General features: G+C 41.9%; 43 protein-coding genes and 1 pseudogene (1 of these 44 running past the window's edge). 22 read left to right on the top strand and 22 right to left on the bottom strand.

The features are described from left to right. Positions 1–293: 293 nt before the first annotated feature. Positions 294–764 (bottom strand): CRR6 family NdhI maturation factor, encoded by a 471-nt coding sequence (locus tag V7K56_RS07115; protein ID WP_334908943.1) that lies wholly within the window; start codon positions 762–764, stop codon positions 294–296. Between the two features lie 681 nt (positions 765–1,445). Here V7K56_RS07115 and V7K56_RS07110 point away from each other — a divergent pair. Further along, positions 1,446–1,892: a Fur family transcriptional regulator gene (locus V7K56_RS07110; RefSeq protein WP_334908931.1), complete on the top strand. Its 447-nt coding sequence runs from the start codon at positions 1,446–1,448 to the stop codon at positions 1,890–1,892. A 142-nt stretch (positions 1,893–2,034) separates the two neighbouring features. Here V7K56_RS07110 and V7K56_RS07105 read toward each other — a convergent pair whose 3' ends face one another. Continuing rightward, positions 2,035–5,070 (bottom strand): pentapeptide repeat-containing protein, encoded by a 3,036-nt coding sequence (locus tag V7K56_RS07105; RefSeq protein WP_334908929.1) that lies wholly within the window; start codon positions 5,068–5,070, stop codon positions 2,035–2,037. Positions 5,071–5,213: 143 nt separating this feature from the next. Here V7K56_RS07105 and V7K56_RS07100 point away from each other — a divergent pair, with 143 nt between their 5' ends. From V7K56_RS07100 to V7K56_RS07085, 4 genes are all read left to right on the top strand, one after another. After that, positions 5,214–6,983, top strand: coding sequence for a DUF3685 domain-containing protein (locus V7K56_RS07100; RefSeq protein WP_334908941.1), 1,770 nt, complete (start codon positions 5,214–5,216; stop codon positions 6,981–6,983). 56 nt (positions 6,984–7,039) lie between these two features. Continuing rightward, a complete protein-coding gene (locus tag V7K56_RS07095; protein ID WP_334908927.1) occupies positions 7,040–7,747 on the top strand; it encodes a diacylglycerol/polyprenol kinase family protein in 708 nt (235 codons plus the stop codon). A 1,019-nt stretch (positions 7,748–8,766) separates the two neighbouring features. Next, positions 8,767–9,321, top strand: a complete 555-nt coding sequence (locus tag V7K56_RS07090; RefSeq protein ID WP_334908925.1) for a DUF4360 domain-containing protein — start codon at positions 8,767–8,769, stop codon at positions 9,319–9,321. 158 nt (positions 9,322–9,479) lie between these two features. Then, entirely contained in the window at positions 9,480–9,995 is a 516-nt protein-coding gene (locus V7K56_RS07085) for a hypothetical protein (protein ID WP_334908923.1), read from the top strand. Positions 9,996–10,281: 286 nt separating this feature from the next. Here V7K56_RS07085 and V7K56_RS07080 read toward each other — a convergent pair whose 3' ends face one another. The 4 genes from V7K56_RS07080 to V7K56_RS07065 form a co-directional block, all read right to left on the bottom strand. Continuing rightward, entirely contained in the window at positions 10,282–11,733 is a 1,452-nt protein-coding gene (locus V7K56_RS07080) for a dihydrolipoyl dehydrogenase family protein (protein WP_334908921.1), read from the bottom strand. Between the two features lie 73 nt (positions 11,734–11,806). Then, positions 11,807–12,991, bottom strand: coding sequence for a threonine-phosphate decarboxylase CobD (cobD, locus tag V7K56_RS07075; RefSeq protein WP_334908919.1), 1,185 nt, complete (start codon positions 12,989–12,991; stop codon positions 11,807–11,809). A 26-nt stretch (positions 12,992–13,017) separates the two neighbouring features. After that, positions 13,018–13,302, bottom strand: a complete 285-nt coding sequence (locus V7K56_RS07070) for an HU family DNA-binding protein (protein WP_103137906.1) — start codon at positions 13,300–13,302, stop codon at positions 13,018–13,020. 865 nt (positions 13,303–14,167) lie between these two features. Continuing rightward, positions 14,168–14,809: a Uma2 family endonuclease gene (locus V7K56_RS07065; RefSeq protein WP_334908916.1), complete on the bottom strand. Its 642-nt coding sequence runs from the start codon at positions 14,807–14,809 to the stop codon at positions 14,168–14,170. A gap of 111 nt (positions 14,810–14,920) precedes the next feature. On the opposite strand from V7K56_RS07065, the gene V7K56_RS07060 reads away from it, so the two are divergent. Further along, positions 14,921–15,541, top strand: coding sequence for a Uma2 family endonuclease (locus V7K56_RS07060; protein WP_334908914.1), 621 nt, complete (start codon positions 14,921–14,923; stop codon positions 15,539–15,541). Positions 15,542–15,836: 295 nt separating this feature from the next. Here the strand turns inward: V7K56_RS07060 and V7K56_RS07050 are convergent, their stop codons facing one another. The 5 genes from V7K56_RS07050 to pilM all read right to left on the bottom strand — a co-directional run bounded on the left by V7K56_RS07050 (position 15,837) and on the right by pilM (position 21,746). Continuing rightward, positions 15,837–16,412: a Uma2 family endonuclease gene (locus tag V7K56_RS07050; protein ID WP_334908912.1), complete on the bottom strand. Its 576-nt coding sequence runs from the start codon at positions 16,410–16,412 to the stop codon at positions 15,837–15,839. A gap of 227 nt (positions 16,413–16,639) precedes the next feature. Continuing rightward, positions 16,640–18,817: an AMIN domain-containing protein gene (locus V7K56_RS07045; protein WP_334908910.1), complete on the bottom strand. Its 2,178-nt coding sequence runs from the start codon at positions 18,815–18,817 to the stop codon at positions 16,640–16,642. Between the two features lie 280 nt (positions 18,818–19,097). Then, on the bottom strand, positions 19,098–19,862 hold the full coding sequence (locus V7K56_RS07040; RefSeq protein WP_334908908.1) for a pilus assembly protein PilO: 765 nt from the start codon (positions 19,860–19,862) through the stop codon (positions 19,098–19,100). Beyond that, entirely contained in the window at positions 19,859–20,635 is a 777-nt protein-coding gene (locus V7K56_RS07035) for a PilN domain-containing protein (protein ID WP_334908906.1), read from the bottom strand. Before V7K56_RS07035 ends, V7K56_RS07040 begins: the two co-directional genes overlap by 4 nt. Before the next feature lie 4 nt (positions 20,636–20,639). After that, complete coding sequence (gene pilM, locus V7K56_RS07030; protein ID WP_334908904.1) at positions 20,640–21,746, bottom strand: type IV pilus biogenesis protein PilM; 1,107 nt, start codon at positions 21,744–21,746, stop codon at positions 20,640–20,642. A 152-nt stretch (positions 21,747–21,898) separates the two neighbouring features. Here pilM and V7K56_RS07025 point away from each other — a divergent pair, with 152 nt between their 5' ends. Continuing rightward, complete coding sequence (locus V7K56_RS07025) at positions 21,899–23,203, top strand: ABC transporter substrate-binding protein (protein WP_334908902.1); 1,305 nt, start codon at positions 21,899–21,901, stop codon at positions 23,201–23,203. 131 nt (positions 23,204–23,334) lie between these two features. Here V7K56_RS07025 and V7K56_RS07020 read toward each other — a convergent pair whose 3' ends face one another. From V7K56_RS07020 to V7K56_RS07005, 4 genes are all read right to left on the bottom strand, one after another. Continuing rightward, complete coding sequence (locus tag V7K56_RS07020) at positions 23,335–24,828, bottom strand: hypothetical protein (protein ID WP_334908900.1); 1,494 nt, start codon at positions 24,826–24,828, stop codon at positions 23,335–23,337. Positions 24,829–25,563: 735 nt separating this feature from the next. After that, on the bottom strand, positions 25,564–26,910 hold the full coding sequence (locus tag V7K56_RS07015) for a bifunctional folylpolyglutamate synthase/dihydrofolate synthase (protein ID WP_334908898.1): 1,347 nt from the start codon (positions 26,908–26,910) through the stop codon (positions 25,564–25,566). A 254-nt stretch (positions 26,911–27,164) separates the two neighbouring features. Next, positions 27,165–27,290 (bottom strand): photosystem II protein Y, encoded by a 126-nt coding sequence (locus V7K56_RS07010; RefSeq protein WP_229547922.1) that lies wholly within the window; start codon positions 27,288–27,290, stop codon positions 27,165–27,167. A 291-nt stretch (positions 27,291–27,581) separates the two neighbouring features. After that, positions 27,582–28,109: a gamma carbonic anhydrase family protein gene (locus tag V7K56_RS07005; protein WP_334908896.1), complete on the bottom strand. Its 528-nt coding sequence runs from the start codon at positions 28,107–28,109 to the stop codon at positions 27,582–27,584. Between the two features lie 242 nt (positions 28,110–28,351). Here V7K56_RS07005 and V7K56_RS07000 point away from each other — a divergent pair, with 242 nt between their 5' ends. From V7K56_RS07000 to V7K56_RS06975, 7 genes are all read left to right on the top strand, one after another. After that, complete coding sequence (locus V7K56_RS07000) at positions 28,352–28,861, top strand: TIGR02652 family protein (RefSeq protein WP_442939936.1); 510 nt, start codon at positions 28,352–28,354, stop codon at positions 28,859–28,861. A gap of 169 nt (positions 28,862–29,030) precedes the next feature. Next, the gene (locus V7K56_RS06995; RefSeq protein ID WP_334908939.1) at positions 29,031–29,474 is read left to right on the top strand and encodes a VOC family protein; all 444 of its coding nucleotides are present in this window, start codon (positions 29,031–29,033) and stop codon (positions 29,472–29,474) included. A gap of 142 nt (positions 29,475–29,616) precedes the next feature. After that, positions 29,617–32,466, top strand: coding sequence for a M16 family metallopeptidase (locus V7K56_RS06990; protein ID WP_334908892.1), 2,850 nt, complete (start codon positions 29,617–29,619; stop codon positions 32,464–32,466). A 237-nt stretch (positions 32,467–32,703) separates the two neighbouring features. Beyond that, complete coding sequence (locus V7K56_RS06985) at positions 32,704–33,228, top strand: plastocyanin/azurin family copper-binding protein (protein WP_334908890.1); 525 nt, start codon at positions 32,704–32,706, stop codon at positions 33,226–33,228. A gap of 340 nt (positions 33,229–33,568) precedes the next feature. Continuing rightward, positions 33,569–34,396 carry a type I methionyl aminopeptidase gene (map, locus tag V7K56_RS06980; protein ID WP_334908888.1) on the top strand — a complete coding sequence of 276 codons (828 nt, stop codon included), beginning with the start codon at positions 33,569–33,571 and terminating at the stop codon, positions 34,394–34,396. A 499-nt stretch (positions 34,397–34,895) separates the two neighbouring features. Beyond that, positions 34,896–35,009 carry a DUF6888 family protein gene (locus tag V7K56_RS36985; RefSeq protein ID WP_442939934.1) on the top strand — a complete coding sequence of 38 codons (114 nt, stop codon included), beginning with the start codon at positions 34,896–34,898 and terminating at the stop codon, positions 35,007–35,009. Between the two features lie 58 nt (positions 35,010–35,067). Further along, a complete protein-coding gene (locus tag V7K56_RS06975) occupies positions 35,068–35,244 on the top strand; it encodes a DUF6887 family protein (protein ID WP_334908886.1) in 177 nt (58 codons plus the stop codon). 135 nt (positions 35,245–35,379) lie between these two features. Here V7K56_RS06975 and V7K56_RS06970 read toward each other — a convergent pair whose 3' ends face one another. After that, on the bottom strand, positions 35,380–36,498 hold the full coding sequence (locus tag V7K56_RS06970) for a hypothetical protein (protein WP_334908884.1): 1,119 nt from the start codon (positions 36,496–36,498) through the stop codon (positions 35,380–35,382). 495 nt (positions 36,499–36,993) lie between these two features. Between V7K56_RS06970 and V7K56_RS06965 the strand changes: the two genes are divergently transcribed. Together V7K56_RS06965 and V7K56_RS06960 are read left to right on the top strand one after the other, a co-directional pair. Beyond that, entirely contained in the window at positions 36,994–38,397 is a 1,404-nt protein-coding gene (locus tag V7K56_RS06965) for an amidase (RefSeq protein ID WP_334908882.1), read from the top strand. Positions 38,398–38,470: 73 nt separating this feature from the next. Beyond that, positions 38,471–38,653 (top strand): hypothetical protein, encoded by a 183-nt coding sequence (locus V7K56_RS06960; protein ID WP_334908880.1) that lies wholly within the window; start codon positions 38,471–38,473, stop codon positions 38,651–38,653. Positions 38,654–38,965: 312 nt separating this feature from the next. Here V7K56_RS06960 and dusB read toward each other — a convergent pair whose 3' ends face one another. Further along, entirely contained in the window at positions 38,966–40,021 is a 1,056-nt protein-coding gene (dusB, locus tag V7K56_RS06955) for a tRNA dihydrouridine synthase DusB (RefSeq protein WP_334908878.1), read from the bottom strand. 569 nt (positions 40,022–40,590) lie between these two features. On the opposite strand from dusB, the gene V7K56_RS06950 reads away from it, so the two are divergent. From V7K56_RS06950 to V7K56_RS06930, 5 genes are all read left to right on the top strand, one after another. After that, entirely contained in the window at positions 40,591–40,719 is a 129-nt protein-coding gene (locus tag V7K56_RS06950; protein WP_334908876.1) for a hypothetical protein, read from the top strand. A gap of 13 nt (positions 40,720–40,732) precedes the next feature. Next, the gene (locus tag V7K56_RS06945; protein ID WP_334908875.1) at positions 40,733–40,948 is read left to right on the top strand and encodes a transposase; all 216 of its coding nucleotides are present in this window, start codon (positions 40,733–40,735) and stop codon (positions 40,946–40,948) included. Positions 40,949–40,989: 41 nt separating this feature from the next. Then, positions 40,990–41,922, top strand: coding sequence for a Sll0314/Alr1548 family TPR repeat-containing protein (locus tag V7K56_RS06940; protein WP_334908873.1), 933 nt, complete (start codon positions 40,990–40,992; stop codon positions 41,920–41,922). Positions 41,923–42,027: 105 nt separating this feature from the next. After that, entirely contained in the window at positions 42,028–42,480 is a 453-nt protein-coding gene (locus V7K56_RS06935; protein ID WP_334908871.1) for a DUF3531 family protein, read from the top strand. Positions 42,481–42,488: 8 nt separating this feature from the next. Continuing rightward, positions 42,489–42,920: an NUDIX hydrolase gene (locus V7K56_RS06930; RefSeq protein ID WP_334908869.1), complete on the top strand. Its 432-nt coding sequence runs from the start codon at positions 42,489–42,491 to the stop codon at positions 42,918–42,920. A 276-nt stretch (positions 42,921–43,196) separates the two neighbouring features. Here V7K56_RS06930 and V7K56_RS06925 read toward each other — a convergent pair whose 3' ends face one another. The 3 genes and pseudogenes from V7K56_RS06925 to mfd form a co-directional block, all read right to left on the bottom strand. Next, complete coding sequence (locus V7K56_RS06925; RefSeq protein WP_334908867.1) at positions 43,197–43,880, bottom strand: AAA family ATPase; 684 nt, start codon at positions 43,878–43,880, stop codon at positions 43,197–43,199. A gap of 55 nt (positions 43,881–43,935) precedes the next feature. Next, positions 43,936–44,212, bottom strand: a pseudogene (locus tag V7K56_RS36980) (hypothetical protein); the annotation flags it as partial. A 175-nt stretch (positions 44,213–44,387) separates the two neighbouring features. Further along, positions 44,388–47,906: a transcription-repair coupling factor gene (mfd, locus tag V7K56_RS06915; RefSeq protein ID WP_334908863.1), complete on the bottom strand. Its 3,519-nt coding sequence runs from the start codon at positions 47,904–47,906 to the stop codon at positions 44,388–44,390. Between the two features lie 240 nt (positions 47,907–48,146). Between mfd and V7K56_RS06910 the strand changes: the two genes are divergently transcribed. Next, positions 48,147–49,475, top strand: a complete 1,329-nt coding sequence (locus V7K56_RS06910; RefSeq protein WP_334908862.1) for a hemolysin family protein — start codon at positions 48,147–48,149, stop codon at positions 49,473–49,475. Between the two features lie 77 nt (positions 49,476–49,552). On the opposite strand, the gene V7K56_RS06905 is transcribed toward V7K56_RS06910, so the two are convergent. After that, positions 49,553–50,734, bottom strand: coding sequence for an aldo/keto reductase (locus tag V7K56_RS06905; RefSeq protein ID WP_334908860.1), 1,182 nt, complete (start codon positions 50,732–50,734; stop codon positions 49,553–49,555). Positions 50,735–51,040: 306 nt separating this feature from the next. Next, positions 51,041–56,805: the 3' portion of an amino acid adenylation domain-containing protein gene (locus V7K56_RS06900; RefSeq protein WP_334908858.1), read on the bottom strand. It continues 187 nt past the right edge of the window; the window shows 5,765 of its 5,952 coding nt (coding positions 188–5,952); the start codon falls outside the window, past its right edge — the gene reads right to left on this strand; the stop codon is at positions 51,041–51,043.

The following is a 56,805-nucleotide window of genomic DNA, read 5'->3' as shown; positions in this document are numbered from 1 at the left end:
TAACTGTAGGCTTTTGCCATAACGCAATTCAATTACCTTTTGAACGCAGACTGTTTACATTATATGTCCTAACTCTCTTGGCGATTGCTATATCAATACAATTTAGTTAAGTTTTTGGTATTGATTTCGGCAAATAGAGGCGCGAAATTATACTTCGTGTCGATGTGCTAACGCTTCTCTACAAAGGATTTAGGGCTTAACTGAACGATATTGCAATCTAAGAAGAGTAACTTTACACAGTCCACTAAAACGAAGAAAATTTTCTTAAAACTCTTCCATCACCTATTAGCTATTTAAAATATTTCAAAAAAAGCATCATCTAATTCATAACCTAGAATTTGGGCCATAGACTTCAGCCGCGAGAGGCTGGGGATATCTTGCTGTTTAAGCCAATCACCTAAAATAAAGATTTTGTGCATCAAAAATATCTCTAAGGCTTCGGGATTATACTGAATACCTTCTTGGGGACTAAACTGGTGTGGTACAAGCATTGCAGCATAACGAGCAAATTCTCCAGCTTTCCAATCTAGTAAGAATGGCAACCAGGGATATTTGGCATCTAGACGCACAAACCACAGCCGCACCTCTGGAATTTCTGAGAGTTCCCGTGGGTCGCCAGGTTCAAGATCGTAATTGACATCAAAGCGTAGCTGCTGTTCGTGGGATGCGACCCCATCTTGCAGCAGTTTTTCAATCACCGTTGATGCAGGGGACAGATCCAGATTGTTAATGAAGTCATTATTGAGTGCGATCGCAATTGTCATTGATTCAGCAGCCACTTTCTTGATGCTCAACTGTAGGATCGAGAATATACAGTAGCAGCTTTCAGGGATTGACGCTACATAAACTTTTGATAGCACAAAGTCTTCTTCATAAATCAATTAGTATTTACTGATACTTTTTTGCTGATAATTTCGTCAACCCGTACAAGGTTTAAACACAAGTCTGACCTTGCTCAAATTTATTTGATACTTTTAGTTAATTTTTGCTGGTTATAACAAATATACATCCATTAATAGCCTTGATATGAGGCACTGGCGATGCCTGCGATAAATGCTCGCCTACGCGACTCACTTCACCGATTACTAAAATTAAATGTTACTTTTATCATTGCTATAATTACTCGCATCTAATAAATAATTACTACACGAGCAATATGGTACGCCATTAGAATCAACCTACTTGGGTAAGGCAATACCTGCCCCAAGGTGGACATTTACAGCAATTTTAAGTTAAAGTTGTAATGAGTTTGTTTTAGATCAAGGTCTGACAAAGTAGCCGTCAACAAGCAAAAAAATCATTATCGTCACCCTGTCACTTTCACAGCATCAGAAGCCAAAACATAAGTGCAGGTAAAACAGCAGCGTGCAATATCATTGCATATATAGAAATAACCAATAAACATTTAGATCGGAAAATTCCCCTAACAGTTAACAAGCTGTAATATGCAAAAACAAACAATTACTACAAAACCAATTCGTTCCTTAGAAGATGCGCTTGAGCGCTGTCAAATCTTGGGTATGCGCGTCAGTCGTCAGCGTCGCTTTATTCTAGAATTACTTTGGCAAGCAAATGAACATCTTGCTGCAAGAGAGATTTACGATCGCTTGAACCACCAAGGCAAAGAGATCGGTCATACCTCTGTTTATCAAAATTTAGAAGCATTATCCAGTCAAGGCATCATTGAGTGTATTGAGCGCTGTGATGGGCGTTTGTACGGCAACATTAGTGACTCTCACAGTCATATCAACTGTGTGGATACAAATCAAATTCTTGATGTTCATGTGGAACTACCAGAAGATTTGATCCGCAAAATTGAAGAAGAAACAGGAGTGCAGATTACTGACTACAGTATTAACTTTTTTGGCTACCGCAATCCGCAGGAGGTTTAGGGATTGGGGAGTAGGGGAGCAGAAAGACAAGAAAGACAAGAGGGACAAGGGGGACAAGGGTGAATTATTGAACAAGTCTCTCCCTTATCTCCACCTCTTCCTTGTCTACTTTGTCTCTTCTCAATGCCCAATGCCCAATGTCCTATTGCCCAATCGAATTATTGCCAAAAACTGTTTCATCATCGGCATCATCATCTAAGTCTACTGACAAAATTGCGCCTTCACAGCTTTCAATTAGTCCGCTCGCAGGAGTCTTGTTCCAATTAACGTTTGTGTTTGGCGTGATTTTCACGGTGTTTAAGAAGGGTTGCTGCGATGCCTGCGGCGGTAAACTACGCAAATGTTTCAGTATTTGAAATGACTCTTTAGAGAACAAGGCACCATTATCAGTGGCCAATTTTTTGTCAGCCTCAGCAAGGATGGCATCAAATAAGCAAGCATTGGTGAGATTGGCAGTATTGAGATTTACCTCCATCAGGTTTGCCTGTTGCAGGTTTGCACCTGTGAGATTTGCCTGTTGCAGGTTTGCGCCTATGAGGTTTACCTGTTGCAAGTTCGCACCTACAAGGTTCGCCTGTTGCAAATTAGCTCCAGCCAAATTCGCCCCTGTTAACTCTGCATTAGATAAGTTTGTTTGCTCAAGATTTACCCCAGTTAACATCACTTGCGACAAAGAGGCTCCCGATAAATTGAGTCCAGCCAAAGACTTGATTCGGGTTGCAAAGGCACTTTTATGCAAAACGGTTGTCCTAGCAATTAGCGCACTTAGCGCCTCTGGATTGAATTCTGTCAAATTTACTGGATTCCCACAAGGCCAAAAAGGAACTTTTGTTTCTCGGTAGCAAGCACAAAGCAATAAAAACACATTTAGTCCTACCGCAGCATTCACCTGTTCAACATTCACAAGGTTTTGCAGGGCATGAAAATTAGTCAAAGCGTTGTGGGCTATCCCCTCATCTAACCAACGTCCTTGACAGTAAGCACGCCAGAAAGATAAAAGACGTTGAAATAAAACTTCAAACGAAAATTTGTGCTTTTGTTGACGACGCAATCCGGCGATCGCTAGTTCTTCAATTTCTTGGCTAAGTATCCCGTAACCTAGTAAATTATAAATATTCTGGGCTACGCTACTAGGAGAATCAATTATAAAAGTAGGCGTACCATAAGCGTCATCTTGGTACTGAGTCAGAAATTTAAGTTGGGTAACAATAGCATCTGCACAAAGAGATTCTCCTAACTTGAGATGCGAAAACTCAATTAAACTACTTTTTGCTGCGCTTTCGCCTGAGCTTTCTATATCCCAAATTTTAAAATAAAAGGCTGGTAAAGTATTAAATTCACCAGCTAGATTAATTTGATGACGTTGCGAGTGTAAAATTTTGAGAGCGATCGCTTGCATCTGCTCAAGTAAATCTTGGGGATGACGATCGGCGAGTAAATTAGCGATCGCTTCTGGAGTCCGATGGATATGAGCCGTACCCGAACGCAGTAGCATTGTTTTGCTCCCACCACTTAGCGGATAACCCAACAACCATCGACTCAGACGATGATGAATTTCCGATAACAGAAAAGACTTTTGGCTATTAGTAGCTAACTGCAACAGTTCATCATCTATCAATCCTTCGCGGTGCAAAATGCCCAACAAATGCAGCATTAGGGGTTGACGGACAAGGACAGATAATTCTCTTAACTTTGATTGGCTGGCAAATAACCCTGCCTGTTTTAAAAATGTAAAGAAATTTTGAGTAATGGGTAATGATTGTACTTTTGCCCACTGTTGAAACCATTGTTTAAGTTCGTCCACATCCAACGGCTGAATAATAATTCGCCTCAACAACAATAAGGGTAGTTCGGAAATGATTTCTGGTAACGTCTTTGACCTACTCGTTAAGACAATTTTGTGCCGCTGCTGAGATTGAAAGTTCAATAATTGCTGAATAAAAATTGCTTGTGCCTTAATACCCCAAGCAGAATGGGGCAATTCATCCAAACCATCCAGCAGCAGCAGACAAGGGAGATTTTCTTGCTCTAACCAAGTTGAAAGATTAACACCAAAGGCAGAATTTAGAGTTTCGATGAGAGTTTTACCGTATTTTACATCTCGCAACCTAATTACTATAGGCATCCAAGTAGGGTATAGTTCCTGTGCTACCTGTGCTGCCCAAAGTTGGCAAAAACTAGTTTTTCCATAACCAGGTTCCGACTCAATAACAGCGATCGTTTCTAAATCAGTTAGCTGTTGCTGCGCCCATGTTTTTAAATCAACTGGTAAACCGGCTTTTTTATCTTGCTCAGAAATATTTTCCTCTATTGGTAAGCCTTTTTGTGGCACATAGATATCCTTAAGAGCAAAGGATTCGATTAGCAAAGGTATGCTGAGGTTTTTAATCAAACTTGCACGATAAAGTTCTCGGTGCAAATCAATTTTCTCACCGACTGTAGAACCAACTTCTGGGGTGATCGAACTGGGAGATAATGAAATCCCCAAACGGAAAAATTTTTGCAGTTGGGCTAAAGGTGCAGCATTCTCGGTGACAACTACCAGGATGTCACCAGGAAGTGAGTTGAGCAAACGCTGTGTTAGAAGTTTGGCTTCAGGTTCCTCTGCACCATTGGCAACTAACCAAGCTATGGCAGCGTTATTTATTTGTTGCACCAGTAATGAATCTGCAACCAAAGACAGTGCTTGTTCAGCTTGAGTATCAGTTAATTTACCTGGGATGAGAGTTTTCAGTAATCCTTGCAGTTGCGGATCTTGGAGGATGAGTTTACCCACGTCCTCTTTAAAGATGTGTGGTTGGATAGGTATAATTGCCCGATCTAGCCACAGTCTTTGTAGGCTTGCTTCCTGCTCTAGAATTACTTGCAAAGCTTGGAGATAGGCAATTTGAAACGCTAGCCACGTCCCTTCGTTACGTTTTAAGGGTTTTTTTTGGCTAAGGCTACGTAACAGTTTTTCGGTCAACTGGGAAATGACACTGATTTCTTCCCAAACAATACTTAAGGGCAGTTCTAAAACCTCTACCAAAGTACAGATATCAAAAGGCATTAGACTTTTGACTTCCATATCCTGAACAATATGGTAGGCAATACCTGCTAATTGCCCCTCAGAAAAGCCTTTGATTTGGTTGATTGCGATATGGCGTTCTGCCAACCAGTGCCGAATACTCAAGTTCATTTAATTACACAGTGAAGGCTGCATAAGGCAATTATGATCGATTTATCAGTTTGCGAAAACAGGTAACAATGGGGAAGACAAAGTTTTGTATCAAAGCTGTTTTCTGATTGGTAAAAAACAGTGCTGATGTAATTGAGTGGATTATGAGCGATCGCCCTCTAAAATTATTGTTAATCGACCAAGATCCGATTTTTCGTCTGGGATTACAGGTAGCCCTAGAAGCGATTCCTAACTTAGAAGCGATCGCAGTTGTAGAAACTTACACCATTGCCTTGCAGATTCTCGCAGAAATTGCTGAAAAAGACCCTAATCAAGTAAATTTGGTAGTTTTAGAATTCGGTAATAGTCGCTCCACCACCAGTCAACAGCTAGGTTTACAATTCTGTCGGCAGATCAGAGCCTTATATCCTAACCTACCAATTTTGCTCCTCAGTTCTGTGCAAGAACAAGGACTGCTATTAGCTGCGAAATCTATTGGTGTAAATGGCTACTGCCCCAAAGGTACACTACTTTCTGAGTTAGTCGCCGCTATGCAAGAAGTTGCAGATGGTGGTTCCTATTGGTTTCAGGACACACAAGCAATAATAACTCCTAATTCCTCTAGTACAGCAGCGATTAATCGCGTTTCTGCCCACACCTCACTCCCTTTCTCTAAACTGCGAAATAATTTACGTTTGTTAGGAATCGCTAATATTGATGCTACCTTAGCCGCAGTAACAACACAATTACAAGTTCCTGGATTACCAGTACTAGATCGAGCCATTCTAGCTGGACAGCGGCGAGAACTGCTAGCAGCTCGTTGGTTGCTAAATCGGTTGTTGGTTTTACCACAAGAAAGGCAAGAGGAACAGATTCCAGTTGCTGATGAGCCGCCTTTAACTCCTTCATTAAGCAGTGCCATTCAGCAAAGGCAAACCGTATCACCTTTACTTAGTCCGGGAACCCTGCAATCTGCCTTGTTTACATCTTGCGTTAATAAACTTCAATTTCCTTTAAGAAATGTCACAGATATACCTTTAGAAATTGACATCTTTCGTGAAGATAAAAAACGAGAATTACTTTATCTGATCCTCCAAAAATTGGCTGAACAGTTGGATGAAATGCGTGCTTCTCAAGTAGAGATAAATCAATTAGATGAACTAAAAGATACCTTGATAAGTGATTTATGGCAAGCGGCAGTTAGAGATTTTTTTGGGAAATTTTCTCGGATAAAAATAGTTAATCAAAATATAGAAATTGTTAATTTTTTACTGCAAAATGCAGAGGTTGTGCAAAGAGATATTCTCCAAAAAATCCCGCTAGTTTGTGAGTTGTATTCTTATCTTTTATTTCAAACAGAATTGAATATTGATAATACCTCCTATCCAGTAGTGAGCGCCGAAGCCAAGTCGCAAGCATTGGCGATTTTAGAGAACTTGTTGATTCAGGTAGCCAATGGAGTAGTGCAACCACTGTTAAATTCTTTAGCGGATGTAGAAGAGATTAAGCAAAATTTTTATGGGCGCCAATTGATTTCTACAAGAGAAATTGAAAGGTTTAGAAATAATTTATCGTGGAAATATAGATTAAAAAATTATATAAACGAGCCAAAAGCAGTTTTTGAAAGTCGCTATGAACTATTTGTAATTGTGCCTCGTGGCATTGCCAATACTTCAGTTTATGCTCCTCGAAATCAAGAGTTGGTAAAACTTTCTAATATTCCTTTAATAGTGACATTGCTCCTAGAATTTAGTGATGCGATCGCACCGCGTCTAAAATCGCTAGTAGCTTTTGTCGGGAGCGGTATAGTTTTCATCCTTACCCAAATAGTTGGTCGGGGTTTAGGTTTAATCGGTCGTGGTATTCTTCAAGGTATTGGTAGCGTTTCGTCAGTAGAAAAAAACTTGAGACGAAATAGCGATCGACCTAAGTGAACCAGCAAAGCAGAGGGGCAGCTTTCTGTAAGTTTTTCTCCAATGACAAATGACAAATGACAAATGATTTTATTGGGCTAGCAATTTCTTATGTTTACGCTATTACTCTGCTTGTGATTGGCGAGGGATTGCGTAAGCTGTTTGCTGTGAAGCCAGATTTGACTCGCAAAGTAATCCATATTGGTGCAGGGATGTGGGCTTTCGGCGTTCTGCTACTGTTTAGGAACTGGGAAATCGGAATTATACCTTTTGCTACCTTTATCGGACTGAACTACTTGTTTTATCGCTACCGAATCATCGGTGCAATGGATACCCAGGATAGCTCACCCGGTACAGTTTATTTCGCTATCTCAGTGACACTGCTGTTCGGGCTACTATGGCGACCACAGGGGCCAGTAGATAGCGCTCCAATTGCTGTAGCAGGGATAATGGCAATGACGTGGGGTGATGCACTAGCAGCATTAATCGGTAGACGTTTTGGGCAGCATAAATACCAAGTAGGAAATTCTGTACGTTCCTGGGAAGGTTCAGCAGTAATGTTTGTAGCAAGTACAGTAGTGATTTTCTTAGTGCTGTTACTGCTACCTGGTTCGTCGCTGAGTCCCCTCGCAACGCCTTTAAATTTAGGATGGGCATTGTTAATAGCAGTGGTAACTGCTACTTTTGCAACCCTTGCAGAGGCAGTTTCGCCCCACGGCACAGATAACCTCAGCGTACCTCTAACAGCGGCGGGAGTAGTTTGGATTTTCATGCAGGGTTTTTAAAGCACTCCCAATTACCTCGTTTTCAGTCTACAACTAGAATTTCAGCTGCTTAATAATATAATTCTCAATAGACTTGTCCGTAAATTTATAACCCAGTCTGTACAAGGGTTTTAAAGGGTACTTATATGTCTTCGCTCAACGTAGCAATCAGGGTTTGGGATAGTTGATGATAGTTTAGAGAAAAAAAATAGAATTTTCAAATTTTGAGCTTCAACACAATTTATTATTCTATACAATCTGTGAAAGCTATATATGGTAAAGATTAGAATTTATAAAAACAAAACTTTATATTCTATCTTTACGGTAATTTAATTTTAGGACGGGTCTAATAAAAACAGTTATTTCACTGCGATGTCTGCGGCGAACTGTGACGCTCCACGGCTCACTAACGCTGCGCTATTGATATCGCACTATTAAATCGGCGATTTATACCCCTAATTTTTAATACCTAACTTTGGAGTACTGCTCCTTCATACTACCTCTTCATACTACCTTCATACTACTATTTTGAAATTTGCAGTGTTTGGAAACACAATATGTCTGTGATCAAGAACACATATTTGTTGATTGAGACAATTATATGATCTTCCCCACATGGAAGTACAGCAAGAACGCATCTTGCAACTTGATGTCCATCTTCTTTCTGTTAATTCCAGCGATACACCGTTATGCTTCATTTTCTGATTAAGCAGAAATTGTCAAAGCATACTTGAAAGGATTTCCCACAATTGAAGAAGGCAGAAGCCTGTAAGTATCAATCAAAACTTTAGTTGTGGGTGATTGCCCACTATTAGAACAATAATTGTGTCGAGATGTGTAACACCAGACACAAAATATATTTGCTTCAATCTCATGCTTTTAAGCGTGGGATTAAAGCAAAAATGCCTTCATATCTCGTATCTTCTGCCTTCTGAATACATTTTTCATCAAAAACCAACTCTAGCAACATAAGCAAAATGAATATGAACTTTAAACAATTTGGTGTATTACTGTCTGTATCTACAATTCTTGGAATCAACGTGATTACGACCAAGGTTTTGGCTCAAGACTCGCCTAGTATTCTTTTTGGAGATGCAATCGGATCTGGTGGATGTAAGGTTGCCGATCAGCTTGTTGGAGAGGATGGTAGAAGCTTATCGATCATCTTGGATAACTTTAGTGCATACAGTGGTGAACGTAAAAAGTGTATTTTACGTGTTCAAACTTTTATTCCAAGTGGTTTCATCGTCCAAGATGTACAAGTACTGTACCAAGGAACTACTGAGATTAAGGCAGGAAATAAAGATGGTACCAGCTTAAGCAGAACTTATAGCTTTAGTGGTGGTGCTCTTGGTCAAGCCGTAGCTCCTCCTAAAACTACCAAGTTTACATCTACTAAGCCAATTATGCAGGCATTTGCAGAGCAAGATAATATTACTGTTCTAGCTTCTACAGGTTTATGTAGTGGTGGTGGGGTAGGACTACTTGGTGCTAATCTGATTGCACAATCCTCACCAGGAAGTAATATTGTCGTTGATACAGCAGATATCAATGCTGGAGATGTGAGACTTTATTTTGACTTAAAGCGTTGCTAGTCGTTGCTTTTAGCGATTCTGCGGATAGATGGTGATGCACCATACCAAATTCCAAATTTAGTGGTCTTCAATGAGTGGTAGGTCTAAATCCCTCACTCATTGAATCTACCGAATTTATTCTTCTTTAAGATTACAAATTTCTGTTGATGGAGAATAAGATGATGTTGAAATTAAGTGATACACGTAATTTTTTCATATTAATGTGCTTGTTTTCTTTCTTTTGTTATGATGCCAATTCATCTAGAGCTGCTGCTCCAATAAACAACCAGCCACGATTTTTGGTTAATAAGAGATGTAATATAACTTTCGATCCGCAAATAAATCAGTTTACGCTTCGCACTCCTATAACTGTAAATACACAATCGTCAAGGGCTAGATGTATAGTTAGAATTGATACCTCTAATACTCAAAAGCAATTTAGGCTCGTGCCTTTAGCTTTAAAAGGTGTAGTAAAAAAAGCACCAGCAGGAGTAGCTATCACATCATTTTTACTTGGCGATAAACCAACACCATATCAAATGACATATGGAAGTGCTACGAATTTTGATTTGACCAATAAAATACTTCCAACTAACTATACAACTCCAGGAAAAAGTGTTTTAGGCATTAATTTAGTATTAACAACAACCGGAGGAGAATTACAGTTGACAGAGCTAAAGTTTGCACTTCAATAAGAATAATAAGAGGATGTTTTAAAAGTCCCGAAAGGTATAATTTTGCTATTCAGCACGGGGTTAAGTGCGACAAAAAATTAAGGTTTTAGCCATGTACTGAGATGCTTGGCTGTGCTAACTATGAGAGCAAAAACCCTTTTAAAACATCCTCTCAGCTCATTTTGAGGGATACTCCCAATTCTGATGACGTTGCGTTTGCAATCAAGGTGCTGTCAATATTGGCAAAGTCAGTAATAATATCAGCACCTTCTTTAAGTTATTATGGTGATAACTCTGTGCAGAAATGCTAATTCCAATTGCGGCAAAAATGGAAGAAGCTCTCTAAAAACTCTTGCAAAGGAATATTGGTATTTAACCTTTGCTTACTCCACTCTCTTGCAGTTCGTTCCAAAATTTCTGAAAAACTGGGATAGGCAGGAGATAAATTTGCTAAATGTTTGACTTTAATTTTTTGTGAAATTGCCAAGGCAATCAAATTAATTAATTCGCCAGCTTCTGCCCCCAATATCGAAGCTCCCAAAATTTCGCCGTTGTGTAGCACAATTAATTTACACATACCAGTGGTTTCGTCCCGAAGTTGGGCTGATGCCACTGTTTTAAAATATTGTCGCAAAACTAAAATTTTATCTCGGCTAAATAGGCGTTTTGCCTGTGCCTCTGTCAAACCCACTTGCGCCAGCATCGGTACAGAAAATATCGCCCAAGGAATAGAGCGATAATTTACTCGTAACCTGGGGAAAAAGAGTGCATTGTTTAGCGCAATTTTTGCTTCATAATTAGCGATATTGGCAAAGTCGTAACCACCAATTACATCACCACAAGCATAAATACGGCGGTTAGTGGTTTGCAGCTTATTATTCACAACTAAGCTACGCCGATGCCATTTCACACTTACTGCTGCCAGATTTAAAGATTCAAGATTCGGCTGTTGTCCAGTCGCCACTAAAATTTCATCAGTTTCAATGGCCTTATCTCCTGCTTGAATCCACTTTTTATTTTCAATTAGCCTCACCTGAGTTACTGGTTTTTCGGTGAGGACGCGTACACCTTCGACTTCTAACTGCGCCTGAAGTAATATGGCTATCTCAGGGTCTAGGTATGGAAGAACATAAGGATGCTTGACTACCAGCGTCACACTGCAACCAAACCTGGCTAAAGTTTGAGCAATTTCAATGCTTTGGGGAATTCCACCGATAATTACCCAGTTTTTGGGTAATGTCGTTCCCTGGAAAGATTGCCAAATATTAGAAAGGGTTAGATAGCCAGTGGTTTGCAATCCTTCAATCTCAGGAATTTCTGGACGCGAACCACTAGCCAGCAAATAAGTACGGGCGCGTAGTAGGCGATTGTTAACAGCAAAAGCCAGTTGGGGTGAAGATTGAAATTGACCACTGCCAATGATGACATCGACTCCCTGCGCGGCCAGGATAGCTGGGGAATACTGTTCTTGGAAATTTGAGGCGATGCATTGAGCATACAGCATCGCTTCTTGCCACGCCATAGATATGTGGCATTCTTCTGAAGTATCAGTGTATGTGGCATGAATACTAAAATCAGCCACATCCTTCAACTTCTGCGCTATTTTACCAATTTCGCTAAGAGCATGGTGATGAGTAAACCCGTAGTCTACTTTGGGTTGTACCAAGGCAACTGTTGCACGTAGTTGGGTTGCAGCAAGAGCAGCATAGTATCCAGCAAGACTGCCGCCAATAATTACAACATCGTAGTCATTTGTCATTTGTCATTTGTCATTTGTCATTGGGCATGAAGGAGAATGAAAAATTAGCTCATCTCTCTCATCTACCCTACTCTTACTCCTCACTCAGCACTGAGTTTAACGCTGTTAATAAGCGTTGGTTATCAAACTCTTTACGTACAGCAACCCGGAAAAAGCGATCGCCTAGTTCTTTAAAACTAAGGCAATCGCGAATTAAAATCTGGTGATACTTAAGTAATTGTTGCTGTAACTGGGAAGTAGATTTTTGGGACTCAACCAGTAAAAAGTTAGCAGCACTTGCTTGGGGTTGCAATCCTGGGATTTTAGCTAAACCCTGAAACAGTTGGTTTCGTGCAGGTGGTAGCCATGCCCAGGTTTGCTGCTGAAACTCCGTATCTTGGAGTGCCGCAATTGCCGCTGCCGCCGCTAGTGTGTTTACGGGCCAAGGATCGCGCCATAGCTGCCATTTAGCTAGGCAGTCAGGGTGTGCGATCGCATATCCTAATCGCAGTCCTGGGAGACTGTAAAATTTGGTCAGCGATCGCAACACTACTAAATTCGGATATTCCTGCACCACCGGAATCAGGCTTTGTTCCTCATTAGGCGGCACAAAATCCATAAATGCTTCATCCACCACAACCAAAGCAAATTGCTCCAAGTAGGGCAAAATAGACTCCCGTGAAAATAGCTTTCCAGTTGGGTTGTGGGGATTATTCAGCAATAGTCCACAGTAAGTGCTGTTAGCGTCAGCGGGGCGTTTAGCCCGTGCTGTTAGCGTCAGCGGGGCGTTTAGCCCGTGCTGAGGAGCCAGCGCCGTGGGCGGGTCTCCCGACTTGAGGCGACTGGCGTTGCTGAGTAAAACTAGTAACTCAGCACTCGGCACTTGTCGCTCAGAACTAATCAGGGGACACTCCAGCACTTTAGCGTTGTACGCTGCCAAGGTTCGGTAGTAGTCGCCAAAGGCTGGAGTGATTAAAATTGTCGCGGCTAATTGAGCTAATTCCCTACCAATTAAAGTGAGTAATTCTGCGGAGCCGTTACCCGGCAGAATCCACTCAGACGGCAATTGATGGAAGTGACTGAGAGCTAGTCTCAGTTCACTATAGTTTGGGTCTGGATAGTGCTTAAGATTACCAATTTGGGACTTAATAGCAGCGATCGCGCTATTTGGAGGCCCCAACGGGCTGATACTAGCAGAAAAATCCAGAATCGCATCAGGGGGACAGCCAGCCAGTGCTGCTGCCCAGGCTAAATTTCCCCCATGTGCAGGTTGCCGCATTAAAAAAGGGTTCCCGAAGACAGAGCCTATGATTTTGGGGGTGCTACCTTTTCTCTAAACAGTTTTCCTGCCGAGAAGGCAGGAACTCTTGTCGCTGGAATTTCCATCTTTTCATTTGTTTTCGGGTTCCGGCCTTCGCGGGCTTTACGTTCCCGTGATTCAAATGAGCCAAATCCCACCAACGTTACCTTATCACCAGAGGAAACTGCTTCAATAATCGTTTCCAAAGCGGCAGTTAAGACTGCATCCGCTTGTTTCTTGGTAACACTAGCCTTTTCAGCTACGGCATCAACTAATTCACCTTTGTTCATGTCAAACTCCTGAAGGTTTACTTGAGATTTTAGTACGGATGCATATTAATACATCCGTACTGAAATCTTTGCTTGCGGATATACAAAAATCAGCCTTTGGGAGTACTTTTACTCAAAACGGCTGTACATCCCATCGGCTCGACTTTTCAATGAATCATTCTAAGGTGTTGTAGCCTGATGTGGATAGATGAAACCATGAATTTATATAGATTTCAGGATGTTTTGTAATTTTAGGGTACTTATTTCCCTAAAAACCACCCCAAAAGTAGGAAAAAATACCTAGTAAATCCCGCAATTGCCAAGAAAACAGGGGAGTAGGGAGGTGGGAGATGGTCAATGTTTGTTGGCATTCATTACCAATGTTGAAGAGTTATTGCTAAGATTAACCAATTTTTATGTAAATTAAAAGCTCAGATTCCCGATTTCTCTAATAAGTCGGGGATTTTGCTCACTTTTCATCTGATGTGGAAAATCCAATCCGAAATTTAACCCCATATCAAGCTTCTTTAGTAGGAAAGGGATAAAAATTAAAGCTTCTCCCCTACAGGGCTATCTATTAGTCACACCTTTCTTAACATTTGTGGTAGCGATCGCTGCGACAACTTCTTCTGGGGCGTCCGTTACACCTCTAACTGTCTCCATGTACTTTGGGATTATTTATTTTTTGCAAGTCACTTATAAGAAAAATGCTGGAGTGAGTCAACCCCTTCTCTGCGAGACGCTACGCGAACGGGGAATTCAAAATTCAAAATTCAAAATTCAAAATTAATAATCCCCATAAATAAATTTAGCGCAAAGTCTGAGCGGAGGTTTCCTCCGATCAGAACTTTGTAAGAGAGGGGCTTGTATAATGAGTGTTCTTCGGTCAATCCCTAGCAGAAATTTTCTGTTGCACCCAAGCCCGAAAAGCACGGGTAGTGGCAATTTCCCCATTCTTCTTCGCTTCTTGGATAAATTGAGGAATCTCCTTGACTGACACAGGCGTAAAAGTAGGGCTGGTTTCAACTTCTGAGTATTGCCCACTTGCAAGTGTGTATACTCGCAACACACTGCCGTTATAACGCCAAAATTCTGGGACTCCCATTGCAGCATAAAGCCTCAGCTTGTCTATTGCAGACCTGGAATATTCCACTTCCAGCACTAGGTCAGGGGGCGGGTCGGTGGCGAGGTCAATATTTTCTTTATCTCGAACTAATGCTTCATTTTGGATGTAGTAGCTACTATCTGGCTCGGCTCCCCGCTGCAAATCATCCCGCGTTAAAGTTAATGAACCAGCGCGTCTAATTTCCCAGTCCAACTCTTCGCACAGCACGCCAACAAAAACCTCTATTAAGCGATTTGAGTTCTCGTGCGGCATTTGTGGGGTCATAATTTCTACAGTTCCATTGTCATAAGCCAGCCGAGAGTTACGATCTGAACCCATTTCAGCCAGCATGATTTTAAAAGTTTGCCAGCTGATGTTGTGGAGTAAAACCCTATTTTCTGCGGATGTTGTTATTGCCACCATAGTTAAGTTCTCCGCAACAAACTTTTTCGAGTACTGTACCCCTTAATATTACTGTTAAGGCTGAACGTAAGAAAGCGATATGATCGAAACGACTACTAGGGGCGATAAATTATGACTCAAGCTATACCCAAACTAGTAACCTTTGAAGATTTTGCAGCGTGGCGACCCGAAAGTGGAAGATATGAATTACATGATGGAGTGATCGTTGAAATGGCACAACCAGCAGGAGATCATGAGGATATTGTCGGGTTTTTGGTTGAAAAAATTGCTATTGAGTACGTTCGTAATGGTCTACCTTATACAATCCCCAAAACTGCGCTCATTAAACCAACTAATTCGGAATCTGCCTATTCCCCAGATGTGCTATTACTCAATCGCCCTAATTTGATAAATGAGCCGCTATGGAAAAAAGAATCAACTGTAAGTCTTGCTGCATCAATTCCGTTAGTAGTTGAGGTTGTTAGTACCAACTGGGATGATGACTACTACACAAAACAGGGTAAGTATGAAGGTATTGGAATTCCTGAATACTGGGTTGTAGATTATCTCGGTCTAGGCGCTAAAAAGTTCACTGGTAACCCCAAACAGCCTACTATATCTATTTATCAATTAATCGATGGTGAATACCAAGTTACTCAATTTAGAGGCAGCGATCGCATCGTCTCGCCTACTTTCCCGGAATTGAATTTAACCGCCGAACAGATTTTTCAAGCTGGAGGTCTACCAACGTAGCCACAAATACATTTGCGGTCAACTCAAAGCTGCTTTATTCAATCAATTTGCACCAAAAGAAAAAAGTAAACGCAGAAAAACTAAAATAACTGATTTAGGTTTTGGTGAAAATGATTTGTGGATTGCTTCTATTGCTCTGCAACAAAATCTCACTATTGTCTCAGCCGATAGCGACTTTCAACGTATTCAACAAGTAAGAACATTATCTATTGAATCTTGGCTTACAAGCTGAAAACTCATATTTTTTAAAATATTTTTATAGGATATGAGAACTGAAATTCACACACCGAAGCTTTTACCAAATTCGTTGTATATTAAGTACAAAACCAGGTAAAATATTTTCCCCGCAAATAGTTTGAGGAAATTTGAAAACTTCCACATCTTGTCCTGGACGATAAATTTCTACTTCCTGTTTATTTCGGTTGATTAACCAACCTAGACGACAACCATTTTCGATATACTCTTGCATCTTATTCTGAGTTGTTTTCAAGCTGTCATTAGGCGAAAGTATCTCAATCACAAAATCAGGACATAGGGGAATAAATTTTTCTTTTTGTTCTTTAGTCAAAGCATCCCAACGATATTTTTCCACCCAAGAAACATCTGGAGAACGGTCAGCTCCTGAAGGTAAAGTAAATCCAGTTGATGAATCAAAAACTTCGCCCAATTGATTTTGGTTGTTCCAGAACCATATTTGAGCGTTAATAGTAGAATTAGTTTTTCCTGTTTCTCCTCCCGTAGGTGGCTTTATAATCAACTCTCCTTGGGCATTGCGTTCTAATTTTAAATTGGGGTTTTCTTCACACAATTGATAAAACTGCTCTCTTGTCAATTTCATTACAGAATTGAGATTTAATGTAAGTGCTGTCATAAGAGTATTTCCCGTTTTTGTTAGCTGACTGGGCTACAAACCTATATCCATTTTTTTCACACCATAATAAAAAGAGATAAAAACTAACTTACAGTATTTCACTGCAACGCCTCAGCCACTTATTTGCTCTGCGCGGAGAATTTGGTGAACAAGAAGATCCCCGACTTCTTAAAGAACTCGGGGATCTAAGCCTTTGCCAGAGGTGACTTACCTGCTTATCATCTTTATTACCTACCAGGAAACTTCAACCCCCGACGCTCAAGGATTTGCCGCACTTCTGGGCTGGGAGTGTAGTTATAGCCGTAGGAGGAGTTCTCAGAGTCATCCATAATCTGAGGTGTGAGTAACACAATCACCTCTTGACGCTGATTAATTTTGTTTGTGCTTCTAAACAGGGAACCAAGTAGGGGAATATCACCTAAGATAGGAATCTTGGAGACACTTGTTCTGTCTGAGTCTTGAATAATACCGCTAAGAATGAGCGTTTGACCATCTCGTAGACGAATTAAGCCAGAATTAAGGTCACGTTTAGATATTAAAGTAATTCGCCCATTTCCTGTATCTACGTCACTTTGAGGTGAGCTAACACTAGGAGCGACTGATAGAGAGACAAAACCATTGTCGTCAATTCTATCAATTTTAACTTGCATAGTTAAACCTACGTCCTGTTTTGTTGCTTGTGTCACTTGTCTAGAGCCACCAGGAGTATCAACTATCGTTGTTGTGATTTGTCCAACCACTTCTTGGGTTAAATTTATAACAGCTGCTTGACCTTCTTGCACAATTAAGGTTGGGTCAGTCAAAATCTTGGCATTGCCATTTGTAACCTGAGCCTGCAAACTAGCAAGAAGACGCTTAGGGAACTGGTATGGCGATGTAAGAGTGCTAGCAAGATTATTGATGATCGGTGTACTAGTCAAGCTGTTTGCCGCTTCAGTCCTAGTAGCCGGTCTAGAACCGCCAAAATTTAGAGATGCAGCACCGCCTTCACTAGTAAAAAAGTTATTACCAACCCCAAAAGAAAAGCTAGTGTTGAAATCATTGGCTGCCAAGAGGTTAACGTCGATAATCCTAACGTTTACTGCTACTTGACGGCGGCGGATATCAAGCGAAGAAATTTGAGCTATGGCAATATCAATTAACTTGGGAGGGCCAATCAAGGTGATGGAATTCGTGCGCTCGTCTCCTAACGCCTGTAACCCTCTGAGTAAAGGCGTTGAGTCTTTAAAGTCAGCGCGTCGAGTTTGAACACTGCTTTCTGTAGAGGAGCTACTTTCACTTTGTTGTGAGCCTCCTTGGTCAGCCTGTCCCACACTGCTAGTCTTAGTAGTAGTAATCAGGCGTTCCTTGATGGTGGCACTTTCTGCCCCTAAACCAACCAAATAGTCCAGTGCAGTTGACGCTCTTACCTGATTGAGTCGTATACTACGCACAACCATATCACGGGTTGCATTAGGTAGTTTAGCCCCTACAAAAACTGTACGACCACTGCGGTTAGCTTCTAAACCACTCAGGCGCAAAACGTAGTTAAACACATCTTGCACTGGCTCGTTTTCTATATCTAGCGAGATTGTTTGAGAAACTGCTGGTGCATCAGTAGTACCACCTGGTTGACCTCCACCACCTTGCTCACCTCCCACATAAGCCAGATTCAAACCAGCCGCACGGGCAAGCAATGATAAAACCTCACGCACTGGGGCATCTCGCAGCACTAAGCGGGGTACACGTTCCTGAGTTCCTAAGTCAATACTGCTAGGAGAAGCATCAGTATTGGAAATAGCAATATCTCCCACAGGTGGGGCAACAGCTCTCGGTAAGAAAGGTGGAGCCTGACTCACAGGTTGACCCGGCCCAGCAGCTTGTGCAGGTTTTCCGTCAATCGTGATTTCCGGGTTAGGAACGAGAACACCTGGATTTTGACCAGGTTGGGCTGGAGTAGTAATAGGTGGTGGTGTGGATATTGGGGCTGTTGGCGTTGGTGCTGATGCTGTAGTGCCTGTTGAAGGGCTAAAGCTGAGTGTAATTCCATTTGGCGATCGCACCATCGGTTGACTGCTAGGTGTATTGTTGCTGCCAGTTACCGTCACTCGGATGCTATTAGCATCAAGCTGATTAACCTCAACAGACGCAATTCCTGGTGCTGGGCTATCTTGACGAAAACTATTACCTTGTGGTAATCGTAATTGAGTGTTGATAACATCTGCGACTAAAGCCTTGCCTCTTTTTGTGGTAAAAACTTGGGAGCGCGACCCGGAAGAAGTTTTCAAAACAACACTAACTCCGCCATTAGCTGGATTTAATTGCACACCAGTAACTTGGCTCATTTGTGCCCAAACTGGTTGAGCTATTAGAAATACAAAAGCGGCAGTACCTAATATAAAACTATTACCGTGAAGCTGTTTCACAGTTCATTCCTCACCTTATAAAACTTTGTTTACAAACAATTTTGAGTAGGCGGTTAGAAACCACACGCCAATTGCTTATGGGGTTTCCCTATTGGCGTTAGCCTCTCCTTTTTGCAGAAGATCGCTGGCTTGACACACGAGACTTTACCCACGTACCCTGCGAGAACGCCAAGGGCGAACGTGAATTTCAAAACCCTCAATTATTCCTTAGTTTGCGTGCAGGAAAGCTTTATCTACGCTTGTGTAGCCGTTAATTCTATTCGTCCTAGCTCTAATTTGACTACTTTTTCGGGGCAGCTTTAGCTGCTGCTGCGATTTCTTCTGGACTAAGTGGCATCAATACCTGTAATTGGAATGATGTATTAATCGCTGCGGGGCCTACCTGCATCGGCGTTTTATCTAATGGGGATCTTGTTTCTGCTGGAGCTAAAGTTGCTTGATAATCTTTAACTATTAACAAAGGCTGTAACCGCTCAATGTTACGAATTATCGATTGTGTTTGTTCATAAGTTGCTGTAATCTCGGCATTGATACTACTGCGTTGCAGCTTGCCGTCAACCTGTTGTCCCAGACTTCCATCGGTAATCGGTTCTGGTTTTTGGGAAATCGGCACAAATCTTTTAAGTTTGGCTTTTACTGCATTAATAGAAGTTGCACTATTACCAGACTCAATTAAGCGGTTCAAATCCAATAGCAATGTATCTAAGGTTTTTTCGTTAGCAAATAAACTTAAAACCTGAACTTTTTGCTGCTTTGCCTGTGCTAGTTCGTCTTTAACTTTGTCAATCTGTTTGATATTGGCTTTTTTTTGCTCAATTTGCGCTTGCAGTTCAGAACTTTTGGCTTGCTGCTGCTGATAGCTTTCCCAAGCTGGCATCAGCAGGTTTAAAAATATATAAGCTGCTCCCGCTAAACCAACTACCCCCACCAAGATCCCAATAATTTTTGGTGTGAAGGCAATACCAAATACCACAGGTGCGGCTAGCGTTGCCGGATCGAATTCCCCACCTTGTTCAGCAAAATTTAAATCATCACTCAGCGTCATTTTGAAATGACTCCTGTTTGTTGCATATTACGAATTCGAGTCACTAACCCCACTGTGCCTTTTTTTTCCAACTCTCGAATTAATTCCGACGCTGGAACGTCGTTCATGCTCGATTGAATAGTGTATTTAACTACTTGGGGCGGCTTAATTATTACATTAGTAGAAGATTGGCCTGCACCTGGTGTTAAGGGAGCATCTACTAACGTTGCTGTCAGAATTTTGGTTTCTGTGGGCTTTAAAAACTGAGACTGTTGTAAACTCAATAAGAAATCATTGACATCATTAAAAGAACGAGCCAATCCGTTAATTTCTAATCCCCCTGCGGGATTATTTGGTGGCTGACCTGCCGCTACCGCTACAGGTGGGATTTGCTTAATGTTCTCGATCTGCACTGCCGCTGGGATGCGATCGCGCAAATCTTGTAGCATTGCTGACCAAGGACGAATCTGGTCAAATACAGTTACTAAAGCTTGAGTTTCCCCTTTAATTGCGTTTGTCTCGGCTTTGATATTGTTAATATTTCCTATTTCTGTATCTAACCTCTTGCTTTCTTGGTCTAGTTGTGCTATTTGACCATCTAATTCAACAATCTTCCCTTGCAGGAACCACCAACCAACTCCTAATAAAGCTGGAAGACCTACACCTACTGCAACTCCGACATATAGTAGTGTCAAATCTCCCGTAGGAAATTTTAGGGCTATTCCTCCCTTTCTGTCTGGCTGTGGCCGGTATGCTGGGCGGTCTTTAAGAAAGTTAACATCTAGGCTGTACATTTTGTTACACCTCCCGCATTCCTAGACCGAGTACGATCGCCAAGCCAGAGCGTTGTACCTGTGGATATTTATCAGTGTCAACTTCCAAAGATAAAGACCCGATTGGATCTATTTGGGTAGTTGGCAAACTCAATCGTTGAGTAAAAAATTCATCTAACTGTTGAAGTCCACCTCCTGGTCCAGCTAATAAAATCTGCGCTACCTCCAAATTTTCACTTTGATTCAGGTAAAAATCGATGGAACGGCGCAATTCATCCGTTAGTTCTCCCAAGACTCTCAATATGGCAGCCATGCCAGGATCGAGTTCAGTAACGCCAGTTTTACCGCCGTCTATGGGAGTTGCAGGAATAACCATTCCGTGTAACAGTTCCATATCTCGTGATGTAGGTAAGCTCATTGCCCTTGCTAAGGCAGTTTGCATTTGATAAGTCCCAATGGGGACTGTGCGCGAAAATTGCGGCACTCCGTTAACGATGATGGCGATTTCTGTACTGTCAAACTCGATATCAACTAGTACTGCTGCTTCTTGCGGGCCAAATTGTCGCAGTTGTTCGCGAATAGTCCGAATCAGAGCAAAACTGTTAATTTCTAAAACATCAATTTGTAATCCTGCCTGCTCGAAGGTACTTATATAGGTATCCGTTATCTCCTTGCGGGTGGCAACTAAGAGTACGTGTACTTTTTCAATGCCATCTTCATCTACAAAATACCCAAGTTTCTGATAATCTACATCAGCTTCTTCACGAGGATAAGGTAAATACAAACCTGCTTCATGGTTCAGCACCATTTCTCGCAGTTCTTTATCATCTAACTCTGCTGGCACTGGTATAATCCGAACGATAGAATCTCGTCCAGGGACACCAGTAGCAATGCGAGAAGTTTTGATTTTGCTCTCAACTAGCGCCTGCTGGATTAATTGCGCCATTGCTGGAGGGTCGTTGATTTGACCATCGATAACTATCCCTTCTGGAACTGCTACCGATGTACAGATTTCTAGTTTCAAGCCTTGACCCTGCTTGCGTAGCTGAACTACATTCACCCGTTCGGGAGCGAGTTCAATGCCTACCCCTTTTTTCGATTTGCCAAACAGACTATTGAAGCTTTTTACCACAGTTGTGCCCGCTGGACTGCTAAATTGAAAATTTAAATTTGTTGCAGTAAAGGCGCTATATATTACGTCTTTACGGGTAATTTATTTAGCCTATAATCTCAACAATTCTGTCTAAGCTTTTCACACCGATCAAGCGTAAAAATACTGGGAAAATGATTCAATTGCGAAAATTTAAACAACTTGTTGCTTTGGTACTGCTTGGCTTAATAACCAGTTGGGTTGTAAGTTGCAGCACAGGTAATGTTAATACAAGTACAAAACAAGCTACTTCAGGAGCGGGAACTGTTGAGTTTTGGACAATGCAACTCCAACCTCAATTTACCGACTACTTCAAAAGCCTAATTACGAATTTTGAATCGCAAAATACAGGTATAAAGATTAACTGGGTCGATGTACCTTGGGCAGCAATGGAGAACAAAATATTAACAGCTGTCTCCGCAAAAACGCCACCAGATGTAGTTAATTTGAATCCGGGTTTTGCTTCTCAGCTTGCCGGACGAAATGCCTGGTTAGATTTAGATGCGAAAGTCCCGAATGATGTACGTTCCTCCTATCTGCCGAATATCTGGAAAGCAAGCACGCTTAATGGTAAGAGTTTTGGGATTCCCTGGTATCTCACCACACGGCTAACCATTTATAACACTGATTTATTAAAACAGGCAGGTATCAATAAAGTCCCCACAACCTACGCAGAATTAGCACAAGCCGCCCAACAAATTAAAGACAAGACGGGCAAATATGCCTTTTTTGTAACTTTCGTACCGCAAGATTCTGGTGAAGTGCTGGAATCTTTCGTGCAAATGGGAGTCACTCTAATAGATGCTGAAGGTAAAGCGGCGTTTAATTCAGTACAAGGAAAAGCTGCGTTTCAGTATTGGGTAGACTTGTATAAAAAAGGGTTGCTTCCTAAAGAGGCTTTAACCCAAGGACATCGCCACGCGATCGATTTATACCAATCGGGAGAAACGGCGTTTCTCGCTTCTGGGCCAGAGTTCCTGAAAACGATCGCTAATAATGCCCCAAAAATCGCTCAAGATTCAGGAATAGCACCTCAACTTACTGGTGATACAGGTAAGAAGAATGTCGCGGTGATGAACATAGTTATTCCTCGCGACACTAAACAACCAGATGGCGCTGTGAAGTTTGCTTTATTTGTCACCAATGACGAAAATCAGCTAGCCTTTGCTAAAGCTGCAAATGTTCTACCTTCTACAGTCAAAGCATTATCTGATAGTTACTTTAAAGATGTTCCAGCTAATGCTTCAACAATAGAAAAAGCGCGAGTTATGAGTGCTCAAGAACTGCTAAAGGCAGAAATATTAACCCCTACCTTGAAGGATTCCAACAAACTGCAAAAGGCAGTTTACGAAAACTTGCAAGCTGCAATGTTAGGCGAGAAAACTGTAGATAAAGCCGTAGAAGATGCGGCGCAAGAGTGGAACAGTACTAGGAGTTAGGAAACAAACGAAAAATAAATAGCTAAATATAAGAATTCCGGGGCGGAAAATGGATGTAAGACTTACGCTCGCATTGTCAGAACTTAGGCAAGTTGCGTAAGTCCTGTTTGAAAAAGAGTGTCTTAGAAAAACTACGCTTGCACCACAAAATTTAATGCCGTAAGAGTTGGCGCACCAGTTAGAGTTGCAAATAGACCACCACTACCAAAACCTGCGGCACTGCCATTTTGGTTGTAAAATAACTGCCCACTGGCAGCGTCATAGATAATTTTCGCCGTGCTAGACGCCACCGAAGAAGTTGTGATTTGAAAATCACTATCCTTAAGATAACCTGTTCTTGTTGAAGCGATCGCACTAAAAGTAGTTTGATCCAAGATAATCTGATCACCTTGGGAGTAGTTGAAGTCAGCGATCGTGTCTTGACCAATAGCAGTCAGGGCAAAGTCTGCATCGGTGTTGTAAACGAAAGAGTCAGCACCTATACCACCAACGAGAATATTATTGCCGAATCCACCCACAAGAGTATCATTACCCTCTCCACCGATGAGAATATCATCGCCTGACCCGCCCCGCAACAGGTCATTGCCACTGTTGCCATTAATGATGTCGTTACCCCCTTGACCATTAATCACATCATTGGATTGATCAAAACCTGCAATGTTATTGTTTAATTCATTGAGGAAAGTGACAGTATTTTTGTTGAAAATGCTAGTTTGAGTAGAGTTGGCATTAATCACATCAAAGCTATCGGTGATGCTGGTTTGCCCATCAAACTCTATATTGCCCTGTGCAGGTGTTGAAGAATTTGCTGGCAGGTTATCCAGGTTTTCTAAGAGGAAGTTTTGCAGTGTGACTTTGGCATTAGCCGCATTTTCAAAGGTGACTTCCAAGTTGTTGCCATCAGGAGTCAACAGTAGATTTCGAGCAGTCAATCCCGAACCTGTAAATTTCAAAGTGTCAACATTGGCAATCACTGCTGCTGTTGGATTTATGCCTTTACCTACACCACCAAAATCGGTGATGATGTCATTGCCATCGCCATAGCGAATCACAAACTTATCTTGACCACCGTTGCCTGTGAGGGTATCGTTACCACTTTTGCCATCGATGAGATTGTTGCTAGCCGTGCCTACAAGAGTATCTGTACCAGCAGTTCCAATCAGGTTAATGGTGCTGCCCCTACCTATATTCTTCCCCCCAAATACCACGTAGCTCTGCCCTGGACTGTCGCCGTTGAAGAGGGATCCAGGTGTCCCGATAATCAGGTCACTGATGCCGTCGTTGTTGACATCTCCGGCACTACTAACAGAAACGTCTGGTTCGTCACCCACCGCGATGCCAGCGAAGCCATTAGCGCCGTTGAGGTCAGAGAGATTGAGAGTGGCGCTCCATCCTATGCTCTTGCCAAATACCACGTAGCTCTGCTGCTCAGTAGAGCCACTGTTACTTGTCCCGATAATCAGGTCAGCGATGCCATCGTCGTTGACATCTCCGGCACTACTGACAGAATAGCCTGAGTTGTCACCCACCGCGATGCTGTTGATCACGAAGCCGTTAGCGCCGTTGAGGTCAGAGAGATTAAACGATGAATTAACGGGACTTAAACATTTTTGAGGCAGAAACAAGCCTCAAACCTATACAGGATAAGGGAAATACACCGAAAGCTCAAAAACGCTTGAAACCCAGATATATCAAGAAAACAGGTAAAACGATGTCAAAGTCACTCTGTATATAGGTTTGATGGTTTTTTAAGGCTACTTTTTGTCTAAGTCCCATTAACCATGATTTTCTCCTGTGTTTGTAGTGATTGAGCATTCGTGAGTCTTGCTTGGTCTATGGAATTGACGGCTATACAAAGTCTTTTTGCCTGCACGGACTCACAAAACAATTCCTGTTTTGAAACCTGCCCTTGTGCAACATCCCGTTTATAATTCCTAATACTCGCCTCCGGCGAGAAGCAAGCTATGTAATTCCTAATTAGGAAGTTTAATCACGAATTACAAGGCTTACAATTACCAGTTGTATTGATAGCGGTCTTTTGGTATCAGCTAGTCAACGGCTGAATTTTTGTAATAAAAATTACTTAATTAACCGTTAAATAACTTAAATTTTCTGATGAATATTTAAATCTTGTCAATAGGCTGGGTGTAATTCTGATCGCAAGACAGAGGCAGCTATGCTGGAGGCACTTAGAGCAGATTTAAACTTCTCTACGAGAGGCTACACCAACGTGAGGTACAGAAATACCTCACCCGCGCTTATCGCGCATCTTCAAAAATAAATGGCGTTATTATCTCAACTTTGAACATTTGCTACAAATGTTATTACATATATAAGAAAGGCTTAAGTATTTGCAACAATCATTGTAGTGAATTTATAGATATAGCTGTTGCTAAAAAATCGCCTACTAAATAAAGTGAACCACACACAATTATTAAATCGTCTGTGGTAGTGGTTGAGGTTGCGGTTTCGAGTGCTGTGAATAAATCTGGATGGATTTGGCGATCGCTTAATTCGGGACAGAGGCTGTAAGCTAGATTTGATAAGTAGTCTAGGTCAGCAGAAGTTCTACCGGGCCAAGGTTCTACTGGTATTGGTACTAAATAAAGGCGATCGCCTGGTCGCAGTAAAGCGGTAAAAATATCAGTATGATCCTTATCGGCAAACATTCCCATAACCCAATTTACAGGTTTGGGGTTAACTGCATCTAAGCTATCGACATATTGGCGGAGAACTTGGGCGGCGGCGGTATTATGAGCGCCATCAAGTAATAATTTATGGTTGTTCCAAGTAGTCCATTGCATCCGCCCCGGCCATTTAGTTTTAGCCATACCCTTGGTTATGGCTTCTTCTGAAATCTGCCAACCCTGTTGTTGAAGAATTTCTAAAGCAGCTAAAGCCAAAGCAGAATTAGTTAATTGAATCTGTCCCGCTAACGGTAACGGATATTTAATAGAATGATGAGCTGATTCTTTAATTTTCCCCTCTGCCCCTCTGCCCCTCTGCCCCTCTGCTTTCCCTATATACTCTGCCCATCCTGTAGCGATTTCACGGGCGGGTTGAGGGGTAAAAATCGGGCATTGTAATTCTAAGGCACGCGATCGCACCACTTTGTCTGCCTCTGGTGGTAATGGCCCAATCACAATGGGACATCCAGGTTTGAGAATACCTGCTTTTTCTCTAGCAATATCAGCGACGGTAGGGCCTAGTTGCTGCCAGTGTTCCCGGCTAATGGAAGTAATGAGCGTAACCAAAGGTTCTAAGCAGACATTGGTGGCATCTAAGCGCCCTCCTAGTCCGACTTCTACCACAGCCACATCAACTTTTTGCTGGGCAAAATATAACCAAGCGGCAGCCGTAATTACTTCAAACTGAGTTGCCGATTGGTCATCAGGACGAATAACCGCTTGGACTTTTTCTAATAATTGACTCAATTCTTCTGAGGAAATTGGCTGTTCATTCAGACAAATACGTTCCGTCCAATCAACTAAATGGGGGGAAGTGTAGCGTCCTGTACGATAACCAGCCTCCGTGAGTACTGAGGAAAGATAGGCACAGACTGAACCTTTGCCATTAGTACCAGCAACATGAATTACCAGGACTTGGTGATGAGGATTGCCAAGATTTGCCAATAGATTGACAATGCGATCAAGTCCCAGATGGACGCCAAAGCGTTGCAGCGGTTGTATTACAAAATCGATATCCAAGGAAGAGGAGTGGGGGAGAAATCAATTCAAAATTCAAGTTGCGCTTCTAGCGCACCAAAGGTGCGACTCAAAATTCAAAATTGAATAAAAAGATTGGGGAAGATGTAGCTTTAGCTTCTTGCAGGGTAAGACACAAGAGAACAAGGGGGACAAGGGGGACTAAGCCCAATGCCCAATGACGCCAGTTGCTTCAAGTCGGGCATTGCCCGCCCAACGCACTGGCTCCCCAATGTCCCCATGCCCGATTAATGAATTTAGGCTTCCCGATCCAAAAAGCCTTGAATTTGTCTTAAAGCCGCAGCGCCAATATTAAACACTGCCCAGCCAGCAGCAATGGCAACTGGTGCTAAAACGATCGCTATACGAAAATCGATATCCATATCTAAAACCCTCTCTTAATTAGAAATTAAAGTTTTGTCAACTGCTCTCATTTTTATTTTTAGCTGAAGTGGGCAATTTTTCCAAATCCAAATGTAAAGAATGTTTAATTTATGGGGTATTGGATATTTGTCATTTGTCATTTGTCATTGGTTATTAATTCTTCTCCCTCATCTCCCCTGCTCCCCATCTCCCCTGCTTTCCCAATCTTTTTATTCAATTTTGAATTTTGAGTCGCACCTTTGGTGCGCTAAAAGCGCAACTTGAATTTTGAATTGATTTCTCCCTACTCCCTAAGCCTTGCTAAAACCAATATCAGTACCCTTACCAGCATGAACTAAAGCTAACTTTTGGTAACATTTGGCGTGTTCAATCAGTTCTGCGGCTTCAACGTCTGTGACTTGGCGTAATACTTTACCAGGAATACCGACAACTAGGGACAAAGGCGGTACATTTTTAGTTACGACTGCGCCAGCACCAATAATGCTACCAGCGCCCACTCGTACCCCATTTAAAATCACTGCGCCAATGCCAATCAAACTTCCATGCTCAATGTAAGCAGAATGTACTACAGCGCGATGCCCTACGGTAACATGATCTTCTATGATTGTTGGAAAACCAACATCACCATGTAGAATTGCACCATCTTGAATATTGGTGCATTCGCCAATTTCAATTTGTTCTACATCTCCCCTAACCACTGCTCCATACCAAATGCTCACTCCTGCTGCTATATTTACCGAACCCATAACAACAGCATTGCCCGCAATGAAGGCAGCTTGAGAAAAATCAGGAGATGTCCAGTAAGAAGCGGTAGACACGATAGAATATGAATATGGTACCCAGGAACACTGGAGAAACTCCAACCTTTGAGGCTGGTTGTACAACCAGGATATCACAGCGTCAAGCCTCTACCCTGAGGAAAACACTAGTGAACAATGTTCCTGCCGCAACACCGTGTCTATGCAGCAGTGAGCAAGTAACCCAAAGTGGTTGAGCCGAAGTGTATAATCCAACCCACTAGTGCTGGTGAAGACAAAACTATGTTTGTACGCACTTCATGATGAATCCAGGTTTGCAGTACCCGATGTTTGGGCCGGAAATACAGTGTCCCCATTGTCGCCAGACTATTCCGGCGTTGACACTAACAGATACTTATTTGTGTCCTCGTCATGGCGCCTTTGAAGCTAATCCTAAAAATGGAGAGTTAATCCATTTGCAATCGGGGCGTCATTGGCGGAGGTGGAATAATGAATGGTATAGACAACACACTCATCCTGATGGTATTCGCTTTGAAATTCACGAGGCATTAGATAAGCTCTATACCCAAGGCTTTCGAGCAACACGAGTGATTATTGCTCGACGTTATCAGGAATTGATGAGCGGCTATTTAGAACGCAGCACCCCTTGGCGTTCTGGACAACCAGAAGCTACTGCTGCGCGTTTGTACGGTTTACCTGTAGAGTTTAGCCCCGATACCTCAGATGATGCCTGTTGGGAAGTGATTAATTTTGACTTGGAAAAAGAGCCTGGTGTCCCTGTACGCTACCCTTATTTCAGGTTATTTGAATAATGGTCAACCCCTTCTCTGCGAGACGCTACGCGAACGGGGAATTCAAAATTCAAAATTCAAAATTAATAATCCCTATAAATAAATTTAGGGGCTTGCATCCTTTTTTACTTCGGTCATTGGTCATTGGTCATTTGACAAATGACTAATGACAACTGACAAAGGACAAATTATGCACCACGCTTCTATTCGGACTGCGAATATTCATCGAGCGATCGCTTTCTACGAACATTTAGGGTTTACAATTTCAGAACGCTTTACCACAGGCTACACCCTAGCTTGCTGGATGGAAGGATTGGGCGGCAGAATTGAACTGATCCAAATTCCCGAACCAAAACCAGCCCCAGATGCGTTTGCTGACGAACATTATGTGGGATACTATCATCTCTCGTTCGATTTAACTGAGATTACACCAGATTTACCTAACTGGTTGACAAGTTTGCAAGAACGTGTACTATTAGCTGCGGAGAGTCAAACCGAAGGATTAGAACCGTTGAAGGTACTTTTAGAACCGACACAACAGCAAATAGGCGATCGCATTTACGAAGTGGCTTTCATCGCCGATACCGATGGCTTACCTCTGGAATTCATTCGGGTTTTAGCAAAACTCCCGTAATTTAGCTTTTTTATTACCTTTGTTGCTAATATATTGTTTTTCTGTATTGTTGCTGAGGTAACAGATTTTTTTGCCAGATTAAACTATGGTAACTCTCCTAAATAACTATGTAATTTAATTTACAGATATATCTGCTAAATACATGTATGGATTTTCCAGATTTTATAAATATCCTTTGCCATTATTACTTTTAAGCTTATGGGTAGTAGCGGTTTTTTTATTGAGCGATCGACCTGCTCATAGCCAATATACAGTCACATCAGCTAATAAAGAAAAATTTCAGTCAAGCTTGCTAGCAAAAAGAATAATGCCCTCAACACTGACAGAAAATGTCCACAAGACAGTGCTAGAGAATGGTCTAACTGTCCTGACAAAGGAAGTGCATACTGCGCCAGTAGTGACGGTGCAAGTTTGGTACAAGGTTGGCTCACGCAACGAAGAACCGGGCGTGAATGGCATTGCCCACCAGCTGGAACACATGATGTTTAAAGGCACAAAAAATCGTCCGATTCAATTTGGACGTTTGTTTAGTGCTTTAGGTAGTGATTCCAATGCTTTCACCAGCTACGATCAAACTGCATATTACGGTACTGTGGAACGAAACAAGCTGAAAGCGCTCTTAGTGCTGGAAGCAGACAGAATGCAAAATTCCCAGATTGAGCCAGAGCAACTAGCGAGTGAAAAGCGGGTAGTAATTTCCGAGTTGCAAGGTTACGAAAATAGTCCAGAATATCGCCTCAACCGCGCCGTCATGCAAGCGGTGTTTCCCAATCATGCTTACGGGTTGCCTGTAGGTGGCACAAAAGCTGATGTCGAAAAATTTGAAGTTGAGCAGGTAGAAAAATATTACCGCAATTTTTACAGTCCCGATAATGCCGTCTTAGTGATTGTTGGAGATTTTCAAACTGCAAATGCCCTCGAAACAATTAAAGAGGTATTTGGCAAAGTACCGAGGCAGAGGGCAGAGGGCAGGGGGCACGGGGCCAGGGGAGCAGGGGGAGCAGAGGAGCAGAGGAGCAGAGGGGAAAGTCTTTCCTCCTCATCTCCCATCGTATTGCGACAGCCGGGAGCAGGGCGGCTGTTACAAGTTGTGTATCCGCTACCGGATGCAAATCAACCGGATATCCCGGCGCTGGATGTGATGGATTACATCTTGACAGAGGGACGGAATTCTAGACTTTATCAAGCATTGGTGGAATCAGGTTTAGCTAGTGAATTAACAGCTTCTGTCAACAGTTTGCGAGAATCTGGATGGTATGAGGTGTTAGTAACAGCTGGTTCTAAACAAGATTTGAAAAAAATTGACTCAATGTTGAGTAGTGCGATCGCCAATGTAGCAGAAAAAGGCGTGACATCTGAGGAAGTAGAACGAGCCAAAACTCAATTAACAGCAGATGTAATTTTGAGTAACCGTGATATCACCTCTCAAGCAATGCGATTGGGTACTGATGAGACAACTGTTGGTGATTATAACTACACAGACCGCTATTTGGCTGCTGTTCGTCTAGTGAAGCCGGCTGATGTCGTTGCTGTGATTAACAAATACCTGACAAAAGAAGCACGGACAGTTGGCTTTTTTGAACCAACCCAGAAGCGGATAACAGAAGTTGCTGACAAACCAGACTCAGCCCAAACTAGAGAAAACTTCTCTGCTGGCGCACCCGTGCTTTTTTCTGAGGTGATAAAGTACTTACCGCCTGTGGATTTGGCTACAGATGCGATTGCCCAAGTCCTACCTGATGAATTTAAATTTCCTAACGGACTGCGGATATTACTGTTACCTGATCGTAGTACTCCCACCGTTACCCTGAGCGGTTATATTCAAGCCGGGACAGAATTTGATCCAGATAATAGAGCTGGGTTGGCTGCTTTTGTAGCAGAGAACTTGCTAAATGGCACTAAGAGCAAAGATGTTTTAACTATTGCCAAAGTCTTAGGAGAACGAGGGGCGAGTCTAAATTTTCAAGCCAACCGCGAAGGTGTGCATATCGAAGGTGATAGTTTAGCAGATGATTTGCCAATACTTCTTGAGATATTGGCAGATGTTATGAAAAATAGTACCTTTCCAGTCAAAGAGTTGGAATTGCATCGCCAACAAACTTTAACTGAACTGCAACAGGAATTAGATGAGCCATCAGAAGTAGCCAGAAGAGTATTTGTTCAGTCAATTTACCCGAAAAAACATCCCTTACATACTTTTCCTACAGACGAAAGTTTACAGCAGATTCAACGCCAGGATGTGATTGATTTCAAAGCGAAACATTATCGTCCAGATACAACAGTGCTAGCCCTGGTGGGAGATTTTGATCTAGACAAAGTGCGATCGCTGCTTAAAAATAAGTTTGGAGACTGGGAAGTTAGCAAAAAAGCACCTACATTAAAATATCCTCCGGTGGCAATACCGGAGAAAATAGTGAGTGTCAACCCAGTTTTACCAGATAAAGCCCAAGCTGTAACTTATATGGGTTACACAAGCATTAACCGTTACGATCCTCGATTTCATGCAGCCTTAGTATTGAACCAGATTTTGGGAGGTGATACTTTATCTAGTAGACTAGGTGCAGAAGTGCGCGATCGCCAAGGTCTGAGCTATGGAATTTATAGCTCCTTCCAAGTCGGGAAGAATGTAGGGACATTTTTGATTGAGATGCAGACTAGTCCTGAAGATAGCAGTAAAGCGATCGCTAGCACGCGCCAAATACTACAACAAATCCATCAACAAGGTGTAACTGCACTGGAAGTAGAAACAGCTAAACACACCCTCATCAGCAACTACAACGTTTCCCTGGCAAATCCAGAGGAATTAACAGATAGAATTCTGATAAATGAGGTATACGGACTAGATAAAGTAGAGTTGCACTCTTTCACTGATAAAATCCAGAAAGTCACCCTTGCCCAAGTGAATCAAGCGGCTCGTGAGTTACTCCATGCAGATCAAATCGTAGTCGTTACTGCTGGGCCATCTGTGTTAGCAGAGAAAAGTATTAGGTAGAGATAGGCACTGGGCATGGATAATATAAAGAATAGGTAATACCAATTCGTAATTCGCAATTCGCAATGACGCTCGCGGACTCGCTAACGCTGCGCTAACGCAATTGAGAAATTTAGATGCAGCAAGGCTTTTCCGGCTTACATCTGTTGCCTTATTTTAGAGAATTGGTATAAAGTGGTTTTTCCCGTTACCTATTAATTGTTCTTGCTCATCAGCATTGCCTTTTGATAATTAGTGATGAAAATTTATAACTATTTTTACGAAATTGTAATTAAGTCTCTTACTTTCACAATTCCTGCTTGGGTACAAATATTACAACATAACTACGTGATATTAACGTTGCTCTTAACTTTAAATTTCATCACTGCTACTCCAGCAATGGCGGCGAATTTGTCTGGCGATTTGCTCAAGCAACCAGCTACAGAAATTACAGTTAGCTTGGGTAATTCAGCTAACGAACTTAAGTTTGAGCCAAATCATTTGAAATTTGAGGTTGGTAAACGCTATCAACTACGGCTTAATAATCCCAGCCAACTGAAGCACTATTTTACCGCTAAAGATTTTGCCGATGGCATCTGGATCCAAAAAGTTGAAGCAGGCAAAGTAGAAATCAAAGGAGCCATTCACGAACTGGAACTCAAGCCCTGTGCTGAAGCCGAATGGGTATTTGTGCCTTTGAAATCTAGTACTTATGGCTTACGTTGTACAATACCAGGACATACAGAAGCAGGTATGACTGGAGAGATTGCCATCAAAAATTAAAAATATAAAAATAATTGATCTAAATACAACATTTCGTTAAATTCTCTGCGTACCTTTGCGCCCCTCTGCGTTTAAATTTCAACCCTCAATTTATCACGATTTTAGATAAAACTGTACTAATTCCCATAGTGTATCGTGAAAAAAAAACTTAGGGCGTTTTTGATTCCAGTCCAACACATTAGGAGTATGCAAATATGTTATTCTATATACATTAGCGCCCAAAATATAAGAATTTCTATCAGGGATTAAAATAACTTAAATTATAGATATTATTTCTCAATTAACCCAGAGAAAGCATTGATACTTCAGCGTTAGAGCCACCAGTAATTATTAATTTCCCATGAACATTTTCAGTAACTTACTTTCTCAAGCGACTCAACCTACACCTGCGAAAAAACAGCGCCGAGGAATTGAAATTAAATCGCCGCGTGAAATTGAAATCATGCGGCAATCATCGACAATTGTCGCAACTGTCCTAAAAGAAATTTCCGAACTAGTAAAGCCAGGAATGACAACAGCTGATTTGGATACTTATGCAGAAAAACGCATCCGCGAAATGGGTGCAACACCGAGTTTTAAAGGATATCACGGTTTTCCAGGTTCTATCTGTTCCAGCATTAACAATGAAGCTGTACATGGCATTCCTAGTCCCAAAAAAGTGATTCGTGTCGGGGATGTATTAAAAGTAGATACAGGTGCTTATTACCAAGGCTTTCATGGTGATTCTTGCATTTCAATTGCTGTCGGTGAAGTGACGCCAGAAGCTGCTAAATTAATTCGCGTAGCAGAAGAAGCTTTATATAAAGGCATTGAGCAAGTAAAGGCTGGTGTATACCTGCTTGACTTAGCTGGAGCAATTGAAGATCATGTGAAATCTAACGGTTTTAGTATAGTCGAAGAATTCACTGGACACGGTGTCGGTCGTAACCTGCATGAAGAACCTTCAGTATTCAACTATCGTACTCGTGAGATGCCAAATGTTAAACTCCGGGCAGGGATGACACTGGCAATTGAGCCAATTTTAAATGCGGGTTCTAGACACACACGAACATTATCTGACCGTTGGACAGCAGTCACTATGGATAATTCTTTATCGGCTCAGTTTGAGCATACAGTTTTAGTAACGGAGACTGGTTATGAGATTTTAACTGACCGTTCTAAGGTGTAATTATTAGTTCTAATTATCTATTGTTAAGAGGTAGAGCGTCGAAAGAGGGCGATTTGCCTCTTGATTTTTTTACGAAAATCGAAAGGCTCAGATTCGTGACTTCTTAGAGAAACTATAAATATTGTAATCGTTTTTTAGTTTTGAATTATTTATCTGATCGCTACATAGTTAGTTTTATAAATAGGAAATGTTTCTTTAGCTTATGTAGAGACAGATGTACTCTCTGGAATCGCTTCTAATGGGACTTAGGCAAAAAACACCGATAAAATGACCTCAAACGTATATCTCAAAGGGTTTTGACATTGTTTTGCTTGGTTTGTTAATATATCTGGGTTTCAGGCGTTTTCGGGCATTTGGTGTATTTCCCTTACCCCGCAAGGGTTTGAGGCTTATTTATTCCTCAAAAATGTTTAAGTCCCACTAAGATGAAACTCTGAAACCCTGATTCTATGGTTGTTGATACTGTTGATGAGTTTGTTGATAAAATCCAAAAATCCTTATGGAACCGACCATAGAGCAACTTAAGGCATTCTTTGATTTCTGCGTGAGAGCTAGCAACCTGCTACGCGATATCGCCCTAGTCCGGTACGATCAGAGAATAACAGAATTGTGATTTTAATTGGTGAATCTATTCAAATAGAAATACTTAGCAATGGGGAGAACATTATAGGATGACTGACTATATGAACCTTAGCGAGGCAGATTTACGTCAATACGTTATCACTCACCCAGATGATGAAGATGCATTTCAACACTATTTATCAATCATGAGAGCTAAACCGGGGCGCGTAGTGGTGGCAACGCCGGAACAACTAGAGGCAGAACTTAGGAAAAGGTTAGCTTCCTAGATTAGATATTAATCGCATTTATAATTAATATTTACAAAAAAACATCAAAAGAGTAAAAGTTATAGTAAGTCAGAAAATAATATTGCTTTTACTATAAAAAAAATAGATTGCCTGTTGCCATTTGTCTTGCGCTTCCTACCGAACTAGTAGTGAATGAGGCGAATTTTCTACAAAAAAATTAGCTTCTATTGCTAGCTTTTGGGCCGATTCTAAGTTTGCTAAGGCTTTCTTTTCAATTAACACTCTTTGACTTATAAATTTATAGTTAATTCGATAGTAAGCCAATTTCTTCTTTGCTTGCTCAGAAACTGATGTTTCATTAGGAATACTATCTAACAAGATTATTGCCTGATGCCATTTAGTTTCTGCTTCTTGCCAGACTTGTAGAGGATGCGGCGGATTTTGAACCAAAGAAGCAGCCTCCATACCGAGTTTTTCAGCAGATTTAAACTTTGTGCTCGCATTCTCTTCTTGAGTTAAACTTAGACTCATCTGCTGCAATTGTGGACTTTGCTCTTTAATTTTCCAAGCACCAAAACCTAAGATTAATAAACTTGAAGCTATGGGCAAAGCTGAATGTACTATTTTTTGTGTCGAAAACTTTGGTACTATTTCTACATGCTGGCTAATAATTGGTTCTTTACTACTTTCCTGTTCAATCTTTTTTAGGGCTTGTTCTGCCTGTTTACTTAAAGTATTACACTGAATAATTAAAGCAGCAATTTGTTCTTGGAAATAATCACAATCATTGAGAATATCTGTCAATTCTTGAAATTTTCCTTCACTCGATATAATTAATTCGTGGTCATCATATAACCACTCCAAGACAAAACCAGATTTCCCACAGAAAGCAGACACACCTAATAAAATTTTTAATAAAGTCCGGCTATTTTTAATAGTATCAAAAACATAATTTAATTTCTGTTGCAGTTCTAATAATTCATTTTGATAATTGCTGATTTTTTGAATTTGACGCTCTAAAATATTAATATCTTCAAAAACTAAGTTATTTTTTAAATTTTCAGCAATAATCTGAAATTTTGTGCGTATACTTAAATGATTAATATCAGAATTTAGTTGATTTACAAACGGAACATCACTGAGAATATCAGCAGCTATTGCCTGCAAAAAATAACCCCATTCAATCCAGCCATCAATTTTTAATTGTAGTTCAGTTAATGAAATCTTAGTTTTTGAGTGGCCAAATTTTTCTGCGATCGCAGGATCTACTAATCCCACACCAGGTATAAACAAACTAGCTACAGTACCTATTTGAGGAAGTGTAGCGATTACAGAATTTTTGACGCAATCAAATTTCAACTCCTGAGCAATTAATTTCTTAATATTCCGTAGTTGTTCCTGAGCATTATTGATCAGGATAATTTGCTCCATGATTTGATTAGAATCGCTAATAGCCAGCTTAAGGTTCTGAATCAGTGTTGGCAATTCACTAACAAGTATTTCTAGGTTAGCCATAAATACCCCTTAGGGATTTGTTGAAAGTTTATGCGAAACAATTAAAATGGCTTGAAAAAGAGGCCAGGGAGTAGGGGAGACAAGGGGACAAGGTGACAAAATGTTAGAACTTGCAACAAGTTTTCCATTCTTCTTGTCCCCTTCAAGAACTGCCTCTTCCTTGAGTGGCAAATCTCAGGAGCCATAAAATGTATAGTTCCCGGAAATCCTGCTAAAGTAACAATTTCAGTTTAAAAATTCCAGAGAAAGACAAAATTACCCATTCACTAACCTATGAATGAAGTTGATTTAGCATTTACCCCAGCACTAGAGTTGGCGCAATTAATTCGTCGCCGGGAAATATCACCGCTAGAGTTGGTAGAAATATATTTAGAACGGATTGGACAATTAAATCCTCAATTAGGAAGTTATTTTACGGTGACGGCAGAATTAGCGATCGCAGATGCCAAAGCCAAAACAGAATTATTGACAACTAGCTCAGAACTACCGCCATTTTTTGGCGTGCCGATTTCCATTAAAGACCTCAACGCAGTAGCGGGTATTACTTGTACTTATGGAAATCCGGCATTACTGAACAATATCCCTAACTATGATGATGGTGTTGTAACGAGGATTAAGCAAGCTGGATTTACTATTCTTGGTAAAACAGCCACTTCCGAATTAGGTTCATTCCCATACAGCGAACCTGCGGGTTTTCCCCCAGCCAGAAATCCGTGGAATTTAGAATACACCCCTGGCGGTTCCAGTGGTGGCGCAGCGGCGGCGGTAGCGGCGGGATTGTGTGCGATCGCTCAAGGTTCTGATGGCGGTGGTTCAATTCGGGGGCCTGCGGCTTGTTGTGGTTTGGTGGGAATTAAACCATCTAGGGGTAGGGTAAGTAAAGCACCCGTAGGCGAACGCCTCGCTGGAATTGCCGTCAACGGGCCAATCGCCCGCACTGTGGCTGATGCTGCTGCCCTTTTGGATGCCATATCTGGCTATATTACAGGCGATCCTTACTGGTTGCCAGATCCCGAACCATCATTTCTCGCTGCTACTGGGACAAAACTTGGTGCTTTGCAAATTGCCTTTGACACTAGCATTTCTCCTTTGGGAGAAGCTGACGCCAACTGTCAGCAAGGTGTCCGCCAAACAGTCGAGTTATTAGAACAACTCGGCCACCACGTTGAACAAAAATCCCCAGATTTTAGTAGTTTAATTGAACCATTTCAAATCGTTTGGCAAGCTGGGGTAGCCGCATCAGGACTTCCTGTTGAAGCCTTGCAGCCATTGAATCGCTGGCTATTTGCACGTACAGGTTCTGTTGCCCAATACCTGCAAGCAGTTTCCCAAATGCAGGTAGTAGCACGTCAGATTGTAGCGTTTTTCGATACCGTGGATGTGCTAGTATTGCCAGTTTATCTACATTCACCCATCCGCGTTGGGGAATGGGCTTCGCTGAGTCCAGAAGAGACATTCCAAAATATTATTGAGTGGGTTGCCCCTTGTCCGTCTGCGAATGCAACTGGACAACCTGCGATCGCAATTCCTGTAGGCTTTGACAGTAAGGGTTTACCCATCAGTGTGCAACTAATTGGTAAACCTGCCGCTGAAGCCACAATCATCAGCCTAGCAGCACAATTAGAAGCGGCTAACCCTTGGATTCATCATCGTCCAGCCTGGGCAATATCGGGCTAATCATGCAGGCATCCCTGGAACAACTTTCACAAATTATCGTGTTTGCAGGTTTAGAACAGCAGAGAAGATCGGTTTGCAACCTGACACTCAGGTGCAAGGCTATCCCAAAAGAGAGATTATTCTCCATAAAGGCGATCGCTTACCGGCAAAACTCTACGCTGTTGTCAGTGGATCAATTCAAGTTACCAAAACAGCAACAACGAGGAAAAAATGTTTGAATTTTGAATTGTTAACTATCTTTCCAGTTCCAGAGTGATTAGCGATCGCCTGTTTTTTCTGATTTTTTAATGCATTTTTTGTCTAATTTGTCAATGCATGAGTTCTAAATTCAAAATAAAAGAGAGTTATACCAATTTGAAAAAAGAATGTGACAAATAGACTATTTGTAGAGACGCGATTCATCGCGTCTTTACTGATCGCGTCTTTACCGAAAGATGTGTTGCAATCATTAATTGAATTGGGATTACACAAAGAGATATAAACCTCAACCGAAATAGTGGTATCCAAGCGATTGCGTCACTTTTAGTAACCAACAATATCACTCCAAGCTAGTGATAAAATCAACTTTTTAAAGCATTACCAAACTACCTTGTGCTTCTTCCTCTAGTTCATAACCATTAGCTAATTTTTCAATTGCTTTGTCAAGCATTGCCAAACCCTGATCTACTTTTTCAACCAAACTCAGCTGTCCTCGAAGTTCGGCAGCACCAACAAAACCTTTAGCATACCAAGTCATGTGCTTACGGGCTTGACGTACACCGCGATCGCCTTTATATTCCCACAAGGCTTGTAAATGATCTCTTGCACATTCCAAGCGCTCAATCGGTGTAGGTGTCGGTAGTATCTCTCCTGTTTTTAAGAAGCGATCAATTTCTCCCACTAAAAAGGGATAACCCAAAGTCCCACGGGAACACATGACGCCATCAGCGCCAGTTTGTTCTAAACATTTTACTGCCGCTTCAACGGAAAAAATATCTCCATTCCCAATCACTGGGATAGAAAGCACTTCTTTTACACGGGTAATCCATTCCCAACGAGCATTACCGTTATACCCTTGGGCGCGGGTGCGTCCATGTACCGTAATCATTTTCGCTCCGGCATCTTCCATTCGCTTGGCAAAGTCGAGAATAGTAATTTCGTTATCATTCCAGCCAATACGGGTTTTTACTGTCACAGGTACATCAACAGCTTTTACCACTTCCCGCACAATTGCTTCTGCTACTTCTGGTTGCCGCAACAACGAAGAACCACCACCATTTTTAGTGATTTTATTAACCGGACAACCCATATTAATATCAACAGTATCAGCACCTTCAGCAACTGCCTTTATTGCTGCTTCTGCCAAGAAATCTGGGCGGCAATCAAATAGTTGAACGCTAATCGGGCGTTCGTTGGGATCTACCTCCATGATTTTGGGTAACTGCTTGACATAATGCAACCCTGTAGCATTTACCATTTCGGTATACATCATTGAATCTGGTGCATAGCGACGCACAAGACGGCGAAACACCATATCTGTCACTCCAGATAGAGGCGACTGGAGAACCCGACTTTTTAACTCGAAAGAGCCAATCTTTAAGGGTTGGGAGAGTCTAGCTTGAAGAATAGGAGAGAGCGAAATCATAGAAAAAATTAAAAATTATCGGAATGGAAAATAGCAAGAATATGTAGGTAAATTCATAATAAAGGATACAGCAAATTTCAAGTTAGTGAGGTACACAAGCTAAGTCTCAAAGCCGGGTATCAAGCCTGTTTTACTTCTGTTAGCGCCGTGGGGCGTAGCCCATTCTGACGCCTTGGCGGAGCGTCTCCGGCTCCGCTCCTGAATTCTGAATTCTGCTGTAATTGTAGGTTACGTATCCTGACTTGAAAACTGTTTTTGCATTTCTTGCTGAATCTCTTCTAGACTCAAACCTAACTCTTTCGCAGTTTCTTCAAAACTTAATCCCAATCTCAATAACAAAGGTATCATTCTAAGAGGATGTTTGGAAAGTCAAAAAAAGCTCAAGTAACGGTACTGTGTCAGTAGAAACAAATGCGACAGTGTTACGAAAGCCATGTCTAAATTTTACCTAAGCAACCTGACTTTGGAACAATGGTGGTACAAGCAATTGATTATCACTCAGGCAAAAAAGTCAAAGGCGTAAGCGACATTTCTTGGTTGATATCCTTAAACTAGTCCTGATAGTCTTAATGACATCCGCTTACGAGTCTGACCAAGCAGGGGCAAAAAAATTATTTGCCCTAGAGAAGAAGCGAATTAGCCATCGCCTAAAACGCCTTGTCTGTATTTGGGTTGATGCCGGGTATCACTTGCGTTAGATTTCTGAAATGGATGATGGATACTTACTGTTGGGTTTTAAAAGTTGTGCGCCGTCCAACAAATGCCAAAAGTTTTATTCTTCTGCCAAAATGTTGGGTTGTTGAGCGCAGTTTTGGTTGGTTTAACTGGTGTCGTCGTCTAAGTCAAGATTACGAGATTCTACCAGAGATTTATAAAACATTTGTATACATTGTAATGATTCGGTTAATGCTCAGAAGACTCGCCTAATTAATTAATTCAATACTTTTCAAACATCCTCTGAGGTTAAAATGACTAAAAGGTTTTCCTCGCCTCAATTAGTAGTGTCTGCTAAACTCACTACCTTTGCTCAGACTGCTTTTGCAGCTGTGATCGCATTTAATGTCTGGGTAAATCCCTCCCTGGCTGGCGATCCGTTTCGCAATCGCGAACCTCATCAAATTGGCGACCAAACAGAAGCAGCTTTTAAAGCGATTTTCCAACAGGGCAACTATCCAGCAGCAGATCGTTATCTGGAACAAGCACTATCCAAAGAGCCAAATGAACCTCTAGCTTATGCGATGAAGGCATCTTTAGCGTACGGAAATAAGGATTGGGCTAAACTCGACACCTACAGTCAGAAAACACTAGAAACAGGACAAAAACTAATTACTAGCGATCCATTGCGTGGTAATTTATACACTGCTGTTGGTCATTTTTTAGAAGGTGCAGTAGTTATCACTCGTAAAGGTACAGTCAACGGTGTACCCCAAGCCTTGAGTCAGCTGCGACAAGTTTATGAATATTTAGACAAAGCCGAAGCAATTTCTGCCAACGATCCAGAACTGAATTTAATCAAAGGTTATATGGATTTATTATTGGCGGTTAATTTACCTTTTGCTAGCCCAGATCAGGCAATTCGACGCTTAGAACAAAATGCTTCTCCTCAATATCTAGTGGATCGGGGTATTGCTCTTGCTTACCGAGATTTAAAAAGGTATCCACAAGCACTAGAATATGTGAATCGAGCGATTAAAACCACATCCGATAATCCAGAAATTTATTATCTTAAAGCCCAAATTCTTAGACAACTGGGGCAAAAAGAAAATAGCCAGCAAATAATTCAGGAAGCGATCGCTAATTTTGACAAAGCATTGACTAAAAAATCACAATTACCAGGCGATTTAGTCAAACAAATTGAGCGTGAACGCAGAAGTGCTGTTAGTCTTAAAAATCCTGGATAATTGGGCATTGGGCATTAAGTTTTTTTCCTATGCCCCATTCCCTATGCCCTATTCCCCATTTTGATATGCTTATTTCCAGGAGAGTAATTGAGATATTAGGCCAAAATGGAGATTCAGTTTCGCGAAATTAATCCTTTTGATGTGTGGATTTGGCTGAAATTCAGTACAAATCCTTCTGCGCGTGAAAAGCAGTATGTAGAAGAAGTTTTCAATTCCTGGTTTTATCTAGGTAAATTGGGTGCATTTAATGCTGAGAATCTTCAGGTGCAGGACACTGGACTCGATATCAGCTACATGAATTATGATGAACAAGGCTATGACAAAAGCCTACTAGCATTGATGCACAACATGGGTGAGTTTGAATATGAAGGACAGTGGGGACGTTGTTGGTTTGATTTAGGAACCAGTGATGCGATCGCTCTGGATATTTTAATCAACGCTCTCACACAGCTAAGTCAGGAATATGTCACCATTGAAGAATTGTACATCGGTGGTGAAAATCCAGATTGGCCTATTGAGGATAGCGAAAGTCGTCCTCAGTCTATTTATGATAATTAGTTACAAAAATGAATAAAGCTGGCGAAATTCGGGTAATAGCCTTGGGGCTAATTCGGGATAGCGAACGCATATTTCTTTCTGAAGGCTACGATCCCGTAAAACAAGAAACGTTTTATCGTGCTTTAGGCGGTGGTGTCGAATTTGGCGAAACTAGCTGTGCCGCCTTAGAACGAGAGTTTCAAGAGGAAATTCAGGCAGACTTAACAAATATTAAATATCTTGGTTGTATAGAGAACCTATTTATATTTAATGGTAGGCAAGGTCATGAAATTATTCAGCTTTTTCAATGTGACTTTGTTGATTCCAAATTTTATCAACTGGAAAGTTTAATTTTTTCCGAATCGCTACATCATAAACATAGAGCGTTATGGATAGATATATCTCGCTTGAAATCTGGGGAATTCAGATTAGTACCTGAAGTATTTTTTGAATATTTATAAATTATCTGGAAATTTACTAAGATTGCTTTGCTGTTAATTGTGTCACTGTTTTTTTAGTTTGGCGATCGCTTGTTCAAGTAGCTCTGTCATTGCTGTCAATCGTTATGAAAGTCATACTATAAATTATCTCTGCTTGCACTCTGTTGGAATTGTTAGGGTACGATTAATTGGAGTGAGAGCAAAGCGCGATCGCACTGCTGAAAACCAACGATTTGTTGGATCAAGGATAGGTGGGGCAACTTGGGGAAGTTTCTATACAGTACCATTATTTTTCCCTCAGATCAAACGATTAAATTGAAGATAATGTGGAGAACTGATTTTTAACATCCGCTCTGGACTGTCATGATCATCAGTTATTTTTTCCCGTGTTGGTTTCTTATAAATGTTGATATTTCTGATGGTGACAAAGCGATAGACATAAGTATCAAGGAAATTCTTTTGTCCCCAATACTTTTTACCAATTTGTTGGCAATAGGCGATAAAACACTGTGCACCTTTAAGTTGCTGAATGATTTCCCATTCTGTGCTTTTTTCACTTTTGGTAATAGAGAAAAGTGATGCCTCGCCGGAGGTAATTTCCCGACTAAACTGAAAAGCTAAACTAATATTTTGGATGTCCAGGCTTACCTGAAAGTCTGTTGTTTTAAATCGTTGTGCCGATGCTGCAAAAATCTTCGGTAATTCCTGAGTATATGCCTGACAACCTGTCTTCACAATCTGCTCAGACTGTTTAATATATTCTTGTATATCAAGACGAATTACGCCGTCTGCAAGGAGCTGTTTGATCTTATCGGTCTTGATTTGGATCGCAAACATTCGTCGCCAAGTAGATAAAAAGCCAAACAACGCATAAGTAGCGTAAGTCTTGCCCGTATTATTGCAGCCACAAATGATCGTCAGGTCGCCAAGTGTGAATTCGGCTTGCTTTAAAGCACCAAGATTTTTAACTTTAATTTTCATTGCCGTATTTTTTTAGCGATTATCTTCTACCATCACTCTCCAACCATGTCTTAGTCTAAACACCAATATTTATCATAAAAACTCCTAAACCGCGCACTGTAACTTTACCAGGAGAATACACAAAGCACATTTTAAGATTCTCTGATAAATTCACCGCCAATAAATTCCAAGTAGGTTCCTGCATCGGCGTTTCTAAAACGATGTGCTGCTTGTTTTCTGGTTTTAATCCGGCTAAATTCAAGTTTTTTCGCTAGCTGTTTGAGTTCCATGACTCGCAAAAGTCGCAAAAGTTGATTTGCCGACACTGGTAAAGTACCATAGCGAGCGCTGAAATAGTAGAAATAGTAGAGTTTAAGACAGTTTTACAATAAAAGCAAAGACGTTGAGGTAAAACTAACCTAACGGGACTTAAACATTTTTGAGGCAGAAACAAGCCTCAAACCTATACAGAATAAGGGAAATACTCTGACATAGGTTTTCATTGGATGAATAATCTTTTTCTACTTATCAAACACCAACCGCCTCTGGAATCGCACCCTGCATTCTCCCAAAAGCATCAATCAAATTCTGCAATTGTTGGTCTGCTTTAAAAACTCCTAACCCGCGCACCGTCACTTTACCTGGAGAATACACAAAGCGCGTTTTGAGATTGTCTGGTAAATTCGCCGCCAACAAATTCCAACCTGGTTCCTCCATCGGCGTTTCTAAAACGACGTGCTGCTTGTTTTCTGGTTTAATCCGACTAAATCCGAGGTTTTTCGCTAGCTGTTTGAGTTCCATGACTCGCAAAAGTTGATTTGCAGGGACTGGTAAAGTACCATAGCGATCGCTCCACTCGGCTGCAATCTGTTTTAATTCTGATTTAGATTTAGCTGTCGCCACCGCCCGATATGCGCTCATCTTTTGATCCAAATCGGTAATATAATCTGCTGGGATAAACGCCGTCAGGTTGAGGTCAATCTGGGTATCGTCAACTTTGGGAATTTCTTGTCCTCGGATTTCCCGAATTGCTTCTTCTAGCATTTCCATGTATAAATCAAAACCGATGGCATCCATTTGACCGGATTGTTCTGCACCTAGCAAGTTACCCACGCCTCTGATTTCCATATCGCGCATCGCTAGTTGATACCCAGAACCTAACTGAGTAAATTCCTGAATCGCTCTTAATCGTTGCCGTGCCGCATCAGATAATGCCCGTTGTTTCGGATAAAATAACCAAGCATGAGCTTGTATCCCTGCACGTCCCACACGACCGCGTAATTGATACAGCTGTGCCAATCCAAAGCGGTGAGCATCTTCAATCAAAATGGTGTTGACTCGCGGAATATCTAAGCCAGATTCAATAATTGTCGTACAAACAAGGATGTCTGCATCACCATTACTGAAAGTGAGCATGGTTGATTCTAACTCGCTTTCATCCATTTGACCGTGAGCGATCGCAAATCTAGCTCCCGGTATCACTTCTCGTAAATTGGCTGTTGTCTCTTCAATTCCATCCACTCGTGGAACTACATAAAATACTTGTCCACCCCTGTCTAATTCTTGACGAATCGCAGTGCGGATACTTTCGGAATTAATTGGTGATAGATGGGTTTTAATCGGTCGTCTGGTTGGGGGTGGTGTAGTAATCAAACTCATTTCCCGAATTCCTGACAAGGACATATACAAAGTCCGGGGAATGGGAGTGGCAGAGAGGGTTAGCACGTCCACCTGAGTTTTCAGGCTTTTAATTTTCTCTTTCTGGTTTACCCCAAATCGCTGTTCTTCATCTACTACCAACAGTCCTAAATCGCGGAATGACACGCCTTTACCCAAAAGTTGATGTGTACCAACCACTACATCTAATTCACCCGTTGCCAATCGCTTTTGAATATCGCGGCGTTCTTCAGCGGAACGAAAACGGTTAAGTAAACCGACATTTACGGGGTAAGGTGCAAAACGTTCTTTGAGTGTATGGTAATGCTGCTGTGTTAAAATAGTCGTTGGCGCAAGGAGTGCCACTTGTTTTCCGGCGGTGACTGCTTTAAAAATAGCACGAATCGCCACTTCCGTCTTCCCAAAACCGACATCGCCACAAACTAAGCGATCCATTGGGCGATCGCTTTCCATGTCGCGTTTTACATCTTGTACAGCTTTGAGCTGATCCGTTGTGGGTTGGTAGGGGAAAGAATCTTCTAATTCCTCCTGCCAAGGCATATCATCTGGAAAGCTAAAACCTTGTTGTTGCGATCGCGCTGCATACAGTTTCAACAAGTCCACCGCCAATTTTTTGATCGCTTTGCGGACTTTATTCTTCGTATTTTCCCAAGCTTTACCGGTCATCCGATTGAGTTCTGGTGCTTTCTCACCTGCGGCCCGGAACCGCGATAAAGCACCTACTTGATCAGCTGCGACTCTGAGTAACCCATCAGCATACTGTACCACCAAGTAATCACGGGTTTCGTTATTAATCGTCAAACTTTCCAGCTTGACAAATTTACCAACACCATGATTTCTGTGAACCACATAATCGCCCGGACGCAGCTTATTAGGATCGACTTGTTTAGAAGTAGCTTTGTGGCGCTTGCGGATATAGCCGGGAGTCGCCAAGGAGTGCTGCCCAAAAAACTCCCGATCTGTGACAATTACCAATCGGTATGTAGGCAGAATAAAACCTTCTAGTTCCGCAAGACCAGAATATTTTAGGGCTACGGGAATGTGATTGATTTGGAGCTTATCTATTGCTTGGTAGTCACGCGGATTGGGTATAAACTGAGCCGGACAATCATGTTCTTGCAACAGCGAGACAGAACGCGAAGGTTGAGCAGAAAGCAACCAGATCGAGAAATTGCGATCGCGTTCTTGGCGGATGGTTTCAGCTAGTTTAGCAAACTGGTGTGGCGTGGTTGGAATAGGACGGCTAGCAAGATTTATTCCATCATTTTCCTCTGACAGTTCCGATAAATATAATGTTTTAAACTTGGCAACATCAACCAGACAGTCATCAAACGAACGGTGTATTTTCGGCAATGTTAAGGGAGTAGATTCTTGCCCATGCGTTATTCCCCATTGTTCTTGGGCATTTTCTACCCAGCGATCGCTATGAGCATGACACTGTTCTGGCTCATCAATGGCAATCAAGGTATTTTTTGCTAAGTAGTTCAGCAGAGATGCTGGTTGCTCGAAAGCTAACCCCAAAAAGCGACGACTACCCTCCATCATTGATGAGTTCTCAGTGCTAAGTTCTGCTTCAGAATTTAACTCAGCACTCAGCACTCGGAACTCAGCACTATTTTTCAGTGCAGCCATCACCACAGGAGTAAAGCTTGTGGGGGTCAGAATTAACTGGTCAACTTTGTCGAGGGCTGAACGTTGAGTTGCTGGGTCAAATTCTCGCATTTGCTCGATTTCATCGCCAAACCATTCCAACCGGACTGGTAACTCAGAGGAAACCGGGAACACATCAACAATATCGCCCCGTCGGCTCCATTGTCCTTCCGTTTCCACTAAAGGCACTCTTTCGTACCCCAGAACAGTTATTTTCTCACTGAAGGCTTTCAAGTCTAATTCCATCCCCCGCTTCAGGGTAAGACAGAATTGCTCAAAAGCTTCTGGTGGAGGTAAATGAGGTTGCAGCGCTCCTTGAGTAGCCACAATCGCCATCTTGGGTAACTGAGAATTAGAACTTGGGGGTTTTTCTTCCCCATGCCCCATTCCCAAATCTGCCAATACCTGCATTTGCCCCCAACTCATCTCAGTTTCCGGGTCAAAAGGTTCGTAGGGAGAAGCCTCGGAGGTGGGGTAAAAATGTACTGTTTGCCATCCCATTGCCTCCAGTTGTGCGTAAACGCGTCCAGCTTCTTCCAGAGTGGCGCAAACCACAAATAAATCCTTGCCCTGAGCTTGTGCTAATGCCGAAGCCACTAGAGTCTTGGGCAGCCTGGGAATGCCATTTAACCGCAATTCTTGTTGTCGATTCAGCTTAGAAAGAAATTCAGTAGTGAGCGGCGATCGGCCTAAGGCACGCACAATAGAAGAAAATGACATAAGTACTACTAGCGATGGGAGTCTTTGTGAGTCAGCAAATCTTGAGGCAGTTTATGTCAACTATTTTAAAAGTGTTAACAGCTTTCTTATTTATTCGGTGGAAGAATAATGCCCAGCGACTAATAAACTTAAGAACTATAACTATTACTTTATGTATAGTCAAAGCATTTATCGAAACACCTTTAATACTAGATACTAGGGATTGAGCTACGTTCGCTCTGATAAGCGGCAATTTTAAACATGTCCTCCATAACTTTTGAAATTTTAATCATTTTGGTGCTAATTATTGCCAATGGCGTATTTTCTATGTCTGAGATGGCGATTGTCTCGGCACGGAAAGTTAGACTACAGCAGCTTGCCAATCAAGGAGATGCCAAGGCAAAGGCAGCATTGAAACTAGCGGAGTCTCCAAATCATTTCCTGTCAACTGTTCAAGTGGGTATTTCCCTGATCGGTATCCTGACTGGTGCTTTTGGAGGAGCAACAATTGCCAACCGACTGGCAGTCTATGTAAAACTTGTCCCTTTGTTAGCACCTTATAGTGAACCGCTATCTTTTGGAATAGTGGTTTTGATCATCACCTATTTATCACTCATTGTTGGCGAATTGGTACCGAAGCGTCTGGCATTAAACAACCCAGAAAGGATTGCCTCGATTGTAGCTATTCCAATGCGTGCTTTGTCGGCGATCACTTCGCCAATGGTATATCTTTTAAGTGCTTCTACAGATTTGATCTTACGAGTACTGGGAATTACAGCTTCTACCGAGCCGCAAGTCACCGAAGAAGAAATTAAAATCTTAATTGAGCAAGGCACTGAGGCAGGAACCTTTGAGGAAGCTGAACAGGATATGGTAGAGCGAGTCTTTCGTTTAGGCGATCGCCCTGTCAGCTACTTAATGACACCCCGTCCCGATATTGTTTGGCTAGACTTAGACGACTCTGCCGAAGAAAATCGCCAAAAAATGGTTGATAGTGCTTATTCTCGCTATCCAGTTTGTCAGGGAGGACTTGACAATGTGCTGGGTGTTATTCCTGTCACCGACTTATTAGCCAGGAGTTTCCGAGGGGAACCACTGGATTTAACGATCGGATTGCGACAACCCGTATTTGTGCCAGAAAGCACCCGTGGCTTGAAGGTTTTGGAATTGTTCAAGCAAACTATAACTCACATGGCGCTGGTAGTGGATGAATACGGCGTAATTCAAGGATTAGTCACTCTCAACGACATCATGAGTGAAATCGTGGGTGATGTTCCTTCAACAGATGGACAGGATCAACCACAAGCTGTACAACGCGAAGATGGTTCCTGGCTTTTGGATGGGATGTTGCCTGTAGAGGAGTTTTTGGAACTTTTTGGTATGGAAGAGTGGGAATCTGAGGAACGCGGCAGTTATCAAACATTAGGCGGTTTTGTGATCACCCATTTAGGTCGTATTCCCACCGCAGCAGATTATTTTGAATGGCAAAGTATGCGTATTGAAGTGATGGATATGGATGGTAATCGCGTTGATAAGGTGCTAATCGTACCGAAGGCATCTAAATCAGCAGATACGAAAAAATCTGACTAGTATTGGGCATTGGGCATTGATAATTATTGTTTCCTATTTCTCATGCACCATAACCAATGCCCAATTTATGCAATTTATTAAGTGCGAGATAGACGTTTGACTGCTTCACCTGCCAACAACTGATGAGCTTGTTTCAGGAGTTGGGGGATTTTATCGGCGTAGGGATTACGGGCGAGACATTGCCGCAAGTCTAATTCGTCTAGCCGATCGGCTTGGTTGCCGGGAAACCAGTGCCCGCCATTGCCAAGCAGGTTGTAGCGCATTTTGGCATAGTCTACTAAATCATAGGCGATCGCTAAATTCCGCAGCCACAAAATCACCCGAATATTTACCTCACCAGGGGTTTCGTCAAAATTTGGTAGATTGGTTTCCCAGGATTTTACCCAATCTTCTCCCAAAGTAGCGATCGCTTCTTCTTCCAACCTTGCTAAAATTGGTGGCAAAATTTCTGATGCCCGATCTACTAATTCTAAAGTCTTCAGGTGTTCATCAAAATCTTCTGGTTTTGCTGCTCCCAAGCTTAAGGTATGTACCTCTTGATGACTCAAACAAAACAAATCATTAAATACCATTGGACTCAACGGGGCGCAAAGATTTACTAATTTTTGTGGTGGTTTATATAACAAACCTCCTTTATCAGATGGGCTAATAATAAACACCCCTATATCGTGGTGTTTAGCTGCTTCAATTGCTGCCCAATTCCATTGATTAATGTAGTACCAGTGCAGGTTCACATAATCAAATAGATTGGTATTAATTGTCTGCACAATCATATCTGTTGAACCGTGTGTGGAAAAGCCAATAAATCTAACTTTTCCCTCTGCTTGCAACTGCTGCGCTACTTCCAAACAGCCACCTGGACGGATGCTGTCATCTAACGACTCAGGATGATTGATGCCGTGCAACCCTAAAAGGTCAACATAATCTAGCTGGAGATTTTTCAAGGATTCTTCAAATATCGCCCGGAACTCTTTCGCATCTGTCTTTGGATTTACTTTTGTCTGAACAATTAACTTTTCGCGGGGAAACTTGGGCAATATTCTCCCCAATTGCATTTCAGAAGTGCCATAACCACGGGCAGTTTCAATATGATTGATCCCAACCTCGACTGCCCTTCTAATAGTCGCTTCCAGATTCGCCTGATTATCAGCAGGAATTTCATGATTGGGAATATCCTCCCATTTGAACTGATATCTCATGCCACCGCAGGAAAACACTGGCATCTGTAATTCTGTGCGTCCAAATCTTCTATATAGCATCAGTGGATTGTGGATTGCTTACCAACTTAAAATCTAAAAACGATAGTCATTTTAGCTTTTAGTGCCACAATCATTTCCTCTGTTCAATCTGTGACACTAGCAATATTCATCGCATTATTAAATCGGTCAGATCTTTTGGTTATTGGATTTTTACCTACCAATATTCCAGTTCCACAGAATAATTATCTCACCCTAGTTACCACTAGCAAGAATTTTTCTATCATTCTCTCAAGTTTAGACCAAGAAATGGCAAAACGACCCAGCAATGCTGAGTTGTGCGAAGCTGAACTAACAAAAAAGTTCAAATTAATTCTTTGCAGACTGAGACTGCGCTTGAGTTAAGCAATTTCTCAATTTTTCAGCTAACACTTGTACATGGGGTTCATTAAGTATGTTAAGGTGAGATCCGGGAATGTAATGAATATCTAATCCTCCAACTACTACCTCGTCCCAGCCGAATTGAGGAGCGTATTCTGTGCCTATAATTTCGTCCCGATTTTTATCCTCTGTCCGCAAAAGAATAGCTCGACCAAGGTAAGGTGAAAAAATATAGTCACTGATAGCTTGAGTGTTAGTATCTATAACCTTTAAATGCTTGTCAGTTTCAGGTACATGAAGTACGTCTTCCAAGTAACGGTTATATGTATTTTGCAGTTCTTGCTTACGCCAATAACTCCATCTCACAACCTTTTGCCAAAGGTAATTAGGCCCTTGCTGAACAATATTTTTTAAATGCAAAAAAACTCGCTTGAGAAATGGCGCCTGCCAGCTATAACCTATACGACAACTATCAATCATAACTAAAATGCCAACTTGTTCGCCTTGCTCATGGAGTTGTCGAGCCATCTCGAAGGCAACTGTACCTCCAAAGGAATAACCTCCAAGAAAATAAGGACCATGAGGTTGAAGGGTCTGAATTTCTTGAATGTAGTGCGCTGCCATATCTTCAATGCGGGTATGAAGAGGGTGTTTTCCATCTAGTCCCCGTGGTTGTAATCCGTAAAATGGTTGTTCTATCCCCAGATGCAATGCCAATTCACGGAAACATAAGACTTCTCCACCCAGTCCATGAATACAGAAGAAAGGTGGCTTGGAGCCGTTGGATTGAATTTTTACTAAGGATGACCAAGATTTTGATTGGTCTAAGGTATTTACTAAAGCCGAGTTTTTTGTTAAATCTTCTTCTTGGCAGATTATTTTAGCTAAAGCCTCTACAGTCCCTGACTGGAAAAGAATGGCAAGTGGCAGGTTTTTACTGAATATCTTTTCAATTTGCCAAAACAGTTTTACTGCTAAGATAGAATGTCCTCCTAGCTCGAAGAAGTTATCCTTAACACCAATGGGCTGGACACCTAAAATTTGTTCCCAAATCTGTGTTAACTGGTGTTCCACTTGATTGCGGGGAGCAACAAAGCTGGCTTCTGGTTCTTGCCTTGATAAGTCTGGTGCTGGTAAAGCGCGACGGTCTACCTTACCGTTGGGAGTTAAGGGCATGGTGTCCAGCACGACAAAAGCCGAAGGTAGCATGTACTGTGGCAATTTTGTCGACAATAAGCTACGGATATCAGTAATCGCAATTGCTGAGTCTTGATTTGGTATAATGTAAGCCACCAAACGTTGATCGCCAGGAACATCTTCACGGGCAATGACTACAGTCTGGAGTACATCTGGGTGTTGGGCTAACACCGTTTCAATTTCCCCAGGCTCAATGCGTATTCCTCGGATCTTGACTTGATGATCTTGGCGACCGAGAATTTCTAGAGAGCCATCTGGACGATAGCATCCGCGATCGCCTGTATAATAAAGCCAATCCTGTTGATCGTTCCGAAAAGGATTCTTGACAAACCGAGAACTGTTTTCTTCCTGGGCATTGATGTAACCCAAACTGCGGAATGGAGTTCGGATTACAATCTCGCCTGGTTCACCGATACCGCATGGTTGGTGATTTGGTGTGAAAACTAGTGCTTGGGTTTGAGGCAGCGGCAATCCTACTGGCTGTATGCCTGGTGTACACTCAACAGGTATTTGGTAATAACACTTTGCCAAAGTTGTCTCTGTTGGGCCATAGAGATTAACTATTTCACCTGATTCTGGAAAAGCATCCCGCCACCGAAGTACAAGGGTTTCTTTCAGAGGTTCTCCAGCCAAGAACAACCAGCGTAAGTTACGTAAAGAGACTCCTGATGGCACATTGGCTAACCATAATTGCGCCAGCGAAGGAACTGTATGAAGTACAGAAATTTGCTCATTTTCCAAATAACGCAGAATTCGAGTCGGTTCTAGATTATCCTCTTCTTCTGGCAAACAGAGGGTTGCACCACTAGTCAAAGGTAAGAAAATATCTCTCAGAACGACATCAAAAGAAAGACCAGTTAATTGAGCAACGCGGTCTTGCTGATTAATTTCAAAGGTCTGTCGCTGCCAGTTCAGAAAATGCGCCAACCCTTTATGACACCCCAACACCCCTTTCGGGACACCAGTAGTGCCGGAAGTAAAGAAAATATAAGCTGCATCGTCGTCAGCGATTTCAGGTAGATTTACGGCTTCAATGCTTTTTTTGATTGAATTTATGGCTTCTCCTGTGTCTGGGTTGACATAGATGATTGTTAAAGACTTTCCTATCTTTTCGTCTTCTGGACACTGACCATCAATATATAATATGTATTTAGCTTTAGCTTCCTGTAGCATCAGCCGTTGGCGTTGGCTGGGAAGTTTTGGATCGAGGGTGAGTAGCACACCACCACTCAAGAGTACGCCAAGCATACTAGCAATTAGCCCAAAGCTGCGTGTCCCAAACACGGCTACGACATCTCCCCGCTCTACTCCGTGAGATAACAAAACCTGTGCTAAGGTTTGAGCGATTTTGCCCAATTCTTCATAATTCCAAGTACGAAATCCTTGACGAAGTGATGAATGTTCTGGGGTACGATTTACCCAAGAGGTAAACATTGTTGTCGTCAACTCATACTGTGGTTCTGACAGAACCACCCTTGGCTCTGGCAGCAAAGGTCTCGCTTCTGACGTCACCAAGGAATATAAACTAATCTGCCTCTCTGGAGAAGCAACAATTTGATTTAGCAAGTGATGGAATTGATGAAGCATTTCCATCATCCGTTTTGAAGTAAACAGATCGGTGTTGTAAACTAAATCAAGTTGGATTCCTTGATTTTGTTCTGTAACGTAAAGGGTTAAGTCAAACTTAGAAGCTGTTTCTAGGATCGAGACTCGTTCTATAGCCACTCCAGGTAGTTCCAGTTGAACGTCCCTTAAGTTAAGCATATTAAACCACACTTGAAACAGTGGGTTGCGACTGGTATCTCGCTCTGGTTGCAGTTCTTCTACCAGTTTCTCAAAGGGCATATCTTGATGAGCATAAGCAGCTAATGCCATCTGGCGAACTCGATTTAGCACTGAACGAAAACTAGGGTTGCCAGCAAAATCAGTCCGTAAAACAACGGTGTTAATAAAAAATCCGATTAGCCCTTCAATCTCAGAACGGTTACGGCCGGCAATGGGAGAACCGATGAGAATATCTTCTTGCCCAGTGTAGCGGTGCAATATTGTTCCAAAGGCCGCTAGCAATGTCATGAATAGAGTGACACCCTCCTGATGTGAGAGTTTTGTGAGTGATGCACTCAAAGTCTGCGATAGTATCAGAGATTGGGTTGCTCCTTGGTAAGTTTGCACTGGTGGCCGTGGTCGGTCGATAGGCAATTCCAGTACAGTATTAGCACCTGCTAACTGGGTTTTCCAATAGTTAATTTGGCTGGAAAGTACCTCATCTGATAGCCATTGGTGCTGCCACACAGCAAAATCGGCATACTGAATGGGTAATTTTGCCAAGGGAGAAGGCTTACTGCTTAAAAAGGCTTCATAGAGCGCTGTTAACTGCTGCCAGAGAATGCCGATTGACCAGCCATCCGAGGCGATGTGGTGCATCATTAACAAGAGTATATGCTCCTGTTCGTCTACTTCGAGCAAAGTAGCTCGCAACATCAAGTCAAATTCTAAGTTAAATGGGCGTTGCACCTCTTGATTTAGGAGAAATTCTACTTGTTCTTTTGTTACTTTAATAATTTTGAGTTCTACTGACCGAGGCGTACCAATTACTTGTATGGGGCTACCATCAGATGATCTAATAAAGTTAGTTCGTAAAGCCTCATGATGGACAACGATCGCATCTAGTGACTGTTGTAATACACCGACGTTTAACTTGCCCGTTAAGCGCTGTGCATTGGAGACGATGTATGCAGTACTGTTGGGTTCCAACTGCTCCAAAAACCAGACTCGCTGTTGGGCAAAAGATAAAGGGGCTAATTCCCGATTGGTTATTTGGAGAATGGTCTGATTTTGGGGATCGTTTTCTGGAGTTTGGTTTTGAGCAATCGCTTGAGCTAAAGTAGCGATCGTCGGATTTTCAAATAATAGTTGCAATGGTATTTCTATTTGAAAAGCTTGGCGAACCCTAGATATTACTTGAGTGGCCAACAGTGAATGACCTCCCAATTCAAAAAAATTGTCGTGGATGCCTATTTGTTCGAGACGTAAAACCTTTGCCCAAATGCCAGCTAAGACTTCTTCTGTGGAATTCTGAGGTGAAACAAAGTTAGTAGAGAGCCTAATATTACATGTATCCGGTGCAGGTAAGGCGTGACGGTCTATCTTACCGTTAGGATTTAATGGTAGAGTGTCCAAAAATACAAAGAAACCAGGCACCATGTATTCAGGCAACCGAGTTTCCAAAAAGCCACGCAATTCAGCCTGACTAGGAATTTGCTCTGAACTAGCAACAATATATGCCACAAGTCGCTTGTCCCCAAACACATCCTCTCTAGCTATGACTAAAGTTTGCGTCAGTGCCGGATGTTGAGCTAGTATGGCTTCAATTTCTCCTAATTCAATTCGGAAACCACGTATTTTAACTTGGTGGTCAATGCGACCAAGGAACTCGATATTACCATCATTCAAATAACGAGCCAAGTCTCCAGTTTTGTAAAGACGTGCCCCAGGTTCAGAGCTAAAAGGGTTGAAAATAAACTTCTCTGTGGTCAATTCTGGACGGTTAAGATAGCCTCGTGCTAGACCAATACCGCCAATGTGCAGTTCACCTGATTCACCAACAGGCACTGGCTGCAAATTTTCATCGAGGATGTAAATCTCTGCATTGGTAATCGGACGACCAATGGGTGCTATAGCATAATTAGTTCTCTGTTGGCAACTCCAGAAAGTGGTATCAATGGAAGCTTCTGTCGGGCCATAACAATTATGTAAAACATTATCCAAATTCAGTTGGGCAAAGAAGCGTTCTATAAGTTCGCCAGGTAAAGCTTCACCGCCGCAGGTTATGTGTCTGATGAATCGGCAATTTTCAATTCCCTTCTCTTCCAATAAGACACGCAGTATAGAAGGTACTAAAGCCAGAACTGTGATTTGCTGCTCAGTAATTACCTTCACAAGGTAGGCTGTATCTTGATGTCCACCAGGGCGAGCTATGAACAATTGGCCCCCAAAGCATAATGGCCAGAATATCTGCCACACTGAAGGGTCGAAGCTAAAAGAAATAGTTAGTAAAACTTTGTCTGTGTGAGTTAATCCAAAAGTTGTTTGCTTCCAGTGGAGTTGATTGCAGATACCGCGGTGAGGAATCATCACACCCTTAGGCTGTCCTGTAGAGCCAGATGTGTAGATTACGTAGATAAGGTTATCAGTTGTAGTTTGATTTACAAGGTTTTCTTGACTGTTTTGGATATTCCCTTGCGAGTCTAAATCCAGACAAACCACTTGTGCCTGATGTGGTGGTAAGTTCTTGACCAATTTTTCTTGGGTTAACAATACTGGTGTCTGAGTGTCTTCCAAGATGAAAGCTAAACGTTCTAAAGGATATGCTGGATCTAGAGGCACATAAGCGCCTCCAGCTTTGAGGATTCCCAAGAGTCCTACAATCATCTCTAAGGAGCGCTCCAGGCATATACCTACAAGTACTTCTGGACCAACGCCTAAAGAACGTAGGTGGTGCGCTAGTTGATTCGCCCGTTGGTTTAGTTGCTGATAAGTAAGTTGTGTATTTTCAC

The organism is Nostoc sp. (assembly GCF_036917535.1).
Lineage (GTDB): Bacteria > Cyanobacteriota > Cyanobacteriia > Cyanobacteriales > Nostocaceae > Nostoc.
This window is presented reverse-complemented; position numbering and strand designations above follow the sequence as displayed.

Excerpts from the sequence above, each read along its gene's own strand:
- V7K56_RS07115 (WP_334908943.1), bottom strand. The coding sequence starts at position 764 with ATGACAATTGCGATCGCACTCAATAATGACTTCATTAACAATCTGGAT.
- V7K56_RS07110 (WP_334908931.1), top strand. The coding sequence starts at position 1,446 with ATGCAAAAACAAACAATTACTACAAAACCAATTCGTTCCTTAGAAGAT.
- V7K56_RS07105 (WP_334908929.1), bottom strand. The coding sequence starts at position 5,070 with ATGAACTTGAGTATTCGGCACTGGTTGGCAGAACGCCATATCGCAATC.
- V7K56_RS07100 (WP_334908941.1), top strand. The coding sequence starts at position 5,214 with ATGAGCGATCGCCCTCTAAAATTATTGTTAATCGACCAAGATCCGATT.
- V7K56_RS07095 (WP_334908927.1), top strand. The coding sequence starts at position 7,040 with ATGACAAATGATTTTATTGGGCTAGCAATTTCTTATGTTTACGCTATT.
- V7K56_RS07085 (WP_334908923.1), top strand. The coding sequence starts at position 9,480 with ATGATGTTGAAATTAAGTGATACACGTAATTTTTTCATATTAATGTGC.
- V7K56_RS07080 (WP_334908921.1), bottom strand. The coding sequence starts at position 11,733 with ATGACAAATGACTACGATGTTGTAATTATTGGCGGCAGTCTTGCTGGA.
- cobD (WP_334908919.1), bottom strand. The coding sequence starts at position 12,991 with ATGCGGCAACCTGCACATGGGGGAAATTTAGCCTGGGCAGCAGCACTG.
- V7K56_RS07070 (WP_103137906.1), bottom strand. The coding sequence starts at position 13,302 with ATGAACAAAGGTGAATTAGTTGATGCCGTAGCTGAAAAGGCTAGTGTT.
- V7K56_RS07065 (WP_334908916.1), bottom strand. The coding sequence starts at position 14,809 with ATGGTGGCAATAACAACATCCGCAGAAAATAGGGTTTTACTCCACAAC.
- V7K56_RS07060 (WP_334908914.1), top strand. The coding sequence starts at position 14,921 with ATGACTCAAGCTATACCCAAACTAGTAACCTTTGAAGATTTTGCAGCG.
- V7K56_RS07050 (WP_334908912.1), bottom strand. The coding sequence starts at position 16,412 with ATGACAGCACTTACATTAAATCTCAATTCTGTAATGAAATTGACAAGA.
- V7K56_RS07040 (WP_334908908.1), bottom strand. The coding sequence starts at position 19,862 with ATGACGCTGAGTGATGATTTAAATTTTGCTGAACAAGGTGGGGAATTC.
- V7K56_RS07035 (WP_334908906.1), bottom strand. The coding sequence starts at position 20,635 with ATGTACAGCCTAGATGTTAACTTTCTTAAAGACCGCCCAGCATACCGG.
- V7K56_RS07025 (WP_334908902.1), top strand. The coding sequence starts at position 21,899 with ATGATTCAATTGCGAAAATTTAAACAACTTGTTGCTTTGGTACTGCTT.
- V7K56_RS07010 (WP_229547922.1), bottom strand. The coding sequence starts at position 27,290 with ATGGATATCGATTTTCGTATAGCGATCGTTTTAGCACCAGTTGCCATT.
- V7K56_RS07000 (WP_442939936.1), top strand. The coding sequence starts at position 28,352 with ATGAATCCAGGTTTGCAGTACCCGATGTTTGGGCCGGAAATACAGTGT.
- V7K56_RS06995 (WP_334908939.1), top strand. The coding sequence starts at position 29,031 with ATGCACCACGCTTCTATTCGGACTGCGAATATTCATCGAGCGATCGCT.
- V7K56_RS06990 (WP_334908892.1), top strand. The coding sequence starts at position 29,617 with ATGTATGGATTTTCCAGATTTTATAAATATCCTTTGCCATTATTACTT.
- V7K56_RS06985 (WP_334908890.1), top strand. The coding sequence starts at position 32,704 with ATGAAAATTTATAACTATTTTTACGAAATTGTAATTAAGTCTCTTACT.
- map (WP_334908888.1), top strand. The coding sequence starts at position 33,569 with ATGAACATTTTCAGTAACTTACTTTCTCAAGCGACTCAACCTACACCT.
- V7K56_RS36985 (WP_442939934.1), top strand. The coding sequence starts at position 34,896 with ATGGAACCGACCATAGAGCAACTTAAGGCATTCTTTGATTTCTGCGTG.
- V7K56_RS06975 (WP_334908886.1), top strand. The coding sequence starts at position 35,068 with ATGACTGACTATATGAACCTTAGCGAGGCAGATTTACGTCAATACGTT.
- V7K56_RS06965 (WP_334908882.1), top strand. The coding sequence starts at position 36,994 with ATGAATGAAGTTGATTTAGCATTTACCCCAGCACTAGAGTTGGCGCAA.
- dusB (WP_334908878.1), bottom strand. The coding sequence starts at position 40,021 with ATGATTTCGCTCTCTCCTATTCTTCAAGCTAGACTCTCCCAACCCTTA.
- V7K56_RS06950 (WP_334908876.1), top strand. The coding sequence starts at position 40,591 with ATGACATCCGCTTACGAGTCTGACCAAGCAGGGGCAAAAAAATTATTT.
- V7K56_RS06945 (WP_334908875.1), top strand. The coding sequence starts at position 40,733 with ATGATGGATACTTACTGTTGGGTTTTAAAAGTTGTGCGCCGTCCAACA.
- V7K56_RS06940 (WP_334908873.1), top strand. The coding sequence starts at position 40,990 with ATGACTAAAAGGTTTTCCTCGCCTCAATTAGTAGTGTCTGCTAAACTC.
- V7K56_RS06935 (WP_334908871.1), top strand. The coding sequence starts at position 42,028 with ATGGAGATTCAGTTTCGCGAAATTAATCCTTTTGATGTGTGGATTTGG.
- V7K56_RS06930 (WP_334908869.1), top strand. The coding sequence starts at position 42,489 with ATGAATAAAGCTGGCGAAATTCGGGTAATAGCCTTGGGGCTAATTCGG.
- V7K56_RS06925 (WP_334908867.1), bottom strand. The coding sequence starts at position 43,880 with ATGAAAATTAAAGTTAAAAATCTTGGTGCTTTAAAGCAAGCCGAATTC.
- mfd (WP_334908863.1), bottom strand. The coding sequence starts at position 47,906 with ATGTCATTTTCTTCTATTGTGCGTGCCTTAGGCCGATCGCCGCTCACT.
- V7K56_RS06910 (WP_334908862.1), top strand. The coding sequence starts at position 48,147 with ATGTCCTCCATAACTTTTGAAATTTTAATCATTTTGGTGCTAATTATT.
- V7K56_RS06905 (WP_334908860.1), bottom strand. The coding sequence starts at position 50,734 with ATGCTATATAGAAGATTTGGACGCACAGAATTACAGATGCCAGTGTTT.